Source organism: Pseudomonas carassii, assembly GCF_036324045.1.
Lineage (GTDB): Bacteria > Pseudomonadota > Gammaproteobacteria > Pseudomonadales > Pseudomonadaceae > Aquipseudomonas > Aquipseudomonas peradeniyensis.
The window spans coordinates 1-57,195 of sequence record NZ_JAZDCT010000032.1; the positions used below are offsets into that span (position 1 = coordinate 1).

At 64.5% G+C, this 57,195-nt stretch carries 49 protein-coding genes and 2 pseudogenes (1 of these 51 only partly in view); 25 read left to right on the forward strand and 26 right to left on the reverse strand.

Annotated features, from left to right (window positions below):
• Nucleotides 1-76: 76 nt before the first annotated feature.
• The 3 genes from gdhA to V0R62_RS20775 form a co-directional block, all read right to left on the reverse strand.
• Nucleotides 77-1,417, reverse strand: coding sequence for an NADP-specific glutamate dehydrogenase (gdhA, locus tag V0R62_RS20765; protein WP_186734198.1), 1,341 nt, complete (start codon nt 1,415-1,417; stop codon nt 77-79).
• Between the two features lie 275 nt (nt 1,418-1,692).
• On the reverse strand, nt 1,693-3,360 hold the full coding sequence (gene ettA, locus V0R62_RS20770) for an energy-dependent translational throttle protein EttA (protein WP_028691353.1): 1,668 nt from the start codon (nt 3,358-3,360) through the stop codon (nt 1,693-1,695).
• A gap of 228 nt (nt 3,361-3,588) precedes the next feature.
• Nucleotides 3,589-3,981 (reverse strand): hypothetical protein, encoded by a 393-nt coding sequence (locus tag V0R62_RS20775; RefSeq protein ID WP_330105023.1) that lies wholly within the window; start codon nt 3,979-3,981, stop codon nt 3,589-3,591.
• A 1,098-nt stretch (nt 3,982-5,079) separates the two neighbouring features.
• On the opposite strand from V0R62_RS20775, the pseudogene V0R62_RS20780 reads away from it, so the two are divergent.
• Both V0R62_RS20780 and glyA read left to right on the forward strand, forming a co-directional pair.
• Nucleotides 5,080-8,064 (forward strand): annotated as a pseudogene (locus V0R62_RS20780) (EAL domain-containing protein); the annotation flags it as partial.
• A gap of 309 nt (nt 8,065-8,373) precedes the next feature.
• Complete coding sequence (gene glyA, locus V0R62_RS20785) at nt 8,374-9,627, forward strand: serine hydroxymethyltransferase (protein WP_330105025.1); 1,254 nt, start codon at nt 8,374-8,376, stop codon at nt 9,625-9,627.
• 119 nt (nt 9,628-9,746) lie between these two features.
• Here glyA and V0R62_RS20790 read toward each other — a convergent pair whose 3' ends face one another.
• From V0R62_RS20790 to V0R62_RS20805, 4 genes are all read right to left on the reverse strand, one after another.
• Nucleotides 9,747-9,932 (reverse strand): hypothetical protein, encoded by a 186-nt coding sequence (locus V0R62_RS20790; protein ID WP_330105026.1) that lies wholly within the window; start codon nt 9,930-9,932, stop codon nt 9,747-9,749.
• Between the two features lie 78 nt (nt 9,933-10,010).
• Nucleotides 10,011-10,988, reverse strand: a complete 978-nt coding sequence (gene yjiA, locus V0R62_RS20795) for a GTPase (RefSeq protein WP_330105027.1) — start codon at nt 10,986-10,988, stop codon at nt 10,011-10,013.
• Between the two features lie 78 nt (nt 10,989-11,066).
• Nucleotides 11,067-11,264 (reverse strand): YbdD/YjiX family protein, encoded by a 198-nt coding sequence (locus V0R62_RS20800; protein WP_186712971.1) that lies wholly within the window; start codon nt 11,262-11,264, stop codon nt 11,067-11,069.
• A 13-nt stretch (nt 11,265-11,277) separates the two neighbouring features.
• Entirely contained in the window at nt 11,278-13,344 is a 2,067-nt protein-coding gene (locus V0R62_RS20805; RefSeq protein WP_330105028.1) for a carbon starvation CstA family protein, read from the reverse strand.
• A 212-nt stretch (nt 13,345-13,556) separates the two neighbouring features.
• Here V0R62_RS20805 and V0R62_RS20810 point away from each other — a divergent pair, with 212 nt between their 5' ends.
• The 4 genes from V0R62_RS20810 to V0R62_RS20825 all read left to right on the forward strand — a co-directional run bounded on the left by V0R62_RS20810 (nt 13,557) and on the right by V0R62_RS20825 (nt 17,609).
• Nucleotides 13,557-14,354 carry a lytic polysaccharide monooxygenase gene (locus V0R62_RS20810; RefSeq protein ID WP_330105029.1) on the forward strand — a complete coding sequence of 266 codons (798 nt, stop codon included), beginning with the start codon at nt 13,557-13,559 and terminating at the stop codon, nt 14,352-14,354.
• A gap of 71 nt (nt 14,355-14,425) precedes the next feature.
• Nucleotides 14,426-14,797, forward strand: coding sequence for a PilZ domain-containing protein (locus tag V0R62_RS20815; RefSeq protein ID WP_330105030.1), 372 nt, complete (start codon nt 14,426-14,428; stop codon nt 14,795-14,797).
• 260 nt (nt 14,798-15,057) lie between these two features.
• Nucleotides 15,058-16,575 carry a nucleobase:cation symporter-2 family protein gene (locus V0R62_RS20820; protein ID WP_050706911.1) on the forward strand — a complete coding sequence of 506 codons (1,518 nt, stop codon included), beginning with the start codon at nt 15,058-15,060 and terminating at the stop codon, nt 16,573-16,575.
• Between the two features lie 245 nt (nt 16,576-16,820).
• Nucleotides 16,821-17,609 (forward strand): RHS repeat-associated core domain-containing protein, encoded by a 789-nt coding sequence (locus tag V0R62_RS20825; protein ID WP_330105031.1) that lies wholly within the window; start codon nt 16,821-16,823, stop codon nt 17,607-17,609.
• Nucleotides 17,610-17,652: 43 nt separating this feature from the next.
• Here the strand turns inward: V0R62_RS20825 and V0R62_RS20830 are convergent, their stop codons facing one another.
• From V0R62_RS20830 to radA, 8 genes are all read right to left on the reverse strand, one after another.
• Entirely contained in the window at nt 17,653-18,990 is a 1,338-nt protein-coding gene (locus V0R62_RS20830) for a TolC family outer membrane protein (RefSeq protein WP_330105032.1), read from the reverse strand.
• 4 nt (nt 18,991-18,994) lie between these two features.
• A complete protein-coding gene (locus V0R62_RS20835; protein ID WP_330105033.1) occupies nt 18,995-20,326 on the reverse strand; it encodes an HlyD family type I secretion periplasmic adaptor subunit in 1,332 nt (443 codons plus the stop codon).
• A 4-nt stretch (nt 20,327-20,330) separates the two neighbouring features.
• Nucleotides 20,331-22,097: a type I secretion system permease/ATPase gene (locus V0R62_RS20840; protein ID WP_330105034.1), complete on the reverse strand. Its 1,767-nt coding sequence runs from the start codon at nt 22,095-22,097 to the stop codon at nt 20,331-20,333.
• A gap of 169 nt (nt 22,098-22,266) precedes the next feature.
• A complete protein-coding gene (locus V0R62_RS20845) occupies nt 22,267-22,884 on the reverse strand; it encodes a heme acquisition protein HasA (RefSeq protein ID WP_186734190.1) in 618 nt (205 codons plus the stop codon).
• 81 nt (nt 22,885-22,965) lie between these two features.
• Nucleotides 22,966-25,716 (reverse strand): TonB-dependent receptor, encoded by a 2,751-nt coding sequence (locus tag V0R62_RS20850; RefSeq protein ID WP_408005708.1) that lies wholly within the window; start codon nt 25,714-25,716, stop codon nt 22,966-22,968.
• Nucleotides 25,717-25,824: 108 nt separating this feature from the next.
• On the reverse strand, nt 25,825-26,817 hold the full coding sequence (locus tag V0R62_RS20855) for a FecR family protein (protein WP_330105035.1): 993 nt from the start codon (nt 26,815-26,817) through the stop codon (nt 25,825-25,827).
• 68 nt (nt 26,818-26,885) lie between these two features.
• A complete protein-coding gene (locus tag V0R62_RS20860; RefSeq protein ID WP_330105036.1) occupies nt 26,886-27,389 on the reverse strand; it encodes an RNA polymerase sigma factor in 504 nt (167 codons plus the stop codon).
• A 72-nt stretch (nt 27,390-27,461) separates the two neighbouring features.
• Nucleotides 27,462-28,829: a DNA repair protein RadA gene (radA, locus tag V0R62_RS20865; protein WP_028691337.1), complete on the reverse strand. Its 1,368-nt coding sequence runs from the start codon at nt 28,827-28,829 to the stop codon at nt 27,462-27,464.
• 177 nt (nt 28,830-29,006) lie between these two features.
• Between radA and mscL the strand changes: the two genes are divergently transcribed.
• Nucleotides 29,007-29,420: a large-conductance mechanosensitive channel protein MscL gene (gene mscL, locus V0R62_RS20870; RefSeq protein ID WP_050706920.1), complete on the forward strand. Its 414-nt coding sequence runs from the start codon at nt 29,007-29,009 to the stop codon at nt 29,418-29,420.
• A 68-nt stretch (nt 29,421-29,488) separates the two neighbouring features.
• Here mscL and V0R62_RS20875 read toward each other — a convergent pair whose 3' ends face one another.
• A complete protein-coding gene (locus V0R62_RS20875; RefSeq protein WP_062575235.1) occupies nt 29,489-30,265 on the reverse strand; it encodes a ferredoxin--NADP reductase in 777 nt (258 codons plus the stop codon).
• 214 nt (nt 30,266-30,479) lie between these two features.
• Between V0R62_RS20875 and V0R62_RS20880 the strand changes: the two genes are divergently transcribed.
• On the forward strand, nt 30,480-31,184 hold the full coding sequence (locus V0R62_RS20880) for an autoinducer binding domain-containing protein (protein WP_330105037.1): 705 nt from the start codon (nt 30,480-30,482) through the stop codon (nt 31,182-31,184).
• A gap of 98 nt (nt 31,185-31,282) precedes the next feature.
• Nucleotides 31,283-32,407, forward strand: coding sequence for a methyltransferase (locus V0R62_RS20885; RefSeq protein WP_330105038.1), 1,125 nt, complete (start codon nt 31,283-31,285; stop codon nt 32,405-32,407).
• A gap of 91 nt (nt 32,408-32,498) precedes the next feature.
• Here the strand turns inward: V0R62_RS20885 and V0R62_RS20890 are convergent, their stop codons facing one another.
• Genes V0R62_RS20890 through V0R62_RS20900 form a run of 3 tightly spaced genes read right to left on the reverse strand, consistent with a single transcriptional unit; the run spans nt 32,499 to nt 35,097 of the window.
• Nucleotides 32,499-32,639: a DUF2474 domain-containing protein gene (locus V0R62_RS20890; RefSeq protein WP_036986195.1), complete on the reverse strand. Its 141-nt coding sequence runs from the start codon at nt 32,637-32,639 to the stop codon at nt 32,499-32,501.
• A 12-nt stretch (nt 32,640-32,651) separates the two neighbouring features.
• Entirely contained in the window at nt 32,652-33,659 is a 1,008-nt protein-coding gene (gene cydB / locus V0R62_RS20895; protein WP_050706923.1) for a cytochrome d ubiquinol oxidase subunit II, read from the reverse strand.
• A gap of 1 nt (nt 33,660) precedes the next feature.
• Nucleotides 33,661-35,097 (reverse strand): cytochrome ubiquinol oxidase subunit I, encoded by a 1,437-nt coding sequence (locus V0R62_RS20900; RefSeq protein WP_330105039.1) that lies wholly within the window; start codon nt 35,095-35,097, stop codon nt 33,661-33,663.
• 343 nt (nt 35,098-35,440) lie between these two features.
• Here V0R62_RS20900 and V0R62_RS20905 point away from each other — a divergent pair, with 343 nt between their 5' ends.
• The 3 genes from V0R62_RS20905 (at nt 35,441) to trmA (ending at nt 39,318) form a co-directional block, all read left to right on the forward strand.
• A complete protein-coding gene (locus V0R62_RS20905) occupies nt 35,441-36,661 on the forward strand; it encodes an MFS transporter (RefSeq protein ID WP_330105040.1) in 1,221 nt (406 codons plus the stop codon).
• Nucleotides 36,662-36,940: 279 nt separating this feature from the next.
• Nucleotides 36,941-38,236, forward strand: a complete 1,296-nt coding sequence (locus tag V0R62_RS20910) for an NCS2 family permease (RefSeq protein WP_110739369.1) — start codon at nt 36,941-36,943, stop codon at nt 38,234-38,236.
• Nucleotides 38,233-39,318, forward strand: coding sequence for a tRNA (uridine(54)-C5)-methyltransferase TrmA (gene trmA, locus V0R62_RS20915; protein WP_330105041.1), 1,086 nt, complete (start codon nt 38,233-38,235; stop codon nt 39,316-39,318). The genes V0R62_RS20910 and trmA overlap by 4 nt, the downstream gene beginning before the upstream one ends.
• Nucleotides 39,319-39,444: 126 nt before the next feature.
• Here the strand turns inward: trmA and pcaG are convergent, their stop codons facing one another.
• Both pcaG and pcaH read right to left on the reverse strand, forming a co-directional pair.
• Complete coding sequence (gene pcaG / locus V0R62_RS20920) at nt 39,445-40,050, reverse strand: protocatechuate 3,4-dioxygenase subunit alpha (RefSeq protein ID WP_330105042.1); 606 nt, start codon at nt 40,048-40,050, stop codon at nt 39,445-39,447.
• 11 nt (nt 40,051-40,061) lie between these two features.
• Entirely contained in the window at nt 40,062-40,781 is a 720-nt protein-coding gene (gene pcaH / locus V0R62_RS20925) for a protocatechuate 3,4-dioxygenase subunit beta (protein WP_330105043.1), read from the reverse strand.
• Between the two features lie 199 nt (nt 40,782-40,980).
• Here pcaH and ypfJ point away from each other — a divergent pair, with 199 nt between their 5' ends.
• The 3 genes and pseudogenes from ypfJ (at nt 40,981) to V0R62_RS26940 (ending at nt 44,013) form a co-directional block, all read left to right on the forward strand.
• Nucleotides 40,981-41,865 (forward strand): KPN_02809 family neutral zinc metallopeptidase, encoded by an 885-nt coding sequence (ypfJ, locus tag V0R62_RS20930; protein WP_096049295.1) that lies wholly within the window; start codon nt 40,981-40,983, stop codon nt 41,863-41,865.
• 363 nt (nt 41,866-42,228) lie between these two features.
• Nucleotides 42,229-43,110: pseudogene (locus V0R62_RS26935) on the forward strand (methyl-accepting chemotaxis protein); the annotation flags it as partial.
• Nucleotides 43,111-43,308: 198 nt separating this feature from the next.
• Entirely contained in the window at nt 43,309-44,013 is a 705-nt protein-coding gene (locus V0R62_RS26940) for a methyl-accepting chemotaxis protein (RefSeq protein WP_408005709.1), read from the forward strand.
• Between the two features lie 79 nt (nt 44,014-44,092).
• On the opposite strand, the gene ggt is transcribed toward V0R62_RS26940, so the two are convergent.
• The 3 genes from ggt to V0R62_RS20950 form a co-directional block, all read right to left on the reverse strand.
• Nucleotides 44,093-45,760, reverse strand: a complete 1,668-nt coding sequence (gene ggt, locus V0R62_RS20940) for a gamma-glutamyltransferase (RefSeq protein WP_330105045.1) — start codon at nt 45,758-45,760, stop codon at nt 44,093-44,095.
• Between the two features lie 118 nt (nt 45,761-45,878).
• Nucleotides 45,879-46,775, reverse strand: coding sequence for a LysR family transcriptional regulator (locus tag V0R62_RS20945; protein WP_330105046.1), 897 nt, complete (start codon nt 46,773-46,775; stop codon nt 45,879-45,881).
• Nucleotides 46,776-46,972: 197 nt separating this feature from the next.
• The gene (locus tag V0R62_RS20950; RefSeq protein ID WP_330105047.1) at nt 46,973-47,560 is read right to left on the reverse strand and encodes an NAD(P)H-dependent oxidoreductase; all 588 of its coding nucleotides are present in this window, start codon (nt 47,558-47,560) and stop codon (nt 46,973-46,975) included.
• 160 nt (nt 47,561-47,720) lie between these two features.
• Between V0R62_RS20950 and V0R62_RS20955 the strand changes: the two genes are divergently transcribed.
• Nucleotides 47,721-48,035 carry a putative quinol monooxygenase gene (locus tag V0R62_RS20955; RefSeq protein WP_330105048.1) on the forward strand — a complete coding sequence of 105 codons (315 nt, stop codon included), beginning with the start codon at nt 47,721-47,723 and terminating at the stop codon, nt 48,033-48,035.
• Here the strand turns inward: V0R62_RS20955 and V0R62_RS20960 are convergent.
• Nucleotides 48,025-48,789 (reverse strand): sulfite exporter TauE/SafE family protein, encoded by a 765-nt coding sequence (locus V0R62_RS20960; RefSeq protein WP_330105049.1) that lies wholly within the window; start codon nt 48,787-48,789, stop codon nt 48,025-48,027. The two genes, V0R62_RS20955 and V0R62_RS20960, sit on opposite strands and share 11 nt — an antisense overlap.
• Nucleotides 48,790-48,866: 77 nt before the next feature.
• Between V0R62_RS20960 and V0R62_RS20965 the strand changes: the two genes are divergently transcribed.
• Nucleotides 48,867-49,754, forward strand: coding sequence for a LysR substrate-binding domain-containing protein (locus V0R62_RS20965; protein ID WP_330105050.1), 888 nt, complete (start codon nt 48,867-48,869; stop codon nt 49,752-49,754).
• Nucleotides 49,755-49,775: 21 nt separating this feature from the next.
• Here V0R62_RS20965 and V0R62_RS20970 read toward each other — a convergent pair whose 3' ends face one another.
• Nucleotides 49,776-50,183 (reverse strand): type II toxin-antitoxin system HicB family antitoxin, encoded by a 408-nt coding sequence (locus V0R62_RS20970; protein ID WP_330105051.1) that lies wholly within the window; start codon nt 50,181-50,183, stop codon nt 49,776-49,778.
• A gap of 411 nt (nt 50,184-50,594) precedes the next feature.
• On the opposite strand from V0R62_RS20970, the gene V0R62_RS20975 reads away from it, so the two are divergent.
• The 8 genes from V0R62_RS20975 to V0R62_RS21010 all read left to right on the forward strand — a co-directional run.
• Nucleotides 50,595-51,200: a CDP-alcohol phosphatidyltransferase family protein gene (locus tag V0R62_RS20975; RefSeq protein ID WP_330105052.1), complete on the forward strand. Its 606-nt coding sequence runs from the start codon at nt 50,595-50,597 to the stop codon at nt 51,198-51,200.
• 30 nt (nt 51,201-51,230) lie between these two features.
• Nucleotides 51,231-52,985: a bifunctional alpha/beta hydrolase/class I SAM-dependent methyltransferase gene (locus tag V0R62_RS20980; RefSeq protein WP_330105053.1), complete on the forward strand. Its 1,755-nt coding sequence runs from the start codon at nt 51,231-51,233 to the stop codon at nt 52,983-52,985.
• A complete protein-coding gene (locus V0R62_RS20985) occupies nt 52,985-54,361 on the forward strand; it encodes a phosphatase PAP2/dual specificity phosphatase family protein (protein WP_330105054.1) in 1,377 nt (458 codons plus the stop codon). The genes V0R62_RS20980 and V0R62_RS20985 overlap by 1 nt, the downstream gene beginning before the upstream one ends.
• Nucleotides 54,358-54,777 (forward strand): hypothetical protein, encoded by a 420-nt coding sequence (locus tag V0R62_RS20990; RefSeq protein WP_330105055.1) that lies wholly within the window; start codon nt 54,358-54,360, stop codon nt 54,775-54,777. The genes V0R62_RS20985 and V0R62_RS20990 overlap by 4 nt, the downstream gene beginning before the upstream one ends.
• Before the next feature lie 10 nt (nt 54,778-54,787).
• Nucleotides 54,788-55,411, forward strand: a complete 624-nt coding sequence (locus tag V0R62_RS20995; protein ID WP_062362143.1) for a lysophospholipid acyltransferase family protein — start codon at nt 54,788-54,790, stop codon at nt 55,409-55,411.
• A gap of 1 nt (nt 55,412) precedes the next feature.
• Nucleotides 55,413-56,345: a phosphatidate cytidylyltransferase gene (locus V0R62_RS21000; protein WP_069017061.1), complete on the forward strand. Its 933-nt coding sequence runs from the start codon at nt 55,413-55,415 to the stop codon at nt 56,343-56,345.
• Nucleotides 56,346-56,349: 4 nt separating this feature from the next.
• Nucleotides 56,350-56,862, forward strand: a complete 513-nt coding sequence (locus V0R62_RS21005; protein WP_330105056.1) for an HIT family protein — start codon at nt 56,350-56,352, stop codon at nt 56,860-56,862.
• Nucleotides 56,863-56,959: 97 nt separating this feature from the next.
• Nucleotides 56,960-57,195, forward strand: partial view of a cupin domain-containing protein gene (locus V0R62_RS21010; protein WP_023631693.1) — the 5' portion only. It continues 109 nt past the right edge of the window; only the first 236 of its 345 coding nucleotides appear in the window; the start codon lies at nt 56,960-56,962; its stop codon lies off the right edge, out of view.

Genomic DNA, 57,195 nt, shown 5'->3' on the forward strand with positions numbered 1-57,195 from the left:
TACAGGGAATTGCGCTTTTCTGTAGGAGCGGCCTTGTGCCGCGAAAGGGCCGCAGAGCGGCCCCTGCGATCCAGGATCAGACCACGCCCTGCGCCAGCATGGCATCGGCAACTTTCACGAATCCGGCAATATTCGCGCCCTTGACGTAATTGATGCTGCCATCAGCCTCTTCCCCGTAATGCACGCAAGCATGGTGGATCGACTGCATGATGTGGTGCAGCTTGCTGTCCACCTCGCCCGCGGTCCACAGCAGGCGCATGGCGTTCTGCGACATCTCCAGACCCGACACGGCCACGCCGCCGGCGTTGGAAGCCTTGCCCGGCGCATAGAGGATGCCGGCCTCGATGAAGATATCCACAGCCTCCAGGGTGGTCGGCATGTTGGCACCCTCGGCCACGCAGATGCAGCCGTTGCGCAGCAGGGTACGGGCGTCCTCGGCGTTCAGTTCGTTCTGGGTGGCGCACGGCAGGGCGATGTCGCACGGCAGGGACCACGGCGTCTGGCCCTTGCGGAACTCCAGGCCGAACGGCCCGGCCAGCTCGCTGAGGCGACCGCGCTTGACGTTCTTCAGCTCCATCAGCGCATCCCATTGCGCGTCGTTCAGGCCGGCTTCGCAGAACAGGGTACCTTCGGAGTCGGACAGCGAGATCACCTTGCCGCCCAGGTCCATGACCTTGCGCGCAGCGTACTGGGCGACGTTGCCGGAGCCAGAGATTGCCACGCGGCGACCATCGATCCGCTTGTCCTGGCGCTTGAGCATCTCTTCGGCGAAGTACACGCAACCGTAGCCGGTGGCCTCCGGGCGGATCAGGCTGCCGCCGTAGGTCATACCCTTGCCGGTCAGCACCGAGGTGAACTGGTTGGCAAGGCGCTTGTACTGGCCGAACAGGAAGCCGATCTCGCGGGCGCCGACGCCGATATCACCGGCCGGCACGTCGAGGTCGGCACCGATATGGCGGTACAGCTCGCTCATGAACGCCTGGCAGAAGCGCATCACTTCGGCGTCGCTCTTGCCCTTCGGATCGAAGTCCGAACCACCCTTGCCGCCGCCCATGGGCAGCGAGGTCAGCGAGTTCTTGAACACCTGCTCGAAGGCCAGGAACTTGAGCACGCCCAGGTTCACCGACGGGTGGAAACGCAGACCGCCCTTGTACGGGCCGATGGCGCTGCTCATCTGGATGCGGTAGCCACGGTTGACCTGGACCTTGCCCTGGTCATCGACCCACGACACGCGGAACAGCACGGCGCGCTCGGGCTCGACCATACGTTCGAGGATGCCGGCCTTGAGGTAGTGAGGGTTTTGTTCGAGGAACGGCCACAGGCTGCGTAGCACTTCTTCCACGGCCTGGTGGAATTCGGGCTGGGCCGGGTCGCGCTGTTGCAGGCGGGCCAGGAAATCGTCGACGGATTCGATCATGGTAGACATCTCACCAAGAGGGATAGTTTTTGGTTTTTTCCCGAATGTACCAAGAACCAATCGCACTGGAACAGGGCGAAATGTCGTTTTTATGAAATTATTTGGTGCAATTTCTATAAGTGTATACAAGTTAGAAATCGCGTCGCCTGCTTCGCCGGCAAGCCGGCTCCTACAAATATGGCACCTGTAGGAGCCGGCTTGGCGGCGAACGGGCCGAAAAACAGGCACAAAAATGGGGCCCCGAAGGGCCCCATTACGGTGCGGTTAAATCCGGCTTACTGAGCCAGTTTCTTGTGACGCACACGGTGCGGCTGAGCAGCGGCGTCGCCCAGGCGCTTCTTGCGGTCGGCTTCGTACTCGGTGTAGTTGCCCTCGAAGAACACCACGCTCGAGTCGTCCTCGTACGCCAGGATGTGAGTGGCCACACGGTCCAGGAACCAACGGTCGTGGGAAATCACAATGGCGGCGCCCGGGAAGTCCAGCAGGGCTTCTTCCAGAGAACGCAGGGTTTCGACGTCGAGGTCGTTGGACGGTTCGTCGAGCAGCAGGACGTTGCCGCCCTCCTTCAGGGTCAGGGCCAGGTGCAGACGGCCACGCTCACCACCGGAGAGGTCCTTGACGAACTTCTGCTGATCGCCGCCCTTGAAGTTGAAGCGGCCGACGTAGGTGCGCGACGGGATCTCGTAGCTGCCGATGCGGATCTGGTCGGAACCGTCGGAGATCTGCTGGAACACGGTCTTGCTGCCGTCCAGGTCCTCGCGGCTCTGGTCGACGCAGGCCAGTTGCACGGTTTCGCCGATCTCGATGCTGCCCGAATCCGGTTGCTCCTTGCCCATCAGCATGCGGAACAGGGTCGACTTACCGGCACCGTTACCACCGATCACGCCGACGATGGCGCCCTTGGGCATGGCGAACGACAGGTTGTCGATCAGCACGCGATCGCCGTAGCCCTTGGTGACGTTCTTGAACTCGATGACCTTGTCGCCCAGCCGCGGACCGGCCGGGATGTAGATCTCGTTGGTCTCGCTGCGTTTCTGGAATTCCTGCGACTGCATCTCTTCGAAGCGCTGCAAACGGGCCTTGGACTTGGACTGGCGGGCTTTCGCGCCTTTGCGCACCCACTCCAGTTCCTCTTTCATGGCCTTCTCGTGGGCGCTCTGCTGCTTGGATTCTTGAGCCAGACGCTCCGACTTGGCCTCCAGCCAGCCCGAGTAGTTGCCTTCGTACGGGATGCCGGCGCCGCGGTCCAGTTCGAGGATCCAGCCGGCGACGTTGTCGAGGAAGTAACGGTCGTGGGTGATCGCCACCACGGTGCCGGGGAAGTCGTGGAGGAAACGCTCAAGCCAGGCCACCGAGTCGGCGTCCAGGTGGTTGGTCGGCTCGTCCAGCAGCAGCATGTCGGGAGCCGACAGCAGCAGGCGGCACAGGGCCACGCGGCGCTTCTCGCCACCGGACAGGTGCTCGATCTTGGCGTCCCAGGCCGGCAGGCGCAGGGCGTCGGCGGCGACGTCCAGCTGGCGCTCCAGGTTGTGGCCGTCGGCGGCCTGCAGGATGGCCTCGAGCTTGGCCTGCTCGGCGGCCAGTTTGTCGAAGTCGGCGTCCGGGTCGGCGTAGGCGGCGTAGACCTCGTCCAGGCGGGCCTGGGCGTCCTTGATCACACTGACCGCTTCCTCGACCACTTCACGCACGGTCTTGGTCGGGTCCAGCTGCGGCTCCTGGGGCAGGTAGCCGACGTTGATGTCGGGCATCGGACGGGCTTCGCCGTCGAATTCCTTGTCGACGCCCGCCATGATCCGCAGCAGGGTCGATTTACCCGCGCCGTTCAGGCCCAGCACGCCGATCTTGGCGCCTGGGAAGAACGACAGGGAAATGTTCTTGAGAATTTCCCGCTTCGGCGGCACGACCTTGCTCAGCCGATGCATGGTGTAGACGTATTGAGCCAAAACCAAGCCCTCTATCAGATAGGTAAAGACACGCGCCCCGGCATGGGCCAGGGGGATGTGATTACGGGGTGTCGTTGAACAAAGTGGGCCATTCTACGCCAACTCGCGGCGTTGCACAGATGGGTAGATGGCGGCGCCGTTCGGCGGCTATCGCGGGTCAAGCCCGCTCCCACGCTACGGCGTTGTTGCGTGGGAGCGGGCTTGACCCGCGATCGAGGTGACGCAGGCTCAGACGTGCGCTTGCTTGACCTTGCCACGCGGCAGGCGGCAACGGTCCGATTGCTCGGTCAGGCGCGCGGCCCAGGCGGCCTTGACGCTGAAGCCGCCGCTGCGGGCAGGTTTTTCAGCAGCCTTGGCGGCGGGCTTGCTCGCGACCTTGGCGGGCGCGGCAGCAGGCTTGGCAGGCGCCGGGGCGACGGCCTCGACCGCGGGCTTGGCCTGCTTGCGCAGTTCGGCCAGCGACGGCGTCTTGTTGGCACTGGCGGCAGCCGTGTCCGGCTTGGCCAGCGAACGCTGGCAGGTCTTGCAGGATACGTCCTCGGTCACGGCAGTGCTGACCAGGGTCTGACTGCTGCGCCCACAGGCGGAATCGAGGCCATTGGTGGAATAGTGGGTAACCAAAACCGTACATCTCCGTTGCGTTGACTATGAAGCGGGCGGCATTCTCGCACAGGTTGCTGGGGCTTGCCGAACCGACATGACCGGCTGCCGGGCGGGTCGCCGACAAGCAGACTGGCACTTTGCCATGTTTGCGGGCATGCTAGTCGGCTTCTCGCGTGCGCCTTATAGTGCGCCCAGCGACCACGGCACGCGCCGTGCATGCTGCGAGGACGCAACCCCTGCCATCGCCAGCCAAATCGCAGGACCCAACGCTTGACCAATCTCACGCAACCGTCATCCCTGCGGCCTGCCGATACCTCGGCCGGCACACACCTGCGTGGCTCGCTCAAGGGGGCGCTGGCCCTGCTCGCCCTGGTTTTGCTGGGCTTGCTGTTGTGGCAACTGTTCGCCCAGTTCCGCCATACCCAGGCCGACCTGCGCCAGCATAGCCTGGCGACCAGCGCCGAACTGGCCGACCACCTGAGCCTGAACATGGCGCTCAAGGCCCAGCAGTCGCTGAACCTGGTCCAACCTTACGTCAAACCACCGGCGCCTGCCGCCCTGCCGAGCCTGCTCACCACCTTGCAGGCCCGCCTGCCCGCCTTGCGCGATCTGGCCTGGCTGGACGCCACCGGGCAGGTGCGCAGCGACAGCCTCGACGGCACGCCGGACCGTCAGTTGATTGACGACCTCCTGCAACTGAACCAGGGCCGCGGCTTCTTCTATGGCAACGGCGCCGACAACCAGCGGGTGTACCTGCTGCTGCGCCAGCCGACCGAGCAGGACCGCGGCTACTGGCTGCTACGCCTGAGCCCGGACTACTACCAGGAGCTGACCCGCCACCTGGACGGCCCCACCCACCCCCTGTGGCTGCTGGAAAACAGCCGTAGCGGCGAGATCATCCAGCACCACGGCCACCGCCAGACCAGCGACGAGCCGTTGCAGAGCGTGATGCTCGCGTTCATCGACAACAGCACCTGGCAACTGCGTGGCCTGTTCGACGCCGGCCTTGCCCGCGACAAACTGCTGCCGGCGCTGATCGGCAAGTGCGTGCTGGTGCTGTTCTGCGCCCTGCTGCCGGTGCTGGCGCTGATCAACATGCGCCGCCGCCAGCGCGCCCTGCAGGAAGATCGCCGACGCTACCAGGAAATCTTCGAGGGCACCGGCGTGGCCCTGTGCGTGCTCGACCTGTCCAGCCTGCCCGGCCAGCTCGACCGTTACCACCTACGCAACCGCGCCGCGCTCAAGCAAAGCCTGGCGCTGGACACCAGGCTGCGCCGCACGCTGCTGGCGGAACTGAAGATCACCGAGATCAACCAGGTGGCGCGCCAGCTGCTCAACGTCGACTGCCACGAAGGCGCCTGGCAGCGCCTGATCGAGGGCAGCGGCGACAGCCGCGACAGTGTCGGCATGCAACTGATCGACGCGCTGATCGAAGAACGCCAGCAGCTTGAACTGGAAGTGCGCCTGCCCGCCCCGCTGGGCGGTGAGCTGCACCTGTGGCTGATGGTCCGCCTGCCCCAGCAGCGCCGCGACTACCAGGCAGTGATCCTGAGCATCAGCGACATCACCAGCCGCAAGCAGGTGGAGCTGTCGCTGCTCGAACGCGAAGGCTTCTGGTCGGACGTGGTGCGCACCGTGCCCGACCAGCTCTACGTGCAGGACGTCAACAGCCAGCGGATGATCTTCAGCAACCGCCACCTCGGCCAGACCCTGGGCTACGACCGCGTGGAGCTGGCGCAGATGGGCGACCGCTTCTGGGAAATGCTCCTGCACCCCGGCGACGCCGAGCACTACCGCGCCCTGCGCCAGCAGCAGCGCGACACCAGCTACGGCGAGTCGCTGCACTGCCAGCTGCGCTTCCGTCACCGTGACGGTGGCTGGCGCTGCTACGACATCCGCGAACAGGTGCTGACCCGCGACAGCGAGGGCCTGGTCACCCGCATCATCGGCGTGGGCAAGGACGTTACCGTGCAGATCGAGGCCAGCGAGTCCCTGCGCGACAGCGAGCAGCGCTACCGCATGCTCGCCGAAAGCATCAGCGACGTGATCTTCTCCACCGACAGCCAACTGCAGCTCAACTACGTCAGCCCGTCGGTGCAGGCGGTGCTGGGCTATCAGGCCGACTGGATCTTCGCCAACGGCTGGCAGTCGATCGTCGCCAACCCCGCCCAGCTCAGCGGCGTCTACAACCTGTTGGAGCGGGTCAGCAAGGTGCTGGGCGACAGCGAGCAGTTGGCCCAGTTGCGCAGCACCCTGCCCACCCAGCTGTTCCTGTTCGACTGCCTGCGCGCCGACGGCCGCAAGATCCCCATCGAGCTGCGCCTGGTGCTGGTATGGGACGAACACGAGCGCTTCGAGGGCGTGCTCGGCGTGGGCCGCGACATCAGCCAGCAGCGTCGGGCCGAGAAAGACCTGCGCATGGCCGCGACGGTGTTCGAACACTCCACCTCGGCGATCCTCATCACCGATCCGGCCGGCTATATCGTCCAGGCCAACGAGGCCTTCAGCCGGGTCAGCGGCTATGCCGTGGCCGAAGTGCTCGACCAGCTGCCCGGCATGCTCACCGTCGAACAGCAGCAGAGCGCCCAGCTGGGCTATGTGCTCAAGCAACTGAGCCAGCGCGGCACCTGGGAAGGCGAGGTCTGGCTCAAGCGCCGCAACGGCGAGCACTACCCGGCGTGGGTGGGCATCACTGCGGTGCTCGACGACGAGGGCGACCTGGCCAGCTACGTGTGCTTCTTCACCGACATCAGCGAGCGCAAGGCCAGCGAACAGCGCATCCACCGCCTGGCCTACTATGACGCCCTGACTCACCTGCCCAACCGCACGCTGTTCCAGGACCGCCTGTACACCGCCCTGCAGCAGGCCGAACGGCACAAGGCCTGGGTGGTGCTGATGTTCCTCGACCTCGACCGCTTCAAGCCGATCAACGACTCCCTCGGCCATGCCGCGGGTGACCGCATGCTCAAGGACATGGCCGAGCGCCTGCTGGCCTGCGTCGACGACGACGACACCGTGGCGCGCATGGGCGGCGACGAATTCACCCTGCTGCTGCAGCCCAAGGCCAGCCGCGAGCAGGCGCTCAACCGGGCCATCCATGTCGCCGAGAACATCCTCGACGGGCTGGTCACGCCGTTCGTCCTGGAAAACCGCGAGTTCTTCGTCACCGCCAGTATCGGTATCGCCCTGAGCCCGCAGGACGGCAGCGAACTCAGCCAGCTGATGAAAAACGCCGACACGGCGATGTACCACGCCAAGGAGCGCGGCAAGAACAACTTCCAGTTCTACCAGACGGACATGAACGCCAGCGCCCTGGAGCGCCTGGAGCTGGAAAGCGACCTGCGCCATGCCCTGGAGCAGAACGAGTTCATTCTCTACTACCAGCCGCAGTTCAGCGGCGACGGCAAGCGCCTGACCGGCGCCGAGGCGCTGCTGCGCTGGCGCCACCCGACCCGCGGCCTGGTGCCGCCGGGCGACTTCATCCCGGTGATCGAGGAACTGGGCCTGGTGGTCGACGTCGGCGACTGGGTGCTGCGCGAGGCGTGCCGCCAGCTCAAGGCCTGGCACAAGGAGAAGGTGCGGGTGCCGAAGGTGTCGGTGAACATTTCCGCCCGGCAGTTCTCCGACGGCCAGTTGGGCACGCGCATCGCCACCATCCTCGAGGAAACCGGGCTGCCCCCGGCTTGCCTGGAGCTGGAGCTGACCGAGAGCATCCTGATGCGCGAGGTCAACGAGGCCATGCAGATCCTCGACAGCCTGAAGAACCTCGGCCTGAGCATCGCGGTCGACGACTTCGGTACCGGCTACTCGTCGCTCAACTACCTCAAGCAGTTCCCCATCGACGTGCTGAAGATCGACCGCACCTTCGTCGACGGCCTGCCCGAGGGCGAGCAGGACGCGCAGATCGCCCGGGCGATCATCGCCATGGCTCATAGCCTCAATCTGGCGGTGATCGCCGAGGGCGTGGAGACCCACGAGCAGCTTGAGTTCCTGCGCGAACACGGCTGCGACGAGGTGCAGGGCTACCTGTTTGGCCGACCGATGCCGGCCAACCAGTTCGAGGCGCAGTTCAGCAACGAGACGTTGTTCATGTTCCAGTGACCACGGCGCCACACGGCCCCTGTAGGAGCGGCCTTGTGCCGCGAAAGGACCGCAAAGCGGTCCCTGCGATCTTTGAGCCAACGCCAAAATCCTGGGTCTGCTACACAGCCCTTTCGCGGCACAAGGCCGCTCCTACAGGGGCACGGCGTGGCACCTGAAAACCGGACCCAAAAGTCAACTCAAGCCCAGAAACGGCGCGGGCTGCAACATGAGGGCCATTGGTCCGCGACTTGATGCCACTTCATATGCCAGCGGTGAATCAATCGGTTAGAATGCACCCCCAATTCTGCCCGATCCTTGAGGACCGCCATGTTCAGCCGTGATTTGACCATTGCCAAGTATGACGCCGAACTCTTCGAAGCCATGCAGCAAGAAGCCCTGCGCCAGGAAGCGCATATCGAGCTGATCGCTTCGGAAAACTACACCAGCCCGGCGGTCATGGAGGCCCAGGGTTCGGTTCTGACCAACAAGTACGCCGAAGGCTACCCAGGCAAGCGTTACTACGGTGGTTGCGAGTACGTCGACGTCGTCGAGCAACTGGCCATCGACCGCGCCAAGGAGCTGTTCGGTGCCGACTACGCCAACGTCCAGCCGCACGCCGGCTCCCAGGCCAACGCCGCCGTCTACCTGGCCCTGCTGTCGGCCGGTGACACCATCCTGGGCATGAGCCTGGCCCACGGCGGTCACCTGACCCACGGCGCCAGCGTTTCCTCCTCGGGCAAGCTGTACAACGCCATCCAGTACGGCATCGACGCCAACGGCCTGATCGACTACGACGAAGTCGAAGCACTGGCCCTGGAGCACAAGCCGAAGATGATCGTCGCCGGTTTCTCCGCCTACTCGCAGGTCCTGGACTTCCCACGCTTCCGTGAAATCGCCGACAAGGTCGGTGCCTACCTGTTCGTCGACATGGCCCACGTCGCTGGCCTGGTCGCCGCTGGCGTGTACCCGAACCCTGTTCCGTTCGCCGACGTGGTCACCACCACCACCCACAAGACCCTGCGCGGTCCGCGTGGCGGCCTGATCCTGGCCCGTACCAACGCCGACATCGAGAAGAAGCTGAACTCCGCGGTCTTCCCAGGCGCCCAGGGCGGCCCGCTGGAGCACATCATCGCCGCCAAGGCGATCTGCTTCAAAGAAGCGCTGCAGCCTGAGTTCAAGTCCTACCAGCAGCAAGTGGTGAAGAACGCCCAGGCCATGGCCGAAGTGTTCATCGAGCGTGGTTTCGACGTCGTCTCCGGCGGCACCCAGAACCACCTGTTCCTGCTGTCGCTGATCAAGCAGGATATCTCCGGTAAGGACGCCGACGCCGCCCTGAGCAAGGCCTTCATCACCGTCAACAAGAACTCGGTCCCGAACGACCCACGTTCGCCGTTCGTCACCTCGGGCCTGCGTTTCGGCACCCCAGCCGTCACCACCCGTGGCTTCAAGGAAGCCGAGTGCCGCGAACTGGCCGGCTGGATCTGCGACATCCTGGCCGACCTGAACAACGAAGCGGTGATCGACGCCGTGCGTGAGAAGGTCAAGGCCATCTGCAAGAAGCTGCCGGTGTACGGCAACTGATTGGCGGACGCCTGATGTGAAAAAGCCCGGCCATGTGCCGGGCTTTTTTGTGCGTCCGATGCTGGGCGATTGTCTTGTAGCGCTCTCCAGATCAAGCGCCGCGCCGGCGGCGCTCGATCTCACTGGCGCTGCAAATCTTCCATCCCCCCCCCTGCTCGCTCAATCGATGCTTGATAGGCGCACACTCTGAGTGTTTGCAGCAATTGCCAGATAAGCACTCGCTTCGACGCAGCTTCGGATACCTCCTCATCCAAGCCAACTTCCAAAAGAAAGTCATCAAAACTCGACCCCACGTGAAGGTTCATTCGATCGTCCCCCTTGCACAAACTGGAGGCAAAAAGATGCCGCCATCAGGCGGCATCAACAAGCCAGACATTTCTGACTCACCCGTAATTCAGTGCCTCAAACCCTGCCCGGATCTTCTCCTCCGGTAACTCATCGGCAATGAACACCATCACGCTTTCCCGCGCTTCGCCGTCCTTCCACTCGGCGTCCCAGTCAAAGCCATAGAGCTTGAGCACCCCTTGGAACACCAGGCGGCGATCCTCGCCAGCAATGTTCAGCACGCCCTTGTAGCGCAACAACTGCTTGCCATGCTCCTCCAGCAACGCGTTCATGAAGTCGCTGAGCCGATCGATGTCCAATGGTGTCTCGGTGCGCAAAACCAACGTTGATATACGGTCCGGGGTGGTCGGCTTGAGCACAGGGCGCAAGGCCGGCTTGAGGCTGATGCCCAGGTCTGGGTTGAGGTTGAACCCTCGCACATCGAGCAGCTCGGCCAGGTCGATGCGGCCGTGCTCGACCACGCGGATCGTCGCACGGCCATTGATACGCGCCAGGCGCTCGCGCAGGGCGTCGACTACCTGCGGCTCGACCAGGTCGGTCTTGCTCAGCAGCAGGCGGTCGGCAAAGCCGACCTGGGCCTGGGCGATGGCCTGGGTCAGGTGCAGCTCGGCGTGGGCGGTGTCGACCAGGGTGATGATGCCGTCGAGGATATAGCGCTCGCGCAACTCTTCATCGATGAAGAAGGTCTGCGCCACCGGCGCCGGGTCGGCAAGGCCGGTGCATTCGATGACCAGGCGATCGAAGGCGATTTCACCGGCATCCAGCCGTTCGAGCAGCAGGTAAAGGGCCCGGGTCAGGTCGCCATGGATGCTGCAGCACACGCAGCCGTTGGCCAGGGTCATGACCTGCACCGGTTCATCGCCCAGCAGCTGGCTGTCGATGCCGGCCTCGCTGAATTCGTTCTCGATCACGGCGAGCTTCAGGCCATGCTCGGCCTTGAGCATGTGCTTGAGCAATGTGGTCTTGCCGGCGCCAAGGAAGCCGGTCAGCACGGTAACGGGAATCGGCGTTTGCACGCGGTTGTCTCCTGCAGCTGAAAATGAAAGTGGGAGCCCGGTTGCCCGGGCTCCCACTGGTTCACGCGTGTCGCGGGTTCAACAGCACTTGGGCCCGGACTTGCCACCATAGCGCGCTTCCTGGCGCTCGCGGAAGAACTCCTCGTAGCTCATCACCGGCTTGTCCGGGTGCTTCTTCTGCATGTGCTCGACATAGTTGTCGTAGTCGGGCATGCCGACCATCAGGCGGGCAGCCTGCCCCAGGTACTTACCCAGTCGACCCAGGTCGTTGAACATCGCGGCGATCCTCTCAAGCGTCAGGCAGGGCCTGGAACGGGGTTTCCTTGTCGCTGCGCTCCTTGCGACCCAGGGCGGCGAGGCCGACCTTGACAGCGAAGAACAGCACGCTGAACACCACCACCAGGAACAGCACGGTCAAGCCGGCGTTGGTGTAGGCGTTGAAGATCACGTGCTGCATCTGGCCGATGTCCTTGGCCGGGGCCAGCACCTGGCCAGCGTCCAGCGCGGTGCTGTACTTCTTGGCCAGGGCCAGGAAGCCGACCGCCGGGTTCGGGTCGAACAGCTTGATCAGGCCCGCGGTGGTGGTGCAGATCAGCAGCCACACGGCCGGCAGCAGGGTGACCCAGACGTAGCGCTGGCGCTTCATCTTGATCAGCACCACGGTGCCAAGCATCAGGGCGATGCCGGCGAGCATCTGGTTGGAGATGCCGAACAGCGGCCACAGGGTGTTGATGCCCCCCAGCGGGTCGATCACGCCCTGGTACAGCAGGTAGCCCCACAGCGCCACGCAACCGGCGGTGCCGATCAGGTTGGCGGTCCACGACTCGGTGCGTTTCAGGGCCGGCACGAAGCTGCCCAGCAGGTCCTGCAGCATGAAGCGCCCGGCACGGGTACCGGCGTCCACGGCGGTGAGGATGAACAGTGCCTCGAACAGAATTGCGAAGTGGTACCAGAACGCCATGGTGTTCTCGCCCGGCAACACCTGGTGGAGGATCTGCGCGATACCGACCGCCAGGGTCGGCGCACCGCCGGCACGGGCCAGGATGGTGTGCTCGCCGATATCACGGGCGGTGGCCTCAAGCTGCTCGGGGGTGATCATGAAGCCCCAGCTGCTGACGGTCTGCGCCACCGAGGCGACGTCGGCACCGACCACCGCGGCCGGGCTGTTCATGGCGAAGTACACGCCCGGCTCGATCACCGAGGCGGCGACCATGGCCATGATGGCGACGAACGACTCCATGAGCATGCCGCCATAGCCGATGTAGCGGGCGTTGGTTTCGTTGTCCAGCAGCTTGGGCGTGGTCCCCGAGGAGATCAGCGCATGGAAGCCGGACACCGCGCCGCAGGCGATGGTGATGAACAGGAACGGGAACAGGGTGCCCTTCCACACCGGGCCCGTGCCGTCGGTGAACTGGGTCAGCGCCGGCATTTTCAGCTCTGGCGCGATGATCAGGATGCCGATGGCAAGGCCAACGATGGTGCCGATCTTGAGGAAGGTCGACAGGTAGTCACGCGGCGCCAGCACCAGCCACACCGGCAGCACGGCGGCGACGAAACCGTAGCCGACCAACATCCAGGTGATCTGCACGCCGGTGAAGGTGAACGCCGGGCCCCACACCGGATCCGCGGCGATCTGGCCCCCCAGCCAGATCGACAGCAGCAGCAGGACCACGCCAATGACCGAAATCTCGCCGATGCGGCCCGGGCGGATGTAGCGCATGTAGATGCCCATGAACATCGCGATCGGGATGGTCGCCATCACCGTGAACATGCCCCATGGGCTTTCGGCCAGGGCCTTGACCACGATCAGCGCCAGCACCGCGAGGATGATGATCATGATCAGGAAGCAGCCGAACAGGGCAATGGTGCCGGGGATGCGGCCCATTTCCTCGCGGACCATGTCGCCCAGCGAGCGGCCGTTGCGGCGGGTGGAGAGGAACAGGACCATGAAGTCCTGCACCGCGCCGGCCAGCACCACGCCGGCGATCAGCCACAGCGTGCCGGGCAGGTAGCCCATCTGCGCGGCGAGCACCGGGCCGACGAGCGGGCCGGCGCCGGCGATGGCGGCGAAGTGATGGCCGAAGAGAATGTGCTTGTTGGTCGGGACGTAGTCCAGGCCATCGTTGTTGAGTACCGCGGGCGTGGCCCGGCGGGGGTCGAGCTGCATCACCTTGGTGGCGATGAACAGGCTGTAGTAACGGTAGGCGACCAGGTAGAGGGCCACTGCCGCGACCACGATCCACAAGGCGTTGATGGCCTCTCCGCGACGCAGGGCGACCACACCCAGCGCGCAGGCTCCTATGACCGCCAGCGCCAGCCACGGGATATGGCGTAGCAGGCTGTTATTGTTGTTCATGGCATGCTTCCAGCTAAGTGGTTGGAATAGACAGCCCTCTGAGTCTAGGGCCTGCTCGCTGCCATTACCATATTCAAATTGGCCTTAACGCTACGCCGTGGGCTCCGGCCTAGAGCGGTGCCATCTTGATCAACCTGACAATTTTGCCAGTTGGCAAGGCTTTGCTCCGGGCGCACCTTGACCAGGTCTTGAATACACAAGGATGCGGTGCAATGAAATTCAACTACCTGCTCAAGGCCTCTTTCACCAGCCTGCTCGCCTCGGTGGCAATGCAAGCCTATGCCGCCCCCATCGAACCCCTGCATGGCGCCATGGAAGTACCTGTGGCGCGCCAACTGGCTTGCTACAACGCACAGGATTTCCATTGGCCGGAGGATGGTTCGAGCATCAAGAGTCCCGGCTGCAGGGCGGCTTACCAACACGTCTACCGCAAGTTCGGCAACGACGCCCTGCAGGCGGTCTATCAGTTCAACCAGTGGCACGAGGTGTCGAAGAACGTCACTGACTACCGCAACATCGAAGCGGTCAAAAAGGCCATTCCCGACGGCCAGCTGTGCTCTGCGGGCAATGTCGTGGACCCGGCGGTGGTACACAAGGCCAAGAGTGGAGCGAGCAAGGCAGTGGGCAATGCGCAGCAGCTGCACGTCGTGGTCAACGACAAGAGCGGCCTGGACCAACCCGCCGAGTGGGCCACCCAGGAACTGCTCAAGGGTGCCGACAACAAAGTGCGCATGCGCTACAAGATCGAGGCCGTGCACAACCCCAGCTACTGGGAGATCTATGTGTCCAAGCCGGGCTACAACCCCGCAGAGCGCGCGCTGAAGTGGGACGACCTGGAACTGGTACAGGAAATCGGTGACGTGCCACCGGTGAACGGCTACTACGAACTGGAGGTCGACCTGAAGAACCACACCGGCAAGCGTGTCATCTACAGCCGTTGGCAGCGGGTGGATCCGGAGGGCGAAGGCTTCTACAACTGCAGCGATGTGAACATCCTCGGCGGTAGATAGCCTCTGGTTGATCCGCCGACAGGGATATCCATGGCTGGGCTATAGTCAGAAGATCTGACGAGGACCCAGCCATGACCAGCTCCCACGACGATCGCCGCCGTTTCCAACGCATCGCCTTCGACGCCCCCACCGAGCTGCGCCAGGGCGAACGTCACTGGCCGGTGAAACTGCTTGACCTGTCGCTCAAGGGCCTGCTGATCGAATGCCCCAGGCCCTGGGACGCCGATCTGACGCAGGACTTCGAAGCCGTCATCCACCTCGACGACAGGAAGACCCAGGTGCAGATGCAGGTCGAACTGCGTCACGAAGAACCGACCCGCCTGGGCTTTGTCTGCCTGTACATCGACATCGATTCGATGACCCACCTGCACCGTCTTGTGGAACTGAACCTGGCCGACGGCACCGAAATGATGCGCGAGCTGCGCGAACTCATCGAAGATTGATATCTCTTAGCCTGCTATCTATCTGGTCGTGACGGCTTTCCTGTCCGGCCAGACAGCTTTCCTACGCCTGCCAGCCTGTTTGTACACACCCCTCTGGAACAGCCTCCTGCATGTTGGAACGCAACCTGCATCCAGGTTTCACGCACCCTGGACGCACCCGTTCCGTCGCTACGATCAAAACTTTGTATACAATTTTTGTGGCAATTTTTTGTGGTAGTTGTCTACAGTAGCGGCACAACAATAAACAGAGAGCCTGCTCCATGACCACGTCCCCCAGCACGTCTCCCGCCCCGCGCCCCGAGGACGAGAACCTCGGCCTCGGCGCCAACCTGGCCTACGGGCTGCAGCATGTCCTGACCATGTATGGAGGGATCGTCGCCGTCCCCCTGATCCTCGGCCAGGCCGCCGGCCTGGCCCCGGCGGAAATCGGCCTGCTGATCGCTGCCTCGCTGTTCGCCGGGGGCCTGGCCACGTTGCTGCAGACCCTTGGCCTGCCGTTTTTCGGCTGCCAGCTGCCATTGGTGCAGGGCGTATCGTTCGCCGGCGTGGCGACCATGGGCGCGATCCTCGGCAGTCAGAGTGGCGGCGGCTTGCCTTCGGTGCTGGGCGCGGTGATGGCGGCCTCGCTGATCGGTTTCCTGATCACTCCGGTGTTCTCGCGCATCACCAAGTTCTTCCCACCACTGGTCACCGGCATCGTCATCACCACCATCGGCCTGACCCTGATGCCGGTGGCCGCGCGCTGGGTGATGGGTGGCAACAGCGCCTCGCCGGAATTCGGCAGCGTGGCCAACATCGGCCTGGCCGGGCTGACCTTCGCTATCGTCCTGCTGCTGAGCAAGCTGGGCAGTGCGAGTATCTCGCGCCTGTCGATCCTCCTGGCCATGGTCGCCGGCACCCTGATTGCCTGGGCGCTGGGCATGACCGATTTCAGCAAGGTCACCGAAGGCCCGATCTTTGCCTTCCCCACGCCGTTCCACTTCGGCATGCCGACCTTCCACATCGCCGCGATCCTGTCGATGTGCATCGTGATCATGGTGACCCTGGTGGAAACCTCGGCGGACATCCTCGCAGTCGGTGAGATCATCGACACCAAGGTCGACTCCAAGCGCCTGGGCAACGGCCTGCGCGCCGACATGGCGTCGAGCATCCTGGCACCGATCTTCGGCTCGTTCACCCAGAGCGCCTTCGCCCAGAACGTCGGCCTGGTGGCCGTGACCGGAGTGAAGAGCCGCTACGTGGTGGCCACCGGCGGGGTGATCCTGGTGGTGCTGGGCCTGCTGCCGATCATGGGCCGGGTCATTGCCGCGGTACCGACCCCGGTCCTGGGTGGCGCGGGCATCGTGCTGTTCGGCACCGTGGCGGCCAGCGGCATCCGCACCCTGTCCAAGGTCAACTACAAGAACAACGTCAACCTGATCATCGTCGCCGCCTCGCTGGGCTTCGGCATGATCCCGATCGCGGCGCCGACCTTCTACCACAACTTCCCGAGCTGGTTCGAAACCATCTTCCACTCCGGCATCAGCTCGGCGGCGATCATGGCCATCCTGCTGAACCTGATCTTCAACCACTTCACCACCGGCAACTCGGAGAACCAGTCGGTGTTCGCCGCGGCCTACGAGCGCACCATCCAGTACTCGGACATCTCGGCCCTGCGCGATGGCGACTACTTCAAGGACGGCAAGCTGTTCGACGCCGACGGCAACGAGGTTCCGGTGCTGGAACTCGACGAGCACGGCAACGAGGCGCCCAGGCGCAAGGCAGTTGCCGAACACTGATCGCTGACCAGGACGGTCATCGAGGGGGAGCCGACGCGCATCGTCGGCTCCTTTTTTTCATCGTGGTGAGCGTGACCAAAGAAGGCAGGCAGAGAAGGCCTACTGCTCCACCTGGTATTTATGCCAGTTTCGACGCTCGTAACAATGAAGGACAGTAGCCAGTACGACGCGTGGCTGGGCAAAACGCATGAAAATTGCCCACACCGAAACCGTTGGCCCTCATATAAACCCGGAGTTCTCGAATCATGCGCCTTCTGGCAAGAGACAGGCAGCACTCCATCATGTCCAGTCATGACTCAAGTGATCGTGTCACTACAGTTTACAGCTATGTATCCTTTGGCAGTGTCTCGCGCACGGACACTGATAGGCAGCCGCTTGCCTACACCGGAAAAGTTCAAGAGCTCATCACAATGGGTTATCTACTTGGAAATGGGAAAAGAAACTACAATCCAACGCTCATGCGCTTTAACTCTCCGGACGCTTTGAGCCCATTCCGAGCGGGAGGCATCAACGCTTATGCTTACTGCTCCAACAATCCTACAAACTTCACCGACCCCTCAGGAAATAGAAGGATAGGCATACGCCATCAAGATAAACCACACAATGATAAGCTTCTAAAAATTGCCATGAAAGCATCCAACGCCACTACCCCCAGCGAAAAGCAAGAGTTTCTTGACCTACACAAACTGTTGCGTACCGCTTACGATTCAGCGCCCGAAAGCGTCGACCAACTGCATCAACAAAACCCAAAATACACCAAAAATATTAAAAAACTTTCTATTCAATCAGCAAATTTTTATGGCCGAGAACTACTGAAAAAGCGTTTTGGAGAACAAAGCGATCCCTATGTGCTGGGCATGCTCACTCAAGACCGTCAGCGCGTGGAGCTCATAGCGAAAGCCCCTTGGGTATCGGTAGATTATTCAAACAACAAAATGCACCTGGAAGAAAACACTCCCGCATCCACACGCCATATAATTGACCTCGTCACCTTCTTCATAGATATCTCCAGCACGAGAACCGAGAATAATTAACCAATCAAACCCAATGAACCCTGGATATAAATTTCACACATGCTTATCCATGTGAATGAAAGTACCCACTCAACACATTCAGATCCCCCACCTCCAACACCCCCGCCAGATAGCGCAACTGCAACCAAGCCCGCAGGTACTCATGCCGTGCCTGCGCCAGATCGCGCCTGGCACCGAATAGCTGTTGCTCGGCATCCAGCACGTCGAGGTTGACCCGCTCCCCTCCCCGCACGCTCTTGCGCGTGGCCTGCACCAGGGCCGAGGCAGCCTTCACCGCCAGGTCGTAGGCACGAATCTTTGCTGTGCCACTGGCGCACAGGTTGAACTGTCGACGCAGCTGGTTCAGCGTGTCGCGCAGCTGCGCATCCAGCTCAAAACCCGCGGCATCACGCTGGGCCCGGGCCTGGCGCACCGACGCCTGTACACCGCCGCCGGCAAACAGCGGCACGCTCAACTGCACACCGATGCTGTCGGTGTCGTAGCGCTGGTTGTAGCTGCTCTCGGAGCTGGAACTGGAAATGCCCTTGCTGGCATAGGCACTCAACGAAGGCAGGTGCCCGGCCCGTTGCCGCTCGATGTTCTGCTCGGCAACCTCGAGCCCATGGCGCTGGCTGGCCAGCTCGGCGTTGTGGGCGACGGCCAGGTCGCGCCAGGGCTCGAAACGCGTGGGGGTGAGGGTCTGGACGCGGAAGTCGCCGGTCATCGGCGCCAGGTCCTCGACCGCCACCGGCTCGCCGATGATCGCCTGCAAGGCCCGCAACGCCGCATCGAGATTGTCGCCGGCCTCGATCTCCTGGGCCTGGGCCAGCTCATAACGGGCGCGGGTTTCCAGCACATCGGTGCGGGTGCCCTCGCCGCCCTTGAGCAGGCGCTCGTTGAGGGTCAGCTGCTCGGCGTAGGTACGCCGCTGGGCCTGGGCCAGGGCGATCTGCTCGTTGGCGAACAGCGCTTCGCTGTAGGCGCCGAACAGGCGCACCATCAGCTCCTGGCCACGGCCACGATAGCGCTCGTCGGCCAGGGCGGCCTGGGCCACGCCACGGCGGTAGTCGCTCCAGGCGGCATAGTCGAACAACGGCTGCTCGAGGGTCAGGGTCGAACTGTAGCTGCGGTAGTCGCGCTGGGTGGTCACATCACCGAACTGGCTGCGTTGGGTCACCTCGGAATCGTTGCGGGCGCGGTTGTAGCGGTACGACAGCCTGGGCAGCAGGCCAGCGCGACCGATCGCCAGGTTCTCGAGCCCCGCTTCGCGCTCGGCGATGGAACCCTGCCAGGTGGGATCGTTGCGCAAGGCCAGGGCATAGGCGTCGCCCAGGTCCAGGGCCTGCGCCGACAGGCTGGTGAACAACAGCAGCGGGCAGGCGGCACGCAAAAGCACGGACATCCCCTTATTCCTCGGCCAGGGCGACATGCACCCGGTCGGCCAATGGTTTGAACAGGTAGTTGAGCATCGAGCGCTCGCCGGTTCGCACGAAGGCCTCCACCGGCATGCCCGGGCGGATATCCAGGCCGGCCAGTTGGCCAAGGCCCTGCTCGCTGACCTTGATGCGCACCTGGTAGTAGGGCTGCTGGGTCTTTTCGTCGAGCAGGCGGTCGGCGGAGACGAGGGTCACCTCGCCATCCACCCGTGGCGTGGTGCTCTGGTTGAAGGCGACGAACATCAGCTCCACCGGCAGCCCTGGGCGCAGGCGGTCGACCATGTCCACCGAGGCCCGGGCGTCGACCAGCAACGGCGCATCGCGCGGCACGATCTCCATCAGTTGCTGGCCCCGGGCGATGACACCGCCGTTGGTGAACACGCTCAGACCAACCACCGTGCCGGCCACGGGGGCCCGCACCTGGGTATGGGCCAGCTCGAATTCGGCGCTGCGCAGGCGGTTGTCCAGGTCCTCGGCGCTGGCCTGCAGCTCGGCGAGCTGCTGGCGCACCTCGTTCTGGTACTCCTGCTGGCGCTGACCGATGCGCAGCTTGAGTTCCAGCACCTGGCGCCGGGTGCGACCGATGCTGCCGAAGTCCTCGGCGATCGAGCCGTTGACCTGGGCCAACAGGCGCTCGCTGTCGAGCAGGCGATTGCGGGCGATGTAGCCGTCCCGGGCCAGTTCGCGCAGGCCGCCCAGCTGCTCGTCCAACGCGTCACGCTGGGCCTGTTTGCTGGCCAACGAGCCTTGCAGGCCCTGCAACGAGGCTTCGGCGCCGGCAATGCTCTCGCGCAGGCCACCGAGCTCCATATCCAGCGCCTGGGCGCGGCTGCTGCGCAGTTGCCGCTGGCTCTCCAGCACCGTGGCCACCCAGGCACTGGCGGCCTGGTCACGCAGTCCTTGGGGGAACTCGATCGAAGCCCTGCCATCGCGCTCGGCCAGCAGGCGCGCCTCGGCGGCGCGGGCGTTGACGTACTGCACCCGCAGCGAACCGACCTGGGCCTGGGCCTGGGTCGGGTCCATGCGCAGCACGACCTGGCCGGCGCTCACCGTGTCACCGTCACGCACCAGCAACTGCTCGATCACCCCGCCCGTGGGGTGCTGCACGGCCTGTCGGCTACCGGCAACCATCACGCTGCCGCTGACCGGCACGCCTTTGTCCAGCGGCGCCAGCGCGGCCCACAGGAGGAAGCCACCGAAACCTGCCAGCACCAGCCAGCGGCCCACCCGGCCCGGGCGGTGTTCGTCGAGGCTGAGCAGGCTCGCCTCGGTCTTTTGCGTGGAAAGGGCGTGTACGCTCATGAAGTCAGGCTCTTGGCTGGCCGAAGGTGACGCTCAGGCCGATAGGGTTGCGTGTGGAGGATGGCGCGACGGGGGCGGGAGCAGGCCGGGCTGCCCGCTGTGCGTCCTGCAGCACCCGGGCGGTGGGGCCGAAGGCCTGCAACTGGCCGCCCTTGAGCATCAGCAGGTTGTCCAGGCCGGCCAACAGCGAGGACTTGTGGGTGATCAGGATCAACGTGCGCTTGTGCTCGCGCAGCCTGGCAATGGCCTCGACCAATGCCTGCTCCCCAGCGTCATCGAGATTGGAATTGGGCTCGTCGAGCACGATCAGCGCCGGCAGCCCGTACAGCGCCCGCGCCAGGCCGATGCGCTGGCGCTGGCCGCCGGACAGGCCCAGCCCGCCCTCCCCCAGCAGCGTGTCATAGCCTCCCGGCAGCTTGAGGATCATGTCGTGCACCCCCGCCAGCTGCGCCGCGGCCACCACCTGCTGGCCATCCACCGCGCCGAGCCGGGCGATATTGTCGGCGATGCTGCCGGCGAACAGCTGCACGTCCTGGGGCAGGTAGCCGATATGCTGACCCAGTGCGCCACGGTCCCAGACCCTCAGGTCCGCGCCATCCAGGCGAACCTTGCCGCTCGCCGGGGCAACGGCGCCGACCAGCAGCCGCGCCAGGGTCGACTTGCCCGAGCCGGACGGACCGATGATCCCCAGTGACTCACCCGCCGGCAGTTCGAAGCCCAGGTTGTTCAGGCACAGACGGCTGCTGCCCGGCTGCGTCGCGCCCACCTGCTCGACCGTAAGCTTGCCGAGCGGCACCGGCAACGGCATGCCCGCCGAACGCGGCGGCTGGGCCTGCAGCAGCTCGCTGAGGCGCTGATAGGCCAGGCGCGCACCACTCCATTGGCGCCAGGCACCGATCAACTGGTCGATCGGCGCCAGCACTCGGGCCATGAGGATGGAACCGGCGATCATCATCCCCGGCGTGATCAATTGCTCGATGGCCAGCCAGGCGCCCAGGCCGAGCACCAGCGACTGCAGGGCCAGGCGCACGGTCTTGGTCAATGCGGTGACCGCCGCGGTACGCTCGCTGCCCAGGTTCTGCCGGGCCAGGAAGCCATGGTGCAGGCGCGCCCAGCGCTGGCGCACCGGCGCCAGCATACCCATGGCCTCGATCACCTCGGCGTTGCGCAGGTTGGCGCTGGCTTCCAGGCCGGCCTGCTGCGACAGCTGCCCGGCCTCGGCGAACGGCGCCTGGGTCAGGCGCTCGTTGACCCAGGCCAGCAGCGTCAGCAGTACCGCCCCCAACAGCGCCATCAGGCCGAGCCATGGGCTGAACATGAACATCACCAGCAGGTACACCGGGAACCACGGCGCGTCGAAGAACGCGAACAGGGCCTGGCCGGTGGCGAACTGGCGCAGCGCGGTCAGGTCGGCGAGCATCTGCCCCGCGGCGCCCTTGTGCCCGGCCAGGCTGGCCTCGTAGGCGGCCTCGAACACCCGTGGGTTGAGGTCCATGTCCATGCGCGTGCCCAGGCGGATCACCACCTGGCTGCGCAACCACTCCAGCAGGCCCATGAAGGCGAACACCCCGAGCACCATGAGGCTGAGCATCAGCAGGGTCATCTCGTTGCGCGACGACAGGACCCGGTCGTAGACCTGCAGCATGTACAGCGCCGGGGCCAGCATCAGCACGTTGATCACCGCAGTGAACAGCGCAACGTTGCCAAGCCCGGCACGGCAGGCCCTGAGCGCCCGCAGCACTTCATTGGCCGCGGCGGGAGCGGTTCGCATTTGTTGGAAACCTCGTAGAAGGCGCCGACCGGCGATTGCATTCGCCCTGTCGTCGCCACAGAATTCGCACCGCCGCAGCCTGGGCCCGGCAAAGACACGGGCTGCGGGGTAAGTGCATCAGATCAGCGAATGGCGGGGTGACCTTCCATTCGCTTTTTCATGCCTGCGCTCAGGCCGCCAGGGCCAGGTCCTCGGGCAGCGCCTGCACGCCGACCGCTTCGGCGGCAGCGGCGTGAACCGGGCCGGCAGCCAGGGCCGCGTCGATCTGGGCGAAGGTGCTGTTGGTGGAGACGCCATAGTCGGCCAGCAGGTTGTCCAGCACGGTTTCCAGCGCGCCGGTCTTGCCCTGCATGAGGTTGTAGATGACGTTGTGCACGTCGTTGCCGGCACGGCCGGCGCCTTGCGCGGCGTTCAGGTCCAGGCCGTCGAAGCTCACGGCCAGCGACTGCACGCTGTAGTTGCCGCTGGCGTCCTTGAGCAGATTGTTGCCCAGGGTCACGGTGTCGAGTTCGCCGTACAGGTAGTGGTTCAGGTTGTTGCCAGCCGGCAGTGCCGAGTCCCAGACATAGTGCAGGCCGGTCTGGGTATCGCTCTGGGCGATCACGGCGTAGTTGGAGCCGTTGGTGCCGCGAATGGCGTACTGGCTGCCATCGGTGCCGCCTTCGTTGAAGCCGCCGGTGTTGCTGGCGTTGTGATCGGCAGTCTTGAAACCGGTGGCCCAGACCGACAGGTACTGGTCGACGGTGACGTTGGCGAAGGAAGCCGCGTAGGTAACGGAAAGAGACATTTCAATTCCTCTTGGTCTTGCAGTTGAAGACGCAGGCAACCGTTGCCTGCGCGTTGCCCGGAATCGGGCGAACCTGGGGGATCAGAAGTGGTACTCGAGCATGCCGGTCAGGGTCCGTCCCCTTGCCAGGGACAGGTTGTTGGCGTCGCCCATGGCCACGAAGTAGGCCTGGTCGGTGACGTTCTCCAGCGACAGGGCGATGTTCAACTGCTTGGTCGCCCAGTAGCTGGCGTACAGGTCGTACACCTTGTATTCCGGCCAGCGGGCCTTCTCGAGGTTGCCGAAGCCCTGGCTGTTCAGGTGCTCGCCATTGCCAGCGCTGTAGCGCAGGCGAGCACCGATATCCAGGGTATTGTCGAAGAAGCGCAGGCCGGCGGTGAGTGCGCCCCGGTCGGACGGCATGTAGGCGGCATTGCCCATGATTTCGCCACAGCTGACCTGATCATTCAGCGCGGGATCGTCGACGATGCTGTAGGCCGGCATCAGCACGGGAATGGTGAATCCGCCGAAATCCATGTCCACCCATTGCTCCCCTGCCGACACTCGCTTGGTGCCGCCGCCCATGTACAGCTGCTTGGAGCAGAAATCATTGCTGCCGATCATGTGGGTGTAGCTGAGCTGGCTGTAGAAACGGCCGTTGTCGTAGTCGAGCGAGTACTCCACGCCACGGAACGTGGTGCCTTTGAGGTTGTTCTGGTAAGCGCTCTGTCCCAGTGACAAGCCCGTCACATCGGTACCGGGCAAGTCGGCGCTGTAGTCGAGGAACGAGAAGTTGTCGATCCGCGTGTCGAAATACGCGACCTTCATGCCCAGGCGGTCACCTTGGCGAAACAACGATTCCTTGAATACATTGAATCCGGCCTCCCAGTTGTGCGAACTCTCTGGCTTGAGGAAGGGGTTGGGGTAGACCATCTCGTTGCCACCGCCGTGGGGCTTGCCACTCATGAAGGCCTCGGTCACCGCGGGCGGACGCCAGCCACGGCCCCAGCGGGTATACAGCTGCAGCCAGTCCAGCCCCGGCTTGACCGCGACACCGAAGGTCGGCGAGAAGCGACCCTCTTCGCGCTCGACGTCATACATCAGCTCGGTACGTTCCCTGAGAATGTCCACGCCGGTCACACCCTGGGGGTACATCCAGGTGGTCAACCCGGTCTTGCCAGAGAGCCGATAGCGGTCGTAACGCAGGCCCGCATCCAGGGTCAGCCAGCCACCGTGCTCGAACGTGACATCACCGAACAGGCTACCCATCGCACGTTTGCCATCGGGGTCGGCACCGGTGACGAACGGGTTGCTTTTCTCGTTGGGGGCCGGAATGCGTTCGCTGCTGGGCTTGAAGGTGTCGAGAAACAGCTCGGCACCATAGTTGAACTGCAGGCTGTCGCTCTGGCCGATATAGAACCGCGAGGTATTCTGCGCCTGCAGCCCCCAGGTGTCGGTCTGGAAGTGATCGGTGTAGGGCGCGTAGAGGTTGCCACTGCTGGCACTGGCGGTGTTGCCGTTGTTCCAGCGGTCCTGGCGGGTGGTGACGAAATACAGCTTGGCCTTGAAGTCGATCAGGTCGTTGTCCGGCGCATAGCTGTAGTCGAGCGCGACGTTCCTGGCGGTGACATCGCTGCTGGCCGAGCGTCGGTAGTAGAACGAGTTGCCGTCATCGGCCAGCCAGGTCCAGGCATCCTTGCTGTCGGTGTCGGTCTCCAGGTAGCTCAACTGCAGGCGTTGGCTTTCAGGCAGGTTCAGGCCCAGCTTGACCAGGTTTGAACGGGTCACGGTCCCCATGTCGCCCACTTCGGATTCCAGCCAGTTGTTCCAGGCCCGAGGGTAGAACTTGCGCAGGCGCATTTCGCTGCCGAGGTTGTCACGGTTGCGAGTGCCGGCGCGATAGTCGCCAAAATGGCGCTCGCTCATGCCCAGCAGCACGTCACCTTTTTCGTTGCCGAAGGCAAACACACCACTGCCATTGAAGTAGGTGCCGTTGCCCAGCTCGCCGATGCCATGCCCGGCGCGCACGCGTCCGCCGTATTCCTTGTCCGGTCCGATGAACTCGCGAGCATCGAGGGTATTGAAGGTGGCGATGCCGCCGAGCACGCCCGCGCCGCCCATGCCAGACTGGCTGCCCTTCTCGATCTCGACGCTGCTGACGAACTCCGGGTCGATGAACATCGTGCCGTTGCGCTGCTGGTGGCCGTTGACGCTGAAGTTCTGGCGCATGCCATCGATATTCATGTTGACCCGGCCATAGTCCTGCACGCCGCGGATGTTCACCGACAGGCCGGGGTCGCGCTGGTTGACCGCGGTGTACACGCCCGCGGTCTGCTCGAGCATGTCGGCGGCATGCCGCGGCGGACGCTTGTCGATCTGCTCGCGGGTGATCACGCTGACCGAACGGGGCGTCTGGTAGACCCAGTCGCCGTCGCGCGCCGAATCGATATGGGTGGCGCCCAGTTCCATGGCCTGGCCACCCTCGGCCAGACGCTCCAGGCCTACCTGCCCGGGGGCGCTGAAGCGATAGCGCACGGGCATGCCGCGCAGCAACCGGTGCAGCCCCTCCTCGATGCCGTAGCCCCCGTGCAGCCCCTCGCTTTGCAAGCCGGCCAGGGTTCGGCTGTCGAAGAACACCTGCACACCGGACTGCTCGGCATAGGCCAGCACGGCGCTGTCGAGGGGCTGGGCGGGAATGTCGAACTGAATGACAGTGTGCTGGACACTGCTGGTGGCGCTGGCAGCCTGCACCATGCCGATCCCCATCGGCAGGGTGCAGGTGCCCAGGGTCAGGCTGCCGGCAAGGGCGATGCGGCTCAGAGGCCGGAGGGATCGAGTTGATTGCGTGCTCACTGCGCGTCTCGTCTGTTGGCGTTTTCTAGTAATGAAAATCAATCTCAACAGTCAGACGAGCAACGCGGAAAAACTCAGTAACGCCAATTGAAAGTTTTTTCGAAAATCTCAGTAGATCACGGTCAAGCCCGGCAACTGCAAGCGTTTGGCCTTCAGCTCGCGGGTCAGGGTATCGGCGGCGTCGGCCAGGTTGTCGAGGCGGAACACCCCGCTCACCTCGCGCCGCGCCAGCGCGCCATCCGCCACCACCAGCCGGCCGTCGCGGTAGCGATTCAAGCGTTCGACTACCTCGGCCAGGGGCTGGCGTTCGAACACCAGCACACCCCGTTGCCAGTCGGTGGCCCTCTGCAGATCGCGCCCGGGCCATGGGCGGACACCCTCGGCGTGGTCGTAGCGCAGCGCCTGCCCCTGCTGCAGGATCTGCCGGGAGGCGCCTTGACTCGGTTCGGCCTGCAAGCGCACCTCGACACTGTGTTCGAGCATGCCCACCCAACCGCCGTCACCCACCCCGCCCACCACGAAACGCGTGCCCAAGGCCTGGCTGGTGGCGCCGGCATACTCGACCACAAAGGGGCGCGGTTCATCGGCAGTAACGGGCGCGGCGCTGAACACCGCCTCGCCGGCCAACAGGCGCACCCGGCGTTGCCGGTCATCGAAATCGAGCTGCACCGCGCTGCGGCTGTCGAGGTCGATCCGGCTGCCATCGGGCAAGCTCACCTGGCGCACCTCGCCGGCCGCCGTGGCGTAGTCGGCGCGCCAGTCGACGATCAATCGCGGCCCTTGTTCGACCCCCAGTATCGCCAACAACAGCATCGCACTACTGGCCGCCGCCCAACGCAGCCGCGTCGAACGCCGCCTGGCGCGAGGGCGCTCGGGCCTGGCCGGCGACGCGCGGTGCACGGTCGAAGGCGCCAGCCCCGCCACTTGCCCAAGCTCGGCCCAGGTCGCCTGGGCGAAGGCATAGGCCCGGGCATGCCGCGGATCGCTGGCGCACCACTGCGCCAACGCTCGCTGCTGCTCCGGGTCAAGGGGGCCGCCCCCCTCCAGCACCACCCACTCGGCGGCCTGCTCGCGGATGGCTTGCTCGTTCTGGCTGCTCACACGGTTCTCTCGCGATCTGGTTATGTCTGGGCTGACGTCTGAAGCGGCATTTGTCAGTAAACCGTTGGTCATTCGGTTTCCTGCAGGCACTGCATCACATAGGCCAGGGCCTTGGCCAGATGCTTTTGCACCGAGCTGTCGGAGATCCCCAGGTGCCGGGCGACCTCGGAGTGGGTCATGCCTTCCAGGCGGTTCAGGCGAAAGATTTCCCGGGTGCGTTCGGGCAGCTCGCCGAGGATCGCCTGCAGGCGACGCAGGTGCTGCTCGCGCACGGCCTGCTCCTCAAGTCCGGGGCTGTCCTCGACGATCGCCTCGAAAGCTTCGTGGGGCACCGTGTCGGTCTTGCGCCGCTGCTGCTGGCGCACGTGATCGATCATCAGGTTGTGCGCCGTGCGGTACAGGTAGGCCTGGGCGTTTTCGATTGGCTCGTGACGTTGCTGCTCGGCCAGGCGCAGGAAACTGTCCTGCACCAGGTCGGCCGCCAGCTGCGGGTCGCGCACCTTGCGCGAGAGCAGGCCCTGAAGATTTTTCGCGTGCTTTATGAACAGCCGCTTGAGGTCAAACTCCGCCACACGCTCTCCATGGGGTGGTCGCAAGGTGGCGGTATGCTACTGGTTATTGAGAATCACTTGCAAGAAACAGCATTACTCGAAGAGTGCATCCAGCGCCTGTTCCAGACGGGTCACGGCAATTACCTGCAAACCGGCGGGCGCTTCCTTCGGTGCGTTGCCCTTGGGCACGATGGCGCGCTTGAAGCCATGCTTGGCCGCCTCCTTCAGGCGCTCCTGGCCACTGGGCACCGGACGCACCTCGCCCGACAGGCCAATTTCGCCAAACACCAGCAGGCCATGGGCCAGAGGACGGTTGCGCAGGCTCGACATCACTGCGGCCAGCAACGCCAGGTCCGAGGCGGTTTCGAGCACCTTCACGCCGCCAACGACGTTAAGGAACACGTCCTGATCATGGGTGGGGATGCCACCGTGCCGGTGAAGCACCGCCAGCAGCATGGCCAGGCGGTTCTGGTCCAGGCCCAGGGTCACCCGTCGCGGGTTGGCCAGATGGCTGTCGTCGACCAGCGCCTGGACCTCTACCAGCATCGGCCGGGTCCCCTCCCAGGTGGCCATGACCACGCTACCCGGCACTTCCTCCTGGGTACGGTTGAGGAAGATCGCCGAGGGATTGGAGACCTCCTTGAGGCCACGGTCGGTCATGCCGAACACGCCCAGTTCGTTGACCGCGCCGAAGCGGTTCTTCACCGCGCGCAGCAGGCGCAGGCGGCCGTCGGACTCACCCTCGAAATACAGCACGGTATCGACCATGTGCTCGAGCACCCGTGGCCCGGCCAGCGAGCCTTCCTTGGTGACGTGGCCGACCAGGAAGATCGCCGTGCCGCTCTGCTTGGCGTAGCGCACCAGCAACGCCGTGCTCTCGCGCACCTGGGCGACACCGCCCGGGGCCGACTGTAACTGCTCGGTAAAGATGGTCTGGATCGAGTCGATGACCATCACCCGCGGCTTCTCCTGGCGAGCGGTGGCGATGATGGTCTCGATGCAGGTTTCGGTCATGACCTTGAGCTGGTCCTGGGGCAGGCCCAGGCGCCGGGAGCGCATGGCCACCTGCTGCTGCGACTCCTCACCGGTGACATACAGCGCCGGCATCTGCGTGGCGATATTGCACAGGGTCTGCAGAAGGATGGTGGATTTGCCGATCCCCGGGTCACCGCCAATCAGCACCACCGAGCCGTCCACCAGGCCACCGCCGAGCACGCGGTCAAGCTCGGTGCTGCTGGTGGTGAAGCGTGGGATCTCCTCGACGCTGACCTCGGCCAGGGTCTTGATCTGCGCCTGCTGCCCGGTCCAGCCGGCACGCCCGCTCGGCGCCGCGGCACCGCCGCTTTCGATCATGGTCTCGACCAGGGTGTTCCAGGCCCCGCAGTCACCGCACTGGCCGGCCCATTTGGGGAAGGTCGCGCCGCACTCTGTGCAGCCATACAAGCGCTTGGCCTTGGCCATGGGCGGGTCTCCTGGAAAAAACCGCCATGATAGCCGAACACGGGCGTGTCCCGGAGGCTGCGGCAGGCGACAAAACTATTCGCTCTAAACACAGTCTGTAGCTGCGAACGTCACGCATGAAGCGTTTTAGTGGCTTACACTGCGGTTACCTCTCCATTCGTAACAAAGGAATACAGCATGGGTATGCTCAGTGAATTCAAGGCCTTCGCGGTCAAGGGAAATGTCGTCGACATGGCGGTAGGTATCATCATCGGCGCGGCGTTCGGCAAGATCGTCTCGTCCTTTGTCGGCGACGTGATCATGCCCCCCATTGGCCTGCTGATCGGCGGCGTGGACTTCAGCGACCTGGCGATCACGCTCAAGGCCGCCGAAGGCGATGTGCCAGCCGTGGTAATGGCCTATGGCAAGTTCATCCAGACCATCCTCGACTTCATCATCGTCGCCTTCGCCATCTTCATGGGGGTGAAGGTGATCAACCGCCTCAAGCGCGAAGAAGCCGTGGCCCCGACCGCACCGCCGGTGCCGAGCGCCGAGGAAACCCTGCTGACCGAGATTCGCGACCTGCTCAAGGCGCAGAACCGCCAGCCCTGAAGCACAAAACGACTGGGGCCGCTTTGCGGCGGCCCCAGTGGCGACGATCCCACAGGCGCTGTTGTGCCTTACCAGTAGTTCTCCACCGCCACCTGCCCCGGCCGCTTGCTCAGGCTCAACTGCAGGTCACGCGCCTTGAGCACCTTGCGCGTCTCGTCGATCATCTCTGGGTTGCCGCACAGCATGATCCGCGAATGCTCCGGCGACAGCGCCAACCCCGCCGCCTTTTCCAGCTCACCGTTCTCGATCAGCGTGGTGATCCGCGCATTCAATGCGCCCGGATGCTGCTCTCGGGTCACCACCGGAATGAACTGCAGCTTGCCCGCGAACTCCGCCAGGTAGTCGCGTTGCTCCAGCGCGGCGATCTCGTCCACGTACGCCAGCTCCTTCGCCTCGCGCACCGAGTACACCAGCTTGATGTTGTCGAAACGCTCCCAGGCCTCGAAGTCCTGCAGGATCGACATGAACGGCGCAATGCCGGTGCCGGTGGCCAGCAGCCACAGGTCGCGACCGCCGACGAAACGGTCGAGGGTCAGGTAGCCGAACGCCTGGCGGTCGATCAGCAGGGTGTCGCCCTCGCCCAGGCGGCTCAGCTCACTGGTGAATTCACCACCCGGTACCACGATGGAGAAGAAGTCGAGGAACTCGTCATGGGGCGCGCTGACCATGGAATAGGCGCGCCAGGCGACACTGCCATCGGCCTTGCTCACCCCCAGGCGAGCGAATTGACCGGCGCGGAAACGGAAACCGGCATCGCGGGTGACACGCAGGGAGAACAGGTTGGGCGTCAGGGGCTGGACGTCGAGCAGGGTCTGGCGGGTAAATTTGTCGGCGCTGGCGGTCATGACGGGCTCCATGGAACAGATGCGCGTAGTGTCGCGCAAAGCAGCGGAGATAAACACCGTCGGTTTGTAAGGTATCGCTGGGACTGCTCGCAATCAGCTAAGAAAACGCGCCAGCTATAACAAAAAAACCCAGCACAGAGTTAGGAGATTTCCTACACTTCGTTCCGTGCAATGCTGACTTTGGATCCAGCGCGAAGCAAAGGGAGCTTCATCAATGCCACATTGGAACAGTGAAGAACTTCAGCAGATGCTGAATGAGCGACAGCCGAAGCAGTTTTTTGACCGTGCCGTTGCATTGACCAAGCAACTGGGCATGGAGTTTGTCGGCCTTTCGCTGCACCTGCATGTCGCCGCTCGCGGCCCACAAGTGATCCTGTACAACAACTACCCAAGCACCTGGAATGAGCGCTACCAGGCTGAAGACCTCATCAAGATAGATCCGACGGTATCAAAATGCCACCAAACCACAATGCCGCTGGTCTGGTGTGATGAGTTGTTCAGCGAAGTCCCCCACCTGCGTGAAGCCGCTTCGGCACATGGCATGACCCATGGCTGGAGCCAGTCGGTGCACGACCAGCAACACAACGAAAGCCAGTTGAGCGTCTCCAGGCCACTGGGTGTGGTCACCCGTGAGGAACTGTTCGAAAAAAGCGCACAGGTGATGTGGCTGTGCAACACCATGCACGCCGTGCTCGGCGCGCACCACCTGGAGAAGTACAACCCGGTGCCGCAGTTGAGCGACCGGGAACTCGAAGTGCTCAAGTGGTCCGCCGCCGGCAAGACCGCCGCCGATGTGGCGATGATCCTCTCGTTGTCCACCAGCACCGTGAACTTCCACATTCGCAGCGTGATCACCAAGACCAACGCCTCCAACAAAGCCGGCGCCATTGCCATCGCCGCCCTGCGCGGCCTGCTCTGACAGCCCGTCCCCCGTCCAGGCGCAAAGCCCTGTAGAATCACCCGCCGCAAGCCCGCCGCACAGCGCGCCGGGCAGGATTCGCAGCAGAGCCCCACGCCATGCCCCTGTTCAACAGCCCCTTCGCCGACCTCGACCTGATCCGCCAGCCGGCCCAGGCCAACGACCCGCTGCTGGCCTTCGACGCCGCCGACCAGTACCTGCTGGAACACCTGGCCGCCCAGGCACCGCAGGTGAGCTGCAAGGTGCTGGTGCTCAACGACAGCTTCGGCGCCCTGGCCGCGAGCCTTGCGGGGCATGTGCAGGTGAGCAGTAGCGGCGACTCGCATCTGGCGCACCTGGCCCTGGAGAAGAACCTGGCGGGTAACGGCAAGCCGTTCGACAGCGTGCCCTTCATCCCAGCCAGCAAGACCTTCCAAGGCCCGTTCGACCGCGTGCTGGTACGCGTGCCCAAGACCCTGGCCCTGCTCGAGGAACAGCTGATCCGCCTGCAGGGCCAACTGGCGCCCGGCGCCCAGGTGATCGCCGGGGCCATGATCAAGCACCTGCCCCGCGCAGCCGGCGATCTGATGGAGAAGTACATCGGCCCGGTCCAGGCGTCGCTGGCGCAGAAGAAAGCGCGTCTGCTGATTGCCAGCGTCGGCGAACGCCCGGCCGCACGCTCCCCCTACCCCAGCCGCTACCTTCTGGACAGCCCGGCCCTGGAACTGGTCAACCACGCCAACGTGTTCTGCCGCGAAGGCCTGGACATCGGTACCCGCGCTTTCCTGCCGCACCTGCCACGCGACCTGGGCCATGCCCAGGTCGCCGATCTGGGCTGTGGCAATGGCGTGCTGGCGATCGCCTGCGCCCTGGCCAACCCGGATGCGCAGTTCACCCTGGTCGACGAATCGTACATGGCGGTGCAGTCGGCACGGGAGAACTGGCAGGCGGCGCTGGGGCAGCGCGAGGTGACGATCAGGGCCGCGGATGGTCTGGCCGGCCAGGAGAAACAATCGCTGGACGTGGTGCTGTGCAACCCGCCATTCCACCAGCAGCAGGTGGTGGGCGACTTCCTCGCCTGGCGCATGTTCCAGCAGGCCCGGGAGGCGCTGGAAGTCGGTGGCGCGCTGTATATCGTCGGCAACCGCCACCTGGGCTATCACAGCAAGCTGGCGCGGTTGTTCCGGGGTGTCGAACAGGTGGCGGCGACGCCGAAGTTCGTGGTGTTGAAAGCCCGTAAATAAAAACCTGGTAGAAAACGAGAAAAGCCCGCCCCTACTGGTCCTGTAGGAGAGGGCTTGTCCCGCGATCGGGCTGCACCGCAGCCCTCGCAACCTAGTGGGTACTAAGGCCAGCCGCACTCATGAACATGCGCATGCCATAAGCCACCACCCCAAGCGCCGCCACACTCAGTCCCCAGATCAGCACCAGCCAACCCAGGCGTTGCCACAGCGGCTTTTTCTCTTCGACGTTCATCACGATGCGCTCCTAGTGATAGCCATCTTCATGGGTCACCTTGCCGCGGAACACGTAGTAGCTCCAGTAGGTGTACCCCAGGATGAACGGCAGGATGAACAGCGTGCCCACCAGCATGAAGCCCTGGCTCTGCGGCGGTGCCGCGGCGTCCCAGATGCTGATCGACGGCGGGATGATGTTCGGCCACAGGCTGATGCCCAGCCCGCTGTAACCCAGGAAGATCAGCACCAGGGTCAGCAGGAACGGTGTGTAATGGGCATTGCGCGCCACCGCCCGCAGCAGGCCGTAGAAGGTCACCAGCACCAGGATCGGCACCGGCATGAACCAGACCAGGTTGGGCATGCTGAACCAGCGCTCGGCGATCTGCGGGTAGGCGATCGGCGTCCACAGGCTGACGATGCCGATCACCGCCAGCAGCACCAGCGCCAGGGGCCGGGCCATGTCGTGCATCTTCTGCTGCAACGGCCCTTCGGTCTTCATGATCAACCAGGTGCAGCCCAGCAGGGTGTAGGCGACGATCAGGCCCAGGCCACTGAACAGCGTGAACGGCGTCAGCCAGTCCAGTGTGCCGCCTACGAACTTGCGGTCGACCACCTTGAAGCCCTCGATGAAGGCGCCCAGGGCCACGCCCTGGAAGAAGGTCGCCACCAGCGAACCCCAGATGAACGCCTTGTCCCAGATGTGGCGTTTATTGGCCCGGGCCTTGAAGCGGAACTCGAAGGCCACGCCACGGAAGATCAGGCCCACCAGCATCAGGATCAAAGGCAGGTACAGCGCCTCCAGCACCACCGAGTAGGCCAGCGGGAAGGCGCCGAACAGCGCCGCGCCGCCCAGCACCAGCCAGGTCTCGTTGCCGTCCCATACCGGGGCGACGGTGTTCATCATCACATCACGGTCACGCTCGTCCTGGACGAACGGGAAGAGCATGCCGATTCCCAGGTCGAAACCATCCATCACCACGTACATCATGACGCCGAAGATGATGATCACGGCCCAGATCAGCGGAAGATCGATACCCATCTCAGTTCCCCTTGCTCAGGCTGCTGGACTCGGCCTCATGGCCTTCATCGGCGGCGGACAGTGGCCGCGCCGGCGTGCGTTTCTGGCCAGGGCCACCTGGGGTGTGCTCCTCGCCTTCGCCGGTCTTCGGCCCTTTGCGCACCAGGCGCATCATGTAGCCGATGCCGGTGCCGAACAGGGCGAAGTAGACCACCACGAACATCACCAGGGTGAAGCCCAGTTGCGCGTAGCTATGGTTGGACACCCCATCGGCGGTACGCATCAGCCCGTAGACCACCCAGGGCTGGCGACCGACCTCGGTGGTGAACCAGCCGGCGAGAATGGCGATCAACCCGGACGGGCCCATCCACAAGGTCAGGTAGAGGAACGGACGCGAGCTGTACAGCGTGCCGCGCTTGCGCAGCCACAGGCTCCACAGGCCGACGAAGATCATCAGCATGCCTAGCCCGACCATGATCCGGAACGACCAGAACACGATGGTCGAGTTGGGCCGATCCTCAGGCGGGAAGTCCTTCATCGCCGGGACCTGCTTGTCCAGGCTGTGGGTAAGGATCAGGCTGCCGAGCGCCGGGATCTCGATCTTGAAGCGCGTGGTCTCGGCTTTCATGTCAGGGATGCCGAACAGGATCAGCGGAGTCGGCTCGCCGGGCTTGTTCTCCCAGTGGCCTTCGATGGCCGCGATCTTCACCGGCTGGTGCTTGAGGGTATTCAAGCCATGGAAGTCACCGATCACCGCCTGTACCGGCGCGACGATCAGGGCCATCCACATGGCCATCGACAGCATCTTGCGCACCGCCGGGTTGTCACGCCCGCGCAGCAGGTGCCAGGCCGCCGAGGCGCCGACGAAGAACGCGGTGGCGACGAAGGCCGCGGTGGCCATGTGCATCAGCCGGTAGGGGAAGGACGGGTTGAAGATCACCGCGATCCAGTCCACCGGGATCACCTGGCCATTGACGATCTCGTAGCCCTGGGGCGTCTGCATCCAGCTGTTGGAGGCGAGGATCCAGAACGTCGACATCAGCGTGCCGAGTGCCACCATGCACGTGGCGAAAAAGTGCAGGCCACGCCCGACACGGTTCCAGCCGAACAGCATGACACCGAGGAAACCGGCCTCGAGGAAGAAGGCCGTCAAGACCTCGTAAGTAAGTAATGGACCGGTGATGGACCCGGCGAAGTCGGAGAACTGGCTCCAGTTGGTGCCGAACTGGTAGGCCATGACCAGGCCCGAGACCACGCCCATGCCGAAGTTGACGGCGAAGATCTTCGACCAGAAGTGGTAGAGGTCACGGTAGGTATTGTCGCCGGTCTTCAGCCAAAGGCCTTCGAGGACCGCCAGGTAGCTCGCCAGGCCAATGGTGATGGCCGGGAACAGGATGTGAAAGGACACGGTAAAGGCAAACTGGATTCGGGCGAGCTCTAAGGCTTCCAATCCGAACATGGTGCTTCCTCTTCAGGTAATCCGGCGACCGGGCTCATGGCCTGTCGCCCACTGCCCCCACGGGTATCGAGTGCGGCGCGTTGGAATTGTTCTGTTCGATCGCGGGGATTCCGGCCCAAGGGCCAAGATCGTTGCATCTGGAACGATTGATCCAGGTCAACGACTGAATGGAAGCATAGTCCCGAATGCCCCATCCGGATGTGTGGTTGATTGCCGCGTGACCGGTTGCCTCACCCTCTTTTTTTGCGTGTGGAAAGTTGATCCACACGGCTTTCAGCAACTATTTGTTACAAACAGATGTTACTCTTCTGGCCCCTCTATCTCCGAGGCTGCAGGCTCCCCGATGTCCGATTCCGCCCCGCAATTGCTGCGCCATCACCGCCCCTTCCTCGCCTTCTGGCTGGCCCGCGTATTCACCGCCAGTGGCTTCCAGATGCTCACCGTGGCCATCGGCTGGCACCTCTACCAGCTCACCGGCAATGTGCTCGACCTGGGCCTGGTCGGGCTGGTCGAGTTCGCCCCGCGGGTACTGTTCATGCTGCACACCGGGCATGTCGCCGACCGCTACGACCGACGCAAGGTCGCCGCCCTGTGCCAGACCCTGCAGGCGCTGATCGCCCTGGCGCTGGCCGTGGGCAGCTTTACCGACAACGTCAGCCGTGAACTGATCTTCGTGCTGGCCTTCCTGCTGGGTGCCGCCCGCTCGTTCGAGATGCCGGCAACCCAGGCCCTGCTGCCCAACGTGGTGCCACCCGGGCTGTTCCCGCGCGCGGTGGCGGCCTCGGCATCGGCCTCCCAGGCGGCGACCATCGTCGCCCCGGCGGTGGGCGGCCTGCTCTACGCCCTCGGCAGTACCTGGGTGTACGGTCCGACCGTAGCCCTCTATCTCATCGCCTGCCTTTTGACCCTGAGCCTCGATGCCCGTCGTCAACAGCCGCAGCCAGGCAGGGCCAACCTCGACTCGCTGCTGGCCGGGATCCGCTTCATCCGCAGTCGCCCGGATATCCTCGGCGCGATCTCGCTGGACCTGTTCGCCGTGCTGCTCGGTGGCGCCACCGCGCTGCTGCCGGTGTTCGCCAAGGACATCCTGCTCACCGGCGCCTGGGGCCTGGGCCTGTTGCGCTCGGCGCCCGCCGTCGGGGCATTGCTTATGTCGTTGTGGCTGGCGCGCTTCCCGGTGGAACGCAAGGTGGGTCTGACCATGTTCACCGCAGTGGGTATATTTGGCGTCGCGACCATCGCTTTCGGCCTGTCCACTTCGTTCTGGTTCTCCCTGGCGGTACTGGTGGTGCTGGGCGCGGCGGACATGATCAGCATGGTCATCCGCAGCGCCTTCGTGCAGTTGGAAACGCCAGACGAGATGCGCGGCCGGGTGAGCGCGGTGAACGGGTTGTTCATCGGTGCCTCGAACCAGCTCGGCGAGTTCGAGTCGGGCGTTACCGCGCACTGGTTTGGCACAGTGCCAGCGGTGGTGCTCGGCGGCTTGGGCACACTGGTGGTGACCGGGGTGTGGATGAAGCTGTTCCCGACGCTGACCCATCGGGACCGTATGCATAACGGCTGATCGGTTGCCTGTGCCGGCCTCTTCGCGGGTAAACCCGCTCCCACAGGGATCGCGCCGCCCTCAGGCCCAGTGAAAAATCTGTGGGAGCGGGCTTGCCCGCGAAAGGGCCGGCACAGGCTGGAGAAAACCCTCTCCCCAATGGCCATAGGCCCCCGCCATCCATGCTGGTATGATGCGCGGCTTTTTTCCGCCCCGCACAAAACCACGGTATCCGGTACGGTCTGTGCTTTGCTGTTGGGGTCGATACATTCACGGCGCGAGGGCGCCCGGGGAGCAGGCATGCTGGAAAGGCTGTTTCAACTAAAAGCACACGACACCAATGTGCGCACCGAGATTCTCGCGGGCGTCACCACCTTCCTGGCCATGGCCTACATCCTGTTCGTCAACCCGAGCATCCTCGGCGAGACCGGCATGGACAAGGGCGCGCTGTTCGTCGCCACGTGCCTGGCCGCGGCCATCGGCTCGGTGACCATGGGCATCATCGCCAACTACCCGATCGCCCTGGCGCCGGGCATGGGCCTGAACGCCTTCTTCACCTACACCGTGGTCCTGCACATGGGCCACACCTGGCAGGTGGCGCTGGGCGCGGTGTTCCTCTCGGCGGTGCTGTTCTTCCTGCTGTCGATCTTCCGCATCCGCGAGTGGATCGTGAACAGCATCCCGCTGCCACTGCGCTCGGCCATCGCCGCCGGTATCGGCCTGTTCCTGGCGCTGATCGCCCTGCATAACGCGGGTATCGTCGTCGATAACCCGGCCACCCTGGTGGGCCTGGGCGACCTCAGCAAACCAGCGCCGATCCTCGCCACCCTGGGCTTCTTCCTGATTGTCGCCCTCGAGTCGCTGAAGGTCCGCGGCGCGGTGCTGATCGGCATCCTGGCGGTGACCGTGGCCTCGATCGCGATGGGCGTCACCCCATTCGGCGGCGTGGTCTCGATGCCGCCGTCGCTGGCCCCGACCTTCCTGCAGCTGGACATCGCCGGCGCCCTCGACGTCGGCCTGATCAGCGTGATCTTCGCCTTCCTGTTCGTCGACCTGTTCGACAACTCCGGCACCCTGATCGGCGTGGCCAAGCGCGCCGGCCTGATGGGCAAGGACGGCCACATGCCGAAGATGGGCCGCGCCCTGATCGCCGACAGTACTGCCGCCATGGCCGGTTCCCTGCTGGGCACCTCGACCACCACCAGCTACATCGAGTCGGCGGCGGGCGTGAGCGCGGGCGGGCGCACTGGCCTGACCGCCATCGTGGTCGCCGTCCTGTTCCTGCTGGCGCTGTTCTTCGCCCCGCTGGCCGGCAGCGTGCCAGCCTTCGCCACCGCGCCGGCCCTGCTGTTCGTCGCCGTGCTGATGGCCTCGGGCCTGGCCGAGATCAACTGGGACGACGTCACCGAAGCCGCGCCGGTAGTGGTGACCGCCCTGGCCATGCCGCTGACCTATTCGATCGCCAACGGCATCGCCTTCGGTTTCATCGCCTGGACCGCCATCAAGCTGATCTCCGGCCGTCACCGCGACCTGAACCCGGCGCTGGTGATCCTGTCGATCCTGTTCGTCATCAAGCTGGGCTGGTTCCCCGCATGAGTGCTGTCCTGGATCCTTCACAATACGACGCGCAACTGGCGGCCAAGGCCGCCCGCCTGCGCGAGCTGCTGGCGCCGTTTGGCGCGCCGGAGCCGGCGGTATTCGACTCGCCTCGAGACCACTATCGCCTGCGCGCCGAGTTCCGCCTGTGGCGCGAAGGCGGCCAGCGCCATTACGCGATGTTTGCGCCGGGCGAGAAACACAAGGCTATCCTGATCGACGATTTCCCCATCGCCAGCGAGCGCATCAATGAACTGATGCCACGCCTGAAGGCCGCCTGGCAGGGCAACGAGGCATTGAACAACCGCCTGTTCCAGGTCGAGTTCCTCACTACCCTGGCCGGTGATGCAATGGTCACCCTGTGCTATCACCGCCCTCTGGACGACGCCTGGGAAGCGGCCGCGCAGCAACTGGCCAGCGACCTGAACGTCAGCGTGATCGGCCGCTCCAAGGGCAAGCGCGTGGTGATCGGCCGCGACTACGCCGTGGAAAAACTCGACATCGCCGGGCGCACCTTCAGCTATCGCCAGCCCGAAGGCGCCTTCACCCAGCCCAACGGTGCGGTGAACCAGAAGATGCTCGGCTGGGCCTTCGAGGCCATGGGCGAGCGCCAGGACGACCTGCTGGAGCTGTACTGCGGCAACGGCAACTTCACCCTGCCGCTGGCGACCCGCGCGCGCCAGGTGCTGGCCACCGAGATCAGCAAGACCTCGGTCAACGCCGCCCTGCACAACCTCGACGAGAACGGCGTGGACAACGTGCGCCTGGTGCGCCTGTCGGCCGAGGAGCTGACCCAGGCGCTGAACGAGGTCCGCCCGTTCCGTCGCCTGGAAGGCATCGACCTGAAAAGCTACGACTTCGGCACCGTGTTCGTCGACCCGCCGCGCGCCGGCATGGACCCGGACACCTGCGAGCTGACCCGACGCTTCGAGCGCATCCTGTACATCTCGTGCAACCCAGAGACCCTGGCGCAGAACATCGCCCAGCTGCAAGATACCCACCGTATCGAACGCTGTGCGCTGTTCGACCAGTTCCCGTACACCCATCACATGGAAAGCGGCGTGCTGCTGGTTCGGCGCTGACCTTCAGATCGTCGGGGCTGCCTTGCAGCCCATCGCGACACAAGGCCGCTCCCACAGGGGTTTGCTATTCCCTGTAGGAGCGGCCTTGTGTCGCGATGGGCCGCAAAGCGGCCCCAGTGGTTTCTGTCAGAAATCGAAGAACACCGTCTCCCCTTCCCCCTGAATCCGGATATCGAACCGATACGCCGTCTTCCCCTCCACCTCGCAACGCCTGGCGATCAGCGTCTCGCGCCGCTGCGGCTGCTCGATCAGGTTGAGCACCGGGCATCTGGCGTTCGCCTCGCCCTCATCATCGAAGTACAGGCGCGTATGCAGGTGAATATTGATCCCCCGGGCAAACAGGCTGATGTTGATGTGCGGTGCCATCGGCACACCCGCGGCGTTGTTCACCACACCCGGCTTGACCGTGTGCAGCGTCCATTCGCCGGCGTCGAAGGTGGTCGCGGTGCGGCCGAAGCTGTTGAAGGCGTTCTCGTGGTTGAACTCATCCTGGTAGTGGCCATCGGCATCGGCCTGCCAGACCTCCAGGAAAGAGTCGCGCACCAGGTGGCCGTTGCCATCGTACACCTGGCCGAGCAAGAGGATATGTTCGCCCGGCGCATCCGGCCTGGCCAGGCGGTTCCAGATTTCCTGGTCGCGGGTCGGGTTGCCCGCCGCCTCCAGGGCCAGGCCGATGTGCACATAGGGGCCGGCGGTCTGCGAAGGGGTTTCCGGCAGCAATTCGATAGGCATGACGGGCCTCCTCAGCGGTTTTCGAAGTGGGTCTGGCGCTGACCGCGCAGGACGATGTCGAAGCGGTAGGCCAGGCAATCCATGGGGTTGGCGTGGCTCATGTCGAGCCTGGCGATCAGCCGCTGGACCGCCTCGGGGTTGGCGATCGACTTGACGATCGGGCACAGCGGAATCAGCGGATCGCCCTCGAAGTACAACTGGGTGATCAGCTTGGTGGCGATCGACGGCCCGCTGACGGAGAAGTGGATATGCGCCGGGCGCCAGTCGTTGGGGCCGTTGCGCCACGGGTATGGACCGGGCTTGATGGTGCGGAAGCTGTAGTAGCCGTCGCGGTCGGTCAGGCAACGGCCGACACCGCCGAAGTTCGGGTCGAGCGGGGCCAGGTAGCGGTCGTTCTTGTGCCGGTAGCGGCCGCCGGCATTGGCCTGCCACATCTCCACCAAGGTATTGGGCACCGGCTTGCCGTACTGGTCGACAACGCGCCCGGCGACGATGATGCGCTCGCCGATTGGCAGGCCGCCGTGGTTGAAGTTGAGCAACAGGTCATGGTCGTGCTCGCCGAAGCGCAGATGGGAAAAGTCCGGGCCGGTACTTTCGCTGATCGACTGCGGGATGCTGACCAGCGCTTGGCGCGGCGAGCGCGCCACCGAGGTCTTGTAGTCGGGGGTGAAGGCCTTGGGGTGCCAGTTGCGATCACGGATCACGAAGCGGCTGGTGTCCTGGGCGGGCATGCCGGTTTCCTCTCTTGGAATTGTCGAACGCCTGGGCGTGGCAGGCGGACTTGCAGTTTCCGGCAGGCCAATCGGGATGAATATTGAATTCAGCGGTCTTAGCCATAACCATTTGGTTATGCACAAGCGACCGAGGCGACGCCGAGGGCAGCGCTGAACTAATCTTTGACTTCATGTTTCACAAACCGGGGAGCTCTACATGGAATGGCGAAAAGGTCGACGCAGCGACAACGTGGTCGATGCCCGCGGCGAAGGGGGCGGCGGCGGCATGCGCTTCGGCGGCGGCAAGGGCCTGGGGCTCGGCGCCATCCTGCTGATCGTCGGCATCGGCTGGCTCACCGGGCAGGACCCGTTGCAGATCCTCGGCCAGCTGGCCGGGCAGATGGAGCAACAGCAAACCGCTCCGGTCAATGTCGACGGCAAGGCGCCGCCGGCCAACGACGAGCAGGCCGAGTTCGTCGCCTCGATCCTCGGCGACACCGAGGACACCTGGAAGGCGCTGTTCGCCCAGGCCGGCAAGCAGTACCGCGATCCCAAGCTGGTGCTGTTCAGCGGCCAGGTCAATTCTGCCTGCGGCTTCGCCTCGTCGGCGGTCGGGCCGTTCTACTGCCCGGGTGATCAGCGCGTGTACCTGGACATGACCTTCTTCCGTGAAATGGAAACCCGCTTCAAGGCTGCCGGCGATTTCGCCCAGGCCTACGTGATCGCCCACGAAATCGGCCACCACGTGCAGACCCTGCTCGGCGTCTCGGCCAAGGTCGACGCCGCGCGCCGCAATGGCCAGCGCATGGAAGGCGACAACGGCCTGCTGGTACGCCAGGAACTGCAGGCCGACTGCCTGGCCGGAGTCTGGGCCTACCAGGCGCAGAAACGCCTGAACTGGCTGGAACCGGGGGATGTGGAAGAAGCGCTGAACGCCGCCAATGCCATCGGTGACGATCGCCTGCAGCAGCAGGGGCAAGGCCGGGTAGTGCCCGACTCGTTCACCCACGGCACTTCGCAACAGCGTGTGCGCTGGTTCAAGGCCGGGTTTTCCAGTGGCGACGTGAACCAATGCGACACCTTCAGCGCGCGTAGCCTTTGATATCACGCGCAGCCCAGTGCGCGCCCGCAGGTGCGCACTGGGTGTGCACCCGCGATTGACCACATCAAAAACACAAACGTATTCAACAAGTTACAAATTTGCTGAAAAAGCGTTTCAGCTTCTCCCCTCTTTGCCGATAAGTCCTACACAAATCTGCGGGCTATCTGACAACAACAACGCCCAGCTTTTGAGATCAAGTGAGCGAAATCATTCTCTGGGAGAGCGTGCATGAACAGTTGGTTCGCCAATATCAGCGTCAACCTCAAACTCGGCCTGGGCTTCGGCCTGGTCCTGGTCCTGACCGGCCTGCTGGCCCTGACCGGCTGGAACAGCCTGGGCAGCCTCATCGACCGCAGCAACTGGATGAGCGACATCACCCAGCTCAACAGTGACCTGACCAACCTGCGCGTGGCCCGCCTGCAGTGGATGCTGACCAACGGCGACGACGCCTCGGCGGCCAATGTCCAGGCCAAGCTCGACGCTTTCGGCAGCCAGCAGCAGCACCTGGTCAACTCCTTCAAGAGCCCGGAAAACGTCAAGCTGCTGCGCGAGCAGGGCCAGAGCATCAGCGAATACCGGGTCTCGCTGGAGAAAATGCGCCAGGGCTACAAGACCACCCTCTCCGCCCGCGATTCGATGAACCAGGCCGCCGGCCGCGCCAATGAGGCGATCGAGGCGATCAGCGGCGCCGTGCTGTCCAGCTCCGAGAGCGATGCCAGCCGCCTGGCCCAGTACCTGCTGATCAGCAAGGCCAAGCAGCAGCTGGTGCAAGTGCGCCTGGATGTACGTAGCTACATCGCCGACCTGACCAGCGAAGCCGAGCAGGCTGCCCTGCGCCAGCTGGAAAACGCCCTGAATGAAATCGACAGCCTCAAGCGCCAGCTGCCAGGCGAAGCCTCGCGCATCCAGCAGTTCGAAAGCGCCGTGCTGGCCTACCGCGACGCCGTGCGCCAGTTCCGCGACGCCACCGCCGCCATCGGCGTGGCCCGTGCCGAAATGACCGTGCAGGGCGCCGACATCGTCAAGCGCAGCGACGAGCTGTACAAGATCCAGATCGAACGCCGTGACGCCGAAAGCGTCCAGGCCCGCAGCCTGCAGACCACCGCCACCCTGCTGGCGCTGCTGGTCGGCGTGCTCGCCGCGTTCATCATCACCCGCCAGATCACCCGCCCGCTGCGCGAGACCATGGACGTGGTCAACCGCATCGCCAGCGGCGACCTCACCCAGGAACTGCGCGTCACCCGTCGCGACGAACTGGGCGCCCTGCAGCAAGGCATCGCCCGCATGGGCACCACCCTGCGCGACCTGATCACCGGCATCCGCGACGGCGTCACCCAGATCGCCAGCGCCGCCGAGGAGCTGTCGGCGGTGACCGAGCAGACCAGCGCCGGCGCCAACAGCCAGAAGGTCGAGACCGACCAGGTGGCCACCGCCATGCACGAGATGGCCGCCACCGTCCAGGAGGTCGCGCGCAACGCCGAGCAGGCCTCCCACGCGGCGACCAACGCCGACGACGAAGCCCGTGTCGGCGACAAGGTGGTCGGTGAAGCCATCAGCCAGATCGAACGCCTGGCCCACGAAGTGCACCGCTCCACCGAGGCGATGACCCTGCTGCAGCAGGAAAGCCAGAAGATCGGCAGCGTCATGGACGTGATCAAGTCGGTGGCCGAGCAGACCAACCTGCTGGCGCTCAACGCCGCCATCGAGGCGGCCCGCGCCGGCGAGGCCGGTCGTGGCTTCGCCGTGGTGGCCGACGAGGTCCGTGGCCTGGCCCAGCGCACCCAGCAGTCCACCGAAGAGATCGAAGGCCTGATTGCCAGCCTGCAGCAAGGCACCCAGCAGGTCGCCGAAGTGATGAACGGTAGCCGCAACCTGACCGACAGCAGCGTCGAGCTGGCGCGCAAGGCCGGTGGCTCGCTGGAGAGCATCACCCGCACGGTGTCGAACATCCAGTCGATGAATCAGCAGATCGCCGCCGCCGCCGAGCAACAGAGCGCCGTGGCCGAAGAGATCAGCCGCAGCATCCTCAACGTGCGCGACGTGTCGGAGCAGACCGCCGCGGCCAGCGACGAGACCGCCGCCTCCAGCGTCGAGCTGGCGCGCCTGGGTGGTCACCTGCAGACCCTGGTCAGCCAGTTCCGCGTCTGACCCTGTAACGCATCGCGGGGCAAGCCCGCTCCCACCGGTCGTGGGAGCGGGCTTGCCCCGCGATCATTTCACCCCAGCCTTACTTGACGATCATCCCCACTCCGCGCCCACGCGGATCCGACGCGGTCTCCAGCTTCTCCCCGGTGACCCGGATGGCCTGGATGTCGCCCATCTCCCAGCCCTGGTCTTCCAGCACGTAGCCCATCTTCTTCAGATCGTCCGCCACCTTGCCAGTGAGCGGCGCATAGCTGTCGAAGTAGATCGTGTCCTTGGGCAGCAACTGGTGATGCACGCGCTGCGCCGCCACCGCCTTCTCCAGCGGCATGCCGTAGTCATACAGGTTGTTCATCACCTGGAAGATCGAGGTGAAGATCCGCGAGCCGCCCGGCGTGCCCAGCACCAGGGCCACCTTGCCATCGCGGGTCACCAGGCTCGGGCTCATCGACGAGAGCATGCGCTTGCCCGGCGCGATGGCGTTGGCATCACCGCCGACCACGCCAAAGGCATTGGCCGCCCCCGGCTTGGCGCTGAAATCGTCCATCTCGTCGTTGAGCAGGAAGCCCGCGCCCTTGACCACCACGCCACTGCCGTAGTCGAGGTTGAGGGTGTAGGTGTTGCTCACCGCGTTGCCCTGCTTGTCGACGATGGAGAAGTGCGTGGTCTGGTGCGGTTCCAGCCCCGGCTTGACCTTGTCGGTCTCGGAGATCGCGGTAGGGTTGACCTGGGCGGCCCGCTTGGCCAAGTAGTCCTTAGCCACCAGCTGGTCGACCGGGACCTTTGTGAAAGCCGGGTCACCGAGGTAGTCGGCGCGGTCGGCGAACACCCGTTTCTCGATCTCGGCCAGCAGGTGGATGTACTTGGCCGAGTTGTGCTCGACGCCCTTGAAGTCCGCCGCGCGGTCTTCCTTGATGCCCAGCAGCTGGGCCAGGGCAACACCGCCGGAGCTTGGCGGCGGCGCGGTGTAGACCACATTGCCGCGCCAGCCGATGGCGATCGGGTCGCGCCACACGGCCTTGTAGTCCTTGAGGTCGTCCTTGCTGATCAGGCCCTTGTCGGCCTGCATCTGCGCCACCAGCAGGTCGGCGGTCTTGCCCTGGTAGAACTCGCTGACGCCCTTGTCGGCGATGCGCTCCAGGGTCTGCGCCAGCTCCGGCTGCTTGAACAGCTCACCGACCTTCATGTGGCCGAAGTAGTCGTTGAAGTTGGTGGCGGTCTTGAACAGGCCCTGAGCGTCGTCGCGGTACTGGTACTGCTTCTGGGCGATCTTGAAGCCGTTCTGCGCGTAGCCGATGGCAGGCGTCAGCAGCTCGCTCCACTTGAGCTTGCCGAACTTCTGATGCGCCTCCCACAGCCCCATCACCGTGCCCGGCACGCCGGCGGCGCGTACGCCGACCAGGCTGAGGTTCTCGATCACCTCACCCTTGTCGTCCAGGTACATGGTCTTGGTCGCGGCCTTGGGCGCCACTTCGCGGTAGTCGAGGAAGTAGGGCTTGCCGTCGACGAACAGGGTCATGAAGCCGCCGCCGCCGATATTGCCGGCCTCGGGGTAGGTCACGGCCAGGGTGAAGGCGGTGGCGACGGCGGCGTCCACCGCATTGCCGCCCTTCTTGAGGATATCGGCGGCCACCTGTGCGCCATATTGATCAGGCGCGGCCACCGCGCCGCCTTCCAGCGTCACGGCAAAGGCGGAGGAACAGCTCAGGATCGCGACCCCGAGGGCCAGCGGCTGGAACATGACGATACGCATGCGCACTTCCTTGGTGTTGTTTTTGTTGATCAGTCATTAAGGCCGAAGCCCTCCGACTAAGCAAACACCATGGCAGGATTGCGCCGCCGATGGGCAGACGTTGTCGCGTTCAGGCAACTCAGCAGGCGTAGGCGGCCAGCTTCTTCTGGATGAAATCGAGGAAACACTGGATGCGCAGGGCCAGCTGGGTGTTGCGGTAGTAGACCGCGTGGATCGGCTGGCGATAGCCGTTGTTGTGCTCGCCGAGCAGCACCTGCAGGCGGCCGGCGCGGATGTCCTCGTGGGTCATGAAGTGCGACAGGCTGACGATGCCTTCACCGGCGATGGCCAACTGGCGCAGGGTTTCGCCACTGGACGCGAGCAGCTGCGGGCGGATCGCCCAGTGGTCGCCCTGGGCGTGGCGCAATGGCCAGCGGTTGAGCGATTCCAGGGAGCTGAAGCCGAGCAGGCAATGCTGGTCGAGATCCTCGACCCGTTGCGGCGTGCCGTGGCGCGCCAGGTAATCGGGGCTGGCGAGAACCTGCACCGGGCTGCAGCCCAGCGAGCGGGCATGCAGGCTGGAGTCGGACAGCTCGCCGATGCGGATGGCCACGTCGGTGCTCTGCTCCAGCAGGTCGATGATCAGGTCGTCGGTGTTCAACTCCAGCTCGATGCCGGGGTATTGCCGGCGGAACTCGCCGATCCACGGCAGGATCGCGTGCAGCATGAACGGCGCGGCGGCGTTGATGCGCAGGCGCCCGGACGGGGTCTGGCGGTTCATCGACAGACGCTCTTCCATGTCGTCCATCTGCTCGAGGATCAGCCGCGCGCGCTCGAGGAAGAAGTGCCCTTCTTCGGTCAGGTCCATGCGCCGAGTGGTGCGGTTGACCAAGGTGGTGCCCAGCTTGCCCTCCAGCCGCGACAAGGTGCGGCTGACGGCCGACGGGGTCTGACCGATCTGCTCGGCGGCGGCGGAGATCGAGCCGCTGTCGATGACGGCGACGAAGACCTGGAGTTCTTCGGAGCGAGTTTTCACGCGAAAGGACCTGAATGGGGAATGCCGTGATTGATAGCTGTTGATCAACGTACGTGCAAGCAACTTGCCCTTGTAGGAGCGGCCTTGTGTCGCGAAAGGGCTACGCTGCGCCCCCTGAAGTTGTCAGGTATAAGAAAACCTGGGGCCGCACCGCGGCCCTTTCGCGGCACAAGGCCGCTCCTACAGAGGCGAGGCGATCAGGCCTTGCCAAACACTTTGTCCAGGTGCTGCTCATACGCCGCCAGCGCCGCCGGCACATCCGGCCGCTTCATCACATCGACAGCGAGGAAGGTCGGCAACCCGCTCATGCCGAGGAACTGGTTGGCCTTGTGGAACGGGAAGTACACCGCATCCACACCCTTGCCTTCGAAGAAGTCGCTCGGGTCGTCGAACGCCTGCTGCGGCGCGTTCCAGGTCAGCGACAGCATGTACTGCTTGCCCTGGACCAGGCCACCGCTGCCGTACTTCTGCGAGGCATCGGAGCGGGTACGGCCATCGTTGGCGTACAGGCTGCCGTGACCGGCGGTGAACACCTCGTCGATGTACTTCTTCACCGTCCAGGGCGCGCCCATCCACCAACCGGGCATCTGGTAGATCACCACGTCGGCCCAGAGGAATTTCTCCACCTCGGCCTGGACGTCGTAGCCACCGTCGATGAAGGTTTCCCGCACATCGAAGCCGGCACGGTCCAGGTGGGCCAGCGCGGCATCGTGCAGGGTCTGGTTGAGGCGGCCGTCGGAGTGGGCGAAGCGTTTGCCACCGTTGAGCAGGAGGATCTTTTTCATGGGAGGGTCAGCCCTGTAAGTGAAGTTGCCGGCAGGTTAGGCACTCACGGGGCGGGGAAATAGCGGGTTCAGGACAAAATACATTTGCCTGATAGTCATGAATGATAAACATATTGTTGATTTAGAATCTGCTCACTCTCTTACCTCACCGAGATCTGCCATGAGCGAGCAATACGCCTTCATCCTCAAAGCCAAGACCCGCCCGGAACAGGCCGAAGCCTTCGAGCAGTTGTTCCGTCCCTATGTCGAGCCCAGCCGCCAGGAGCCCGGCTGCATCGAGTACCACATGCTGCGCGACAAGGAAGACCCGAGCCTGTTCGTGTTCTTCGAGGTCTGGGCCAGCAAGGCGGCCCTGGACGTGCACTCGGCGCTGCCGCACATGGCCGCGTTCTTCGAGAAACGCATGGATTACCTGGAGCACGACTTTGATATCCAGATGATCGACATGCTCAGCGCTTCGTCCGCTAACCGTTGATCAACAGGTGCGTGCCCAGTAGCACCAGGCCGATGAAGAAGCAGCGCTTGAACAGCGCTGCGCTGATCCGCCCGCGCAGCCACTGACCGGCGAACATGCCCAGCAAGGCGGGCGCCAGCATCAGCAACGAAGCGCCCAAGGCCTGGCCACCCAAGGCATCCTGACCGGCCAGCCCGACCGCCAGCGCCAGGGTCGAGACGGTGAATGACAGCCCCAATGCCTGGACCATCTCCTCACGGCTCAGGCCAAGACCTTGCAAATAGGGCACTGCGGGCATCACGAACACCCCGGTGGCCGCCGTCACCACGCCTGTCAGCAACCCGCAGACGGGGCCCAGCCAGCGTTCCCGCCCAGGCGCCACCCGCAAGCCCGGACCGGCCAGGCCGTAAAGGGCGTAGATCAGCAACGCAGCGCCCAAGCCATGGGCTGCCCACGGGCCACTGTCGATACCTGACCAGGCGCTGCCCAACAGGGTGCCGATGAAGATCATCGACAACATCCCTCCCAGGCGCCGCAGCAGCGCCAGCAAGTGACCGCCTGCCGCCAGCTGCCACAGGTTGGTCACGGTCGACGGCACGATCAGCAGCGCCGCTGCCTGCGCCGGTGGCATAGCCAGACCCAGCAAGCCCATGGCAATGGTGGGCAGCCCCAGGCCGATCACCCCCTTGACCGCGCCAGCCAGGAAGAAGGTCATGATCACCAGCATTGAAATTGCAGGCCCGATACTCTGATAAAACGCCAGGAAGGTATTCATGGCGTCATCCTGCCGTGCGGCCAGCGCGCTGAAAATCTGCCATATACTCAGGCAGACTCTTTCCAGGACAGAGGCAGATGCATTTCGACCTGATCGATCTCAAGCTGTTCCAGCATACCCTCGAGAGCGGCAACATCACCGAAGGTGCCCGACGCAGTCACCTGTCGCTGCCAGCGGCCAGTGCCCGCATTCGCGCCATGGAAGCTTCGTTGGGCATCCCCCTGCTTACCCGCAATCGCCGTGGTGTACAGCCCACACCTGCCGGCCAGGCGCTCCTGCAGCATGCGCGGCTGATTGCCCGGCAGTTGGAGCGCCTGCAATACGACCTGGGGCAGTACGCCCAAGGCCTGCAAGGACAAGTACGCCTGCTGTGCAACACGGCAGCACTGACCGAGTACCTGCCGGAGTTGCTGGCCAGCTATCTGGTCGAGCATCCGGGGGGGAGTGTCGATATCCAGGAGTTGCCGAGCCTTGGCATCGTCCAGGCGATCACCCAGGGCATGGCGGACCTGGGCATCATTTCCAGCGCCGCGCCTTGCGAGCATCTGCAGACACGGCCGTTTCGCGATGATCCGCTGGTGCTGGTAATGCCCCAGGGACATCCGCTGGACGCCCATGATGAGGCAAGTTTCAACGCGAGTCTGGACCATGGGCATGTGGGGCTTGGCGCCAACAGCGCCCTCGCGTTACACCTTGAGGAACAGGCGCTACGTCAGGGAAGGCGCATGCAGGTGCGGGTTCGTGCGGAAGGGTTCGATGGGGTGATCCGCATGGTCTCGGGTGGGGCCGGCGTGGCAGTGGTGCCACTGGCCTCGGTTCGGCGCTGGGAAGGCGTCCTGCCGCTGCGTTGGGTTGCCCTGCGAGAGGACTGGGCCAATCGCCATTTGCTCCTCTGCTCGCGGGATTTCAGCGTATTGCCGGGATACGCCGCCGTGCTGGTCGATCGCTTGGCCGAGCCTGTCTGAATATGACCGGGGCGCGCAGGCTCAGTACACCTCAGCCAGTTCGCGCAGCGCCGCCGAAGCCAGAAATGCGGAGCGTGAAGCGTAGCGATTATCCTGCTTCACCCTATCGTCGATTCGTTGCAACAAGTTCTTGGGCAACGTCGCACTGAAACGTACCGCCGTCCCCAGGTACGGCGTTGCGTCGAAGTCCACCAACGCCCAGAGGCCGCCTGCATACTCTGGGTTGTCCACATGCACATCCATTTCCTGCACCTGCGGCAGGGGCGCGCCATCGGCCACCAGCCCTTCATAATGCAGCGCCAGCGCCTCCTGAACGTTCTCCAGTGCCTGGGGGACCGTGGCACCTGCGGAAAAACAGCCAGGTACATCGGGGATGGTGACGCCGTAATAGGTCTCACGGGACTTGTGCAGGACAACAAGTAGGTTCATCGGCTCTCTCGCTTTGTCGAGCTGCCATGGTTGGGTATCTTCCGGGCAGCGCTTCCGGTCGGTGAACCGCGAAACTAGAACGTTCAGCCGCACCCTCGCAATGTGCCAGGCGGCAGTGAAACAAGTTTCGGAAATGAACTACAGCCGAGTACCGGAACGCGCTGTACGGCCCCTCGCGGGACAAGCCCGCGCCTACAACGATTGCGCCAAATCTGTAGGAGATTGTCCTGACTATTGCACTACCCTGCCTTCGCGGGAAACAGAGTGGGAGCGGGCTGCCCCGCGATCAATGCCGGCAAAGGCCACCTCAATTACCTCGCCCTCCTCACAACTCCACTACGCTCCCCTTGCCGCCCCCCCGCCTGATTCCCCACAATCGCGTCCATGCCGCACCACGACAGGGAATTCAACGTGCCATCGATCTACCAGCTCAAACCCCGCTTCCAGGCGTTGCTGCGCCCTGCCGTCCAGCGCCTGTTCGACCGCGGCGTCACCGCCAACCAGGTCACGGTCACCGCTGCCGCGGTTTCCGTCCTGCTGGGCCTGTTGCTGGCCTGGCTGCCCCAGGTCACCTGGCTGTTCCTCCTGATACCGGTGTGGATGCTGCTGCGCATGGCGCTGAACGCAGTCGACGGCATGCTCGCCCGGGAGTTCGGCCAACAGTCCAAACTCGGTGCCTATCTCAATGAACTGTGCGACGTGATTGCCGACACCGCCCTCTACCTGCCCTTCGCCCTGCTGCCGGGCGTTTCGCCGACACTGGTGGTGCTGGTGGTGGTGTTCGCGGTGATCAGCGAATACGCCGGGGTGATGGGCCCGCTAGCCGGCGCATCACGCCGCTACGACGGGCCGATGGGCAAGAGCGACCGGGCCTTCGCCTTCGGCATGCTGGGTACCGGCGTGGGGTTCGGGCTGCTGGGCGCGACCTGGATCAACGGCCTGCTGCTGGTCATCCTGCTGCTCTCGCTCTATACCCTCTACAACCGGGTTCGCCACGGCCTGGCCGAAACCCGTTGAGCCCCTCGCTGCCGGACAAGGATATTCGCCATGCGCCAAGCGCAATCGCTGCACTTCTGCACCCATGACGGCGTCGAGCTGCACTATCGTCACTGGCCTGCCACACGCAACGAACACCAGCCGCGCCGGGCCGTGGTGATGTTCCATCGCGGCCACGAGCACGGAGGACGCATGGCCCACCTGGCCGATGAACTGGACATGCCCGGCTACGACTTCTACGCCTGGGATGCCCGTGGCCATGGGCAGTCGCCGGGGGCTCGCGGCGACAGTCCGGGCTTCGCCACCAGCGTGCGCGACGTGCAGACCTTCATCGAGCACATCCAGGCGCAGCACGGCATCGCCGAGGCCGACATGGTGGTGCTGGCGCAGAGCGTCGGCGCGGTATTGATCGCCACCTGGGCCCACGATTATGCGCCCAGGGTACGTTGCCTGGTACTCGCCTCACCGGCCTTCAAGGTCAAGCTCTACGTACCCTTCGCCCGCCCCGGGCTGAAGCTGATGAAGGCCCTGCGCGGCAACTTCTTCGTCAACAGCTACGTCAAGCCGCGCCTGCTGACCCATGACCCGGAGCGGGTCATGTCCTATGTCGCCGACCCGCTGATCAGCCGGCCCATTTCCGTCACCATGCTGCTGGGCCTGTACGACGCCGCCGACCGTGTGGTCGCCGATGCCCAGGCGATCCAGGTGCCGACGCAGCTGCTGATCTCCGGCGCCGACCTGGTGGTCGAGCGCAAGCCGCAAGAACGGTTCTTCGACCGCCTGGGCAGCGCACGCAAAGAGAAGCATATCCTCCCCGGTTTCTTCCACGACACCCTCGGCGAACGCGACCGCGCTCATGCCCTGGCGCGGATCCAGCGTTTCATTGCCCACTGCTTCGACGCACCGCAAGCCCAGCCGTCGTTGCTCGATGCCGACAAGAGTGGTGCCAGCTGCGCCGAGGCCGAGAGCCTGGCCGCGCCGTTGCCGCACCATTCGCCAGGCGACCTCTACTGGCGTGCCACCCGCGCCGGCCTGCGCTTGGGCAAAGGCCTTTCCGAAGGGGTGAAGCTGGGCTTCGACACCGGTTTCGACTCCGGCTCGACCCTCGACTACATCTACCGCAACACCCCGACCGGCAAGGGCAAGCTGGGCGAGCTGATCGACCGCAACTACCTGGATGCCATCGGCTGGCGCGGTATCCGCCAGCGCAAGCTGAACGTCGAGGAACTGCTGCGCCTGGCCATCGCCCGCCTGCGCGAACAGCAGCGCCCGGTGCATATCGTCGATATCGCCGCCGGCCATGGCCGCTACATCCTCGAAGCGCTGCAAGGCTTGCAGCAGTTGCCCAACTCGATCCTGCTGCGCGACTACAGCGAGCTGAACGTGCAACAGGGCAATGCCTTGATCAGTGAAAAGGGCCTGGCCGAGATCGCCCGCTTCGTCCAGGGCGATGCCTTCGACCGCCAGAGCCTGGCCGCGCTTGACCCGCATCCGACACTGGCAGTGGTCTCGGGCCTTTACGAACTGTTCCCCAGCAACGAGCTGGTCGGCAACTCGCTGGCGGGACTGGCCGACGCGGTCGAGGACGGCGGCTACCTTGTCTACACCGGCCAGCCCTGGCACCCGCAGTTGGAGATGATCGCCCGCGCCCTGACCAGCCACCGTGGCGGCCAGGCCTGGGTGATGCGCCGGCGCAGCCAGGCGGAGATGGACCAGCTGGTGGAAGCGGCAGGGTTCCGCAAGATTACCCAGCGCATCGACGAGTGGGGCATCTTCAGCGTCAGCCTGGCGCAGCGGGTGCGCTGATGGCCCGTGAAGCCGGGCTGGTCCGTCGCGGTATCCTGTGGCTGTTGCTGCTCGGACCGTTCTTCTTCCTCAGCTACGGCCTGGCCAACACCTATACCGCCGGCCGCGATGATATCGGCAGCCTGGTGTTCACCTGGGAGCGGCAGGTGCCGCTGTGGCCCTGGACGATCATCCCGTACTGGTCGATCGACCTGCTGTACGGGTTGTCGTTCCTGCTGCCTCGCTCGCGTTCAGAGATGGACCGCCATGCCCTGGCGCTGCTGACGGCGCAACTGATCTGCGTGGCCAGCTTCCTGCTCTGGCCGCTGCGCTTCACCTTCGAGCGCCCCGAGCTGTCGGGGCTGTTCGGCTGGCTGTTCGATGTGCTGATGGGCTTCGACAAGCCCTACAACCAGGCGCCGTCGTTGCACATCGCGTTGCTGGTGATCATCTGGACGATGTTCGCCCGGCATACGCGGCATCCTGCCTGGCGCTGGGTGGTGCACGGCTGGATGGGGCTGATCGGGCTGTCGGTGCTGACCACCTGGCAGCATCATTTCATCGATGTGCCGACCGGGGCGCTGGCGGGACTTTTCTGCCTTTGGCTGTGGCCGCACAGCGGTCCGTTGCCCTGGCGACAGGCACGTCTGGCGCAGAATCCGAAACGTTGGCGCCTGGCGCTGCGCTATGGCCTGGGCGCGGCCGTGCTTGGGCTACTGGCAATGAAGATCGCCGGTGGCGGGTTGTGGTTGCTGTGGCCGGCGCTGTCGTTGCTGCTGGTGGCGCTGAACTATGCCCTGTTCGGCGCCGCAGGTTTCCAGAAAGGCACCGACGGGAGACTGTCAGTGGCCGCCACCTGGCTGCTGGCGCCATACCTGCTGGGCGCCTGGATTAACTCGCGGCTATGGACCTGGCGGCATCCGCAGGCGGATGAGGTGGCCGATGGCGTGTATCTCGGCAGAGTGCCGGGGCGCACTGAAGCGTCTGCGTTCGCGGCGATTGTCGACCTGAGCGCGGAGCTGCCCTGTCTTGCTGTCCCTCACCAGAGCATCGCGGGGCAAGCCCGCTCCCACAACGCGGCTTGCCCCGCGATGAAGGCGCTGAAAACACCACAGGACTACCAGAGCCTGCCGACCCTGGACCTGATTGCCCCAGACCGGGAAATCCTGCAACAGGCCGCCAAGGCCATCGAACACCGCCATCAACAAGGCCCGGTGCTGGTCTGCTGCGCTCTGGGCTACTCCCGCAGCGCCAGCGCCGTCGCCGCCTGGCTGTTGCTCAGCGGCCGCTGTGCCAGTGCCGAACAGGCCGAAGCGCTGATTCGCCAGGCGCGTCCCGGCGTGGTCCTGCACCCGGCCCACCGCCTGGCACTGCATCACCTGGAGTCTCAGTCATGAGGCTGTTGCTCGTCGCCAGCCTGCTCGCCCGTGGCCGACAGCTGGAGCGCCTATCGGACGGCCTGACCCTGCTGGCCCTGGCCTGCACCCTGGCACCACTGCTCGGCCTGCCAATGGCGACGCTGCCTCACCTGCTCTGCGGCCTGTTGCTGCTGCTCGGCCTTGCCCACAAGTACTGGGCCCTGCGCGTCGCCCTGGATGCCGACCTGTTCGCCCGCCTCGGCGCCAGCAGCGACCTGCCTGCCGACACCCAGGCCTTGGACCACGCCCTGTTCGACCTGCGCCTAAAGCCTGCGCCCAACGACCCGCGCGACTGGCCGACCCGCAGCCGGGCCGCCCTGGCCCTGCTGCGGCGCCAGGCCCTGTGCCTGACCCTGCAGGTCGCATTAATGCTGACCCTCCCCTTCACCGGATAAGACCAATGCCATGCTCGCCAGCCTGACTGCCTTCGTCATCACTTCCGCCGCCCGCCTGATCACCGGCGCCCGCGCCCTGTGGCTGGGCTGCACGCCGCAACCGGTGCAACGCCTGTACTTCGCCAACCACAGCAGCCATGGCGATTTCGTGCTGCTGTGGGCGGCGCTGCCCGAGCCGCTGCGCCGCCGCACCCGCCCCGTGGCGGGCGCCGACTACTGGTGCAAGCCGGGCATCCGCGACTTTCTGATCCGCCAGGTGTTCAACGGCGTGCTGATCGACCGCCAGCACGGCGCAAGCGAAGGCAACCCGCTGCAACCGGTGCTCGAGGCCTTCGCCCAGGGCGACTCGCTGATCTTCTTCCCGGAGGGCACGCGCAACCTGACCGACGACCCGTTGCTGCCATTCAAGAGCGGCCTGTTCCACCTGGCCTCGGCCAACCCCCAGGTCGAGCTGGTGCCGGTGTGGATCGCCAACCTCAACCGGGTCATGCCCAAGGGCCGCGCCTTGCCGCTGCCACTGCTGTGCACCCTGAGCTTCGGCGAGCCGCTGCACCTGCAGCCGGACGAGGGCAAGCACGCCTTTCTCGAGCGGGCCCGCCAGGCCCTGCTGAACCTGGCCCCGAAGGAAGCCTGAGATGGATCACAACACCCTGTCGCTGTTCGCCGGCATCGGCGCCCTGCTGCTGCTCGCCAGCCTGATCGGCCGCCTGCTCAAATGGCGCGCCGGCCCCGCACCGCACGCGGTGATCGACAACCTCAACGCGCGCATCAACGCCTGGTGGGTGATGGTGCTGGTGATCGGCATCGCCTTCCTGTTCGGCAAGTACGGCGTGATCGTGCTGTTCTACGGCGTGTCGTTCTATGCCCTGCGCGAGTTCATGACCCTCACCCCGACCCGACGCAGCGACTACCCGGCGCTGGTGGCGGCGTTCTACGTGGCGCTGCCGGTGCAGTACCTGCTGATCGCCATGGACTGGTATGGGCTGTTCAGCATCTTCATCCCGGTGTACCTGTTCCTGTTGCTGCCGATCCTGGCCAGTTTCGGCGGCGACACCACGCGCTTCCTCGAGCGCGCCTCCAAGGTACAGTGGGGCCTGATGATCGCGGTGTACTGCGTGTCGTCGGTGCCGGCGTTGATGACCCTGGACATCCCCGGCTACGAGGGCCGCAACCTGCTGCTGATCGCCTGGCTGATCCTGGTGGTGCAGATCAGCGACGTGCTGCAGTACGTGTGCGGCAAGCTGTTCGGCAAGCGCAAGGTGGCGCCGAACCTGTCGCCGTCGAAGACCGTCGAAGGCCTGGCCGGCGGCGTGGCACTTGCCACCCTGGTCGGCGCCCTGTTGTGCTGGATCACCCCCTTTACCTTCTGGCAGGCGGCGCTGATGGCCTTGACCGTCAATGCCATGGGTTTCTTCGGCGGGCTGGTGATGTCGGCGATCAAGCGCGACCGCGGCGTGAAGGACTGGGGCCACATGATCGAAGGCCACGGCGGCATGCTCGACCGCATGGACTCGGTGTGTTTCGCCGCTCCGGTGTTCTTCCATTTCGTGCGTTACTGGTGGGCGTGAGGCGATGGAGATTCCGGTCGAATACATCGTCCATGAAAGCGCGCACTGGGTCGTCAATCATCACCTGGCCTCGCACCTGCCCGGCTACCTGATGCTCGGTTCGCGGGCTGGCGTCGCCAGCCTCGCGGAGCTGCCAGGCGAAGCCCTGGCAGAGATGGGCCTGCTGATGGGCAGGATGCAAGGTGCCATGGAGCAGGAGCTGGCGCCCAAATGGCTGTACATCGGGCGCTTCGGGCATGTACCAGGGCATCCCCTGCACTTTCACTTCATCCCGGTATACGACTGGGTCGAAGCGCTGTTCTGGCGCGATGAGCGCTACCGTTCGCTGCAGCAATTCGGCTCGATGGAACAGGCGCTGTCCAAGACCGACGGCGCGGAGCTGACCTTGTTCGTCTGGCGGGAGTTCGGGGAAAGCCCGACACCACCAGCAGTACCCGGGCGGGGTGTACCCGAGGTGATCGCTGCCCTGCGTAGTCGGCTTCAGCCCACTGCTGCGCAAGATCCATACCGCGCATAGCGCGCACAGACAGTTGGGTGTCGACCCCAGGCAACTGCAGGCGTGGCGATGGCCCTAAGGTGGTGCGTCATCTCCCCCACATGCCTGGAGCCACGCCATGTCCGATTTCATCACCGTCCTGCGCGAAACCTGCCCGACCCCGGTGGTCGACGCGACCAAGTGGAAGCGCATCGGCGGCGACCCGCACACCGTCAACCTCAATGCCTACCTGTCCGCCGACGGCAGCAAGATCATGGGCACCTGGATCTGCACGCCGGGCAAGTTCGAGGTCAACTACGAGAAGTGGGAGTACTGCCACTTCCTCGATGGCTATTGCATCGTCACCCCAGAGGG

Excerpts from the sequence above, each read along its gene's own strand:
- V0R62_RS20885 (WP_330105038.1), top strand. The coding sequence starts at position 31,283 with ATGCCCCTGTTCAACAGCCCCTTCGCCGACCTCGACCTGATCCGCCAG.
- mscL (WP_050706920.1), top strand. The coding sequence starts at position 29,007 with ATGGGTATGCTCAGTGAATTCAAGGCCTTCGCGGTCAAGGGAAATGTC.
- V0R62_RS20815 (WP_330105030.1), top strand. The coding sequence starts at position 14,426 with ATGACCAGCTCCCACGACGATCGCCGCCGTTTCCAACGCATCGCCTTC.
- ypfJ (WP_096049295.1), top strand. The coding sequence starts at position 40,981 with ATGGAATGGCGAAAAGGTCGACGCAGCGACAACGTGGTCGATGCCCGC.
- V0R62_RS20820 (WP_050706911.1), top strand. The coding sequence starts at position 15,058 with ATGACCACGTCCCCCAGCACGTCTCCCGCCCCGCGCCCCGAGGACGAG.
- V0R62_RS20835 (WP_330105033.1), bottom strand. The coding sequence starts at position 20,326 with ATGAGCGTACACGCCCTTTCCACGCAAAAGACCGAGGCGAGCCTGCTC.
- V0R62_RS20960 (WP_330105049.1), bottom strand. The coding sequence starts at position 48,789 with ATGAATACCTTCCTGGCGTTTTATCAGAGTATCGGGCCTGCAATTTCA.
- pcaG (WP_330105042.1), bottom strand. The coding sequence starts at position 40,050 with ATGCCTATCGAATTGCTGCCGGAAACCCCTTCGCAGACCGCCGGCCCC.
- ggt (WP_330105045.1), bottom strand. The coding sequence starts at position 45,760 with ATGCGTATCGTCATGTTCCAGCCGCTGGCCCTCGGGGTCGCGATCCTG.
- V0R62_RS20875 (WP_062575235.1), bottom strand. The coding sequence starts at position 30,265 with ATGACCGCCAGCGCCGACAAATTTACCCGCCAGACCCTGCTCGACGTC.
- V0R62_RS20830 (WP_330105032.1), bottom strand. The coding sequence starts at position 18,990 with ATGTCCGTGCTTTTGCGTGCCGCCTGCCCGCTGCTGTTGTTCACCAGC.
- V0R62_RS20965 (WP_330105050.1), top strand. The coding sequence starts at position 48,867 with ATGCATTTCGACCTGATCGATCTCAAGCTGTTCCAGCATACCCTCGAG.
- V0R62_RS20950 (WP_330105047.1), bottom strand. The coding sequence starts at position 47,560 with ATGAAAAAGATCCTCCTGCTCAACGGTGGCAAACGCTTCGCCCACTCC.
- V0R62_RS20880 (WP_330105037.1), top strand. The coding sequence starts at position 30,480 with ATGCCACATTGGAACAGTGAAGAACTTCAGCAGATGCTGAATGAGCGA.
- V0R62_RS20910 (WP_110739369.1), top strand. The coding sequence starts at position 36,941 with ATGCTGGAAAGGCTGTTTCAACTAAAAGCACACGACACCAATGTGCGC.
- V0R62_RS20980 (WP_330105053.1), top strand. The coding sequence starts at position 51,231 with ATGCGCCAAGCGCAATCGCTGCACTTCTGCACCCATGACGGCGTCGAG.
- V0R62_RS20790 (WP_330105026.1), bottom strand. The coding sequence starts at position 9,932 with ATGAACCTTCACGTGGGGTCGAGTTTTGATGACTTTCTTTTGGAAGTT.
- radA (WP_028691337.1), bottom strand. The coding sequence starts at position 28,829 with ATGGCCAAGGCCAAGCGCTTGTATGGCTGCACAGAGTGCGGCGCGACC.
- V0R62_RS20900 (WP_330105039.1), bottom strand. The coding sequence starts at position 35,097 with ATGTTCGGATTGGAAGCCTTAGAGCTCGCCCGAATCCAGTTTGCCTTT.
- gdhA (WP_186734198.1), bottom strand. The coding sequence starts at position 1,417 with ATGATCGAATCCGTCGACGATTTCCTGGCCCGCCTGCAACAGCGCGAC.
- V0R62_RS20995 (WP_062362143.1), top strand. The coding sequence starts at position 54,788 with ATGCTCGCCAGCCTGACTGCCTTCGTCATCACTTCCGCCGCCCGCCTG.
- V0R62_RS20800 (WP_186712971.1), bottom strand. The coding sequence starts at position 11,264 with ATGTTCAACGACCTGGGTCGACTGGGTAAGTACCTGGGGCAGGCTGCC.
- V0R62_RS20825 (WP_330105031.1), top strand. The coding sequence starts at position 16,821 with ATGCGCCTTCTGGCAAGAGACAGGCAGCACTCCATCATGTCCAGTCAT.
- trmA (WP_330105041.1), top strand. The coding sequence starts at position 38,233 with ATGAGTGCTGTCCTGGATCCTTCACAATACGACGCGCAACTGGCGGCC.
- V0R62_RS20970 (WP_330105051.1), bottom strand. The coding sequence starts at position 50,183 with ATGAACCTACTTGTTGTCCTGCACAAGTCCCGTGAGACCTATTACGGC.
- V0R62_RS20985 (WP_330105054.1), top strand. The coding sequence starts at position 52,985 with ATGGCCCGTGAAGCCGGGCTGGTCCGTCGCGGTATCCTGTGGCTGTTG.
- V0R62_RS20810 (WP_330105029.1), top strand. The coding sequence starts at position 13,557 with ATGAAATTCAACTACCTGCTCAAGGCCTCTTTCACCAGCCTGCTCGCC.
- cydB (WP_050706923.1), bottom strand. The coding sequence starts at position 33,659 with ATGGGTATCGATCTTCCGCTGATCTGGGCCGTGATCATCATCTTCGGC.
- pcaH (WP_330105043.1), bottom strand. The coding sequence starts at position 40,781 with ATGCCCGCCCAGGACACCAGCCGCTTCGTGATCCGTGATCGCAACTGG.
- V0R62_RS20905 (WP_330105040.1), top strand. The coding sequence starts at position 35,441 with ATGTCCGATTCCGCCCCGCAATTGCTGCGCCATCACCGCCCCTTCCTC.
- V0R62_RS20840 (WP_330105034.1), bottom strand. The coding sequence starts at position 22,097 with ATGCGAACCGCTCCCGCCGCGGCCAATGAAGTGCTGCGGGCGCTCAGG.
- V0R62_RS20890 (WP_036986195.1), bottom strand. The coding sequence starts at position 32,639 with ATGAACGTCGAAGAGAAAAAGCCGCTGTGGCAACGCCTGGGTTGGCTG.
- V0R62_RS20805 (WP_330105028.1), bottom strand. The coding sequence starts at position 13,344 with ATGAACAACAATAACAGCCTGCTACGCCATATCCCGTGGCTGGCGCTG.
- V0R62_RS20845 (WP_186734190.1), bottom strand. The coding sequence starts at position 22,884 with ATGTCTCTTTCCGTTACCTACGCGGCTTCCTTCGCCAACGTCACCGTC.
- V0R62_RS21005 (WP_330105056.1), top strand. The coding sequence starts at position 56,350 with ATGGAGATTCCGGTCGAATACATCGTCCATGAAAGCGCGCACTGGGTC.
- V0R62_RS21000 (WP_069017061.1), top strand. The coding sequence starts at position 55,413 with ATGGATCACAACACCCTGTCGCTGTTCGCCGGCATCGGCGCCCTGCTG.
- glyA (WP_330105025.1), top strand. The coding sequence starts at position 8,374 with ATGTTCAGCCGTGATTTGACCATTGCCAAGTATGACGCCGAACTCTTC.
- V0R62_RS20955 (WP_330105048.1), top strand. The coding sequence starts at position 47,721 with ATGAGCGAGCAATACGCCTTCATCCTCAAAGCCAAGACCCGCCCGGAA.
- V0R62_RS20990 (WP_330105055.1), top strand. The coding sequence starts at position 54,358 with ATGAGGCTGTTGCTCGTCGCCAGCCTGCTCGCCCGTGGCCGACAGCTG.
- V0R62_RS26940 (WP_408005709.1), top strand. The coding sequence starts at position 43,309 with ATGGCCGCCACCGTCCAGGAGGTCGCGCGCAACGCCGAGCAGGCCTCC.